Origin of the sequence: Luteibacter rhizovicinus DSM 16549 (genome assembly GCF_001887595.1) — a bacterium.
Classification (GTDB): Bacteria; Pseudomonadota; Gammaproteobacteria; order Xanthomonadales; family Rhodanobacteraceae; genus Luteibacter; species Luteibacter rhizovicinus.
Genome location: NZ_CP017480.1, coordinates 677734 through 734926, shown reverse-complemented (window position 1 = coordinate 734926; position 57193 = coordinate 677734). Strand labels below are relative to the sequence as shown.

Below are 57193 nucleotides of genomic sequence, written 5' to 3'. Positions count from 1 at the left end.
AGGCTCTTGAAAAGAAAATCACCAAACATGTCGCGTGCGAGCATGCCGGCAAAGCGGGCGTGGGCGCCGAGGCGTGCCGCGGCGACCGCGACATTGGCCGGCGCACCGCCGGCAAAGGGAACGAAAGCGGGAGGCTGACCGGCGCCGCCCTGGGGCTGTGCGTGGAAATCGATCAGCGCCTCGCCGAAGCAGAGGATGGAAGACATGCTGCGGCCTGTCCTTGGGGCAAGAAAGTACTACACGACGGCCGGCGCGAGGCCGGCCGTCGCCATGGGGCTTAACGCGCGACAGGCACCGAACGGACCTTGGAACCACTGAGGCCGTAGAACACGATGTAGGCGTAGCAGATGAGCGGGATGAAGAAGGCGTGCTGCAGGCCGATGTGATCGGCAACGACGCCCTGGAACCACGGAATCAGCGCGCCACCGACGATGGCCATGATCAGCAGGCTCGAGGCCTTGCCGGTCAGCGGACCCATGCGCTCGATACCGAGCGAGAAGATCGTCGGGAACATGATCGAGTTGAACAGGCCGATGGCCACGATGCTGTAGACGGCGACCGTGCCCGTGGTGACTATCGTGGTGATGACCAGCAGCATGTTGATCACGGCGAAAGCAGCGAGCAGCTTGCGCGGCGAGAAGCGGGCCAGCAGGGCCGAGCCGATGAAGCGGCCGACCATCGCGCCACCCCAATAGAACGCCACGTGGCTGGCGGCGATCTCGCCCGACATGTTGCCGATCTCGGGCAGCTGCAGGTAGTTGATCATGAAGCTGCCGATCGACACTTCGCCGCCGACGTAGAAGAAGATGCCGAGCACGCCGAAGAACACGTGCGGGGTCTTGAGGGCATCCATCAGCGAGTGGTGGCTGTCGTCGGCCTTTTCGGTGGTCTCTTCGAGCGCCGGCAGCTTGAACAGGTACACGCCGACCGCCAGCAGCACCAGCACGATGGCCAGGCCGATGTACGGACCCTGCACCGTGGATGCTTCCTGGGCGCGGTAGGTGACCTGCTCCGCTGCCGAGAGCTTGGCGATGTCCGCGCTGCTCTTGACCGCGTTGGACAGGATCAGGAAGCCGCCGAAGAACGGGGCCAGGAAGGTGCCGAACGAATTCAGCGCCTGCGCCAGGGTGAGGCGGCTGGAGCTGGTCTTCTCAGGGCCGAGCAGGGCGACGTACGCGTTGGCAGCCACCTGCAGCACCGTGATGCCCGTGGCGAGGATGAACAGCGCACCGAGGAAGAACGGGTAGAGGCGCATGCCTGCGGCGGGCCAGAACATGGCCGCGCCGATGCCGGCGACGATCAGGCCGAGGACGATGCTCTTCTTGTAGCCGAGGGCGGCGACGATCCTGCCTGCTGGCAGCGACATGATGAAGTACGCGCCGAAGAACGTGAACTGGATCAGGAGCGCCTGGGCGTAGTTCAGTTCGAACACGGCCTTCAGATGCGGGATCAGGATGTCGTTCAGGCAGGTCAGGAACCCCCACATGAAGAAGATCGTGGTCATCACGCCAAGGGCGAGCGGGAAATAGGTGTAGCGGGTGTCGCCGGCGCCCGTCGAATTCGACGAGTTGGGCAATGGCGTGGAAGCGGTAGCCATGGGGCGCTCCAGTGGTGGGTTCAGGGAGAAGACGGCGGGCAGCTGCTTTCGCGGACGACCAGCCGGACGGGCGCGATAGTGGAAGCCGTGTCCGTCTCGGGATTACGAAGTCTTTCTAGGATGAGCTCGGCGCTGCGCCGACCCAGACCGCGCGGGTCGACCGCAACGGTGGTCAGGGGAGGCACGCACACCGAGGCCTCGGCGACATCATCGAAGCCGGTCAGGGCGAAGTCCTCGCCCGGGCGACGGCCTCGCTTGGTCAGGCCAAGCATAAGGCCCAGCGCAACGGCGTCGTTGTAGCAAACCGCCGCGGTGGGCGCGGGATCGCGCGCGAAGAGCGCGCCGGTCTGGCGTGCGGCTTCGAGGCGGGTGGGTGCGCTTTCGATCATCCACGCGGGATCGACCTTCAGGCCGGCCGCGCTCATGGCGCTGGCGTAGCCGCGACGACGCTGCTCCACCGAGCTCGACTCGCGATGCCCACCGAAGAAGGCGATCCGCTGATGGCCCAGGCCGATGAGATGTTCCGTAGCAAGGCGGGCGCCGTGCTCGTTGTCCATCTCGAGGGTGTCCCAGCGATGGGTGCCGTCGTCGTCGGGCAGTTCGCGGTTGAAGACGAGCAGGGGCGTATGCATGCCGACCGCGGCCAGGACACGTTCGCCTTCGCTGCCCTCGGCCGGGGACAGGATGATGCCCGCCGGACCGTGCTCGACCAGGGAATTGAGCACCGCCTGCTGGCGCTCCGGCGATTCGCCGGTATTGCCAAGCAGGGTCACGTAACCCGCGCTGGCCAGGGCTTCGTCGGCCCCGGCGGCGAATTCGGCGAAGAAGGGGTTGCCCAGGTCGTTGACGACCAGGCCGATGCTCGAGGAGGTACGCCGGCGCAGGTTGGCTGCGGCCCGGTTGTAGACATAGCCCTGGCGCTTCAGCTCGGCCTCGACCCGCGCGCGGGTGGCCGAATTGACCAGGGGGCTGCCACGCAGCACCAGCGACACGGTCGCCCGCGACACATCGCAACCCAGGGCGATATCGGCGAGTGTGACCTTGCGGCGCTGCGGGGTGATCCTCGGCATCATGACTCCTTCAAACGATCTAAACCGGGCGATCATCGCTCGGCGGCGAAAGGGATGCATCACGCACTGCAACATGCGAGGCTGCGGCATCTTTGCTACTTTTGGTCTGTTTGTCACGATCCAAATGTTCGTGACCACTCGAAACGCGTCCACCCGAGGGGAACCACCGATGTCGAGCACCATCCGTTTGCGCCGTGGCCTGCTGGCTGCCGCCCTCTGCCTTGCCCTGCCGGCGCTCGCCGCCGCAGCCTCCAGTGACAAGGGCGGCACGTCCGCCTATGCGGCTGTCGATCCGATGATCGGTACGGGAGGGGATGGCCACACGTTCCCGGGTGCCACGGTGCCGTTCGGCATGATCCAGCTCTCGCCGGACACGGCGATGCCCGACGTGAAGCACGCATACAAGTGGGCCGCCGGCTACCAGTACGGCGACTCGAGCATTCTCGGTTTTTCGCATACGCACTTCTCCGGCAGCGGCCATTCCGACCTGGGCGACGTACTCGTCATGCCCATCGCCGGCGACGTGAAGCTGGACCCCGGCTCCCCCGACCAGCCCGGTAGCGGTTATCGCTCGCGGTTCGACCACAAGAGCGAGAAAGCTGAGGCAGGGTACTACGCCGTCACGCTGGCCGACTACGACGTCCGCGCGGAACTGACCGCCGGCCAGCGCGTGGGCTGGCATCGCTACACCTTCCCCAAGGGCAAGCCGGCGCATCTGCTGCTCGACCTGCGCCCCAGCATCTACGACTACGACGGCAAGGTGCTGTGGTCGAGCCTGCGCGTCCATGCCGACGGCACGGTCACCGGTGGTCGCACCACGCGTGGCTGGGCACCGGGCCGCCAGCTGTATTTCGCCATGCGCTTCAACCAGCCGCTGGCCTCGCGCAGCCTGAAGAACCGCGAGACCGGCGTGCCGTACAAGGGCTTCAGCGGCCCGGGCAATCGTGCCGAGGACGTCGACGCCATGACCGGCCGCGCGCTCGAGGGCGTGTTCGATTTCGGCGACCTGGGCAAGCCGCTGATCGTCAAGGTCGCCGTCTCCTCGGTGAGCGAAGACAACGCCATCGCCAACCTCGACAAGGACGGTGCGGGCTTCGACTTCGACGCCCGCCGCGCGGAAGCCCGGCAGAGCTGGGAGAAGGCGCTGTCGACGGTCGACCTCGTGGCACCGGCCGATACCCGCAAGACCTTCTACACCTCGCTGTACCACGCGATGATCTCGCCCAGCCTGTCCATGGACGTCAACGGCGAATACCGCGGTCCGGACAACCAGGTGCATACCGCGAAGGGCTTCGATTTCTATTCGACCTGGTCGCTGTGGGACGTCTATCGCGCGCAGCAGCCGCTGATGACCCTGCTGCAGCCGGCCAAGAGCAACGACTTCGTCAGCTCGCTGATCGCCGCGCGCCAGTCCAGCCCCTTTGGCATCCTGCCGATCTGGGCCTACCAGGGCATGGAGACGTGGTGCATGATCGGCTACCACGCCGTGCCGGTGATCGCCGATGCCTATATGAAGGGCATTCGGGGTTACGACGCCGATGCGGCGCTCGAGGCGATGGTGGCCAGTGCCACCTATGGCCCTTACGGCGGCATCGACGACTACATGAAGCTCGGCTACGTGCCGATCGATCGCCAGCCGGAAGCGGCCTCGAAGACGGTCGAGTACGCGTTCGACGACTGGTCGCTGGCGCAGATGGCCAAGGCCATGGGCAAGGACGACGTCGCCGCCACGTTTAGCAAGCGGGCGGGCAACTGGAAGAACAGCTTCGACACGAAGACCGGCTTCCTGCGTGCGCGCAAGAGCGACGGTAACTACCGTGAGCCGTTCGATCCCTCGTCGGCGGGCTACGGCAGCGACTACACCGAAGGCAATGCCTGGCAGTATTCCTGGTACGTGCCGCAGGACGTGGCCGGCCTGATCGATGCGCTCGGTGGCAAGGACGCCTTCGTCAAGAAACTCGATTCGGTGTTCGATGCCAAGGTCGATCCGAAGTCCTTCGCGCACGTCGAGGACATCACCGGCCTGATCGGCTGGTACGCGCATGGCAACGAGCCGAGCCATCAGGTGGCCTACCTGTACGACTACGCGGGCCAGCCCTGGAAGACCCAGGAACGCCTCGTGCAGATCATGCAGACGCAGTACACGCCGACACCGACCGGCCTGGTCGGCAACGATGACCTGGGCCAGATGTCGGCCTGGTACATCTTCACGGCGCTGGGCTTCTATCCGGTCGCACCGGGCAGCAACCAGTACGTGATCGGGCGCCCCTTCATCGAGAAGGCCACGCTCAACCTGCCGGGTGGCAAGCACTTCGTGGTCTCGGCCGATCATCTCGATGCCAAGCATCCGTACGTCGGCAAGGTCACCCTCAACGGGCAGCCGCTGGACCGTACGTTTGTGCGTCACGAGGAAATCGTTGCCGGCGGTGAACTGCATTTCACCATGCAGGCCACGCCGGCGAAGGACTGGGGCCAGACCCCGGCGTCACTGCCTTACTCGATGACGCCGTCGGCACCGTAAGGACCCGTCACAGGGCCTTCACGGGCCCTTGGGCATTAAGCACGACTCCATCTGGACGGGTGCGCCGTTCCCTATCCGTAGCCGCCGCCTTCAGGGCGGCCTGCGGAGCAGGACGGCGCACCCGTCATCGTGTCCAAGGTCCCGTCATGCCAAATCATCGAGGCGAGCATCGAAGCGAGGCGCGTGGCGTCTACAATGAGGGTCCTTCACGGGCAGGACGCGTTGCGGGGATGACCACAGCATGATGTTCCGTACCGGATGGCGTTGGCGCCTCGCGGGCCTGCTCGCGGCCGTACTGGTCATCGTCGCCTTGCCTTATGCCGTCACGCGCTCGAGTTCCGAAGACGCGCTCAACTCGCGCGACTGGGTGACCCACACGGCCGACATCAAGGCCACGGTCTATCGCTTCGATGCCATCCTTCGTAGCGCCGAAGCGGCGGTATATACCCGCGTGGCGGGTGGCCCGGACGCGCCGGATCTCACCGTGCGTATCGATGCGCCGCACAAGATGTTGCCCGGACTGGTCGCCAACCTGCGCGAGATGATGCGCGACAACGCCCAGCAGCTCACGCGCCTGGGCGGCCTGGAATCGATCGCCAACGGGCGTATCGGCATGTTCGACAAGGCCATGCAGCAACTTCAGGTCGGCGATCGCGCGGGCGCTTTCGCCACCATGGAAGATTCGCGCCGGCTGTTCCCCTTCCGCGACCAGGTCAAGGTGATCCTCGATGAGGAGTCCAGGCTGCTCGATGCGCGGCGCCAGGTCGCCCAGGATCTCGCCGCCAGCAATCGCATCGTCCTGCTGGTGGCGGCACTCGCGCAGATTGCCCTGCTCGGTATCGTGGTCTTCGTTTCCGAACGGCAGATCGCCATTCGCCTTGCGGCGGAATCCCGCGTGGCGCAGGCCGTGCAGCGTTCGCAGCTGATCCTGCAGGCCGTGCGGGAGCCGATCGCCATGCTCGATGGCAATTTGCGGGCACTGCTGGTCAATACGGCCTTCGCCGAGGTCTACGGCTACGACGTCGAGAAAGACCACAACTCGCCACTGGAAGCGATCGGCCAGGGGGCGTGGAAGGATACGGCCCTGCTGCAGCGCCTCTCCGACGTGCTCGCGCGCGATCGCGAACTCTGGGACTACGAACTCACCCAGCGTACGGTCGATGGCATCGACCGCTTCGTGGTGATCAATGCCCGTCGTATCGAGCAGCCCGAAAGCACGGCCCCCGCCTTGCTGCTCACGGTGAGCGACATCACCGCGCGAGCCCTGGTGGAGCAGAAGGTGAGCGAATTGAATCGCCAGCTCGAGGGTAAGGTCGAGCAGATCTCGGACGTCAATCGCGAGCTCGAAGCCTTCAGTTACTCGGTCTCGCATGACCTGCGCGCACCGCTGCGCCATATCTCCGGCTTCGCCGGCAAGCTGGAAGCGCAACTCGGCGACGGCGCGGACGAGCGCTCGCGGCACTATATCGACGTGATCAGCAGTTCCTCGCGCCGCATGGCCCAGCTCATCGACGACCTGCTCGTGTTCTCCCGCCTGGGTCGCGGCGCCTTGCGCCTGCAGCCGGTGGACATGCAGTCCCTGGTCGAAGAGGCACGCGCCCTGGTGGAAACCGACGCGCGAGACCGCCGTATCGACTGGAAGGTCTCGCCTTTGCCTATCGTCATCGGCGACGAAAACATGCTGCGTACGGTCTGGCAGAACCTGCTCGGTAACGCGGTGAAATACACCGGCAATCGTGAGCGTGCGCAGATCGAAGTGACACTCGACCGCACCCCGGCGGGCGACTACGAGTTTGCCGTGCGCGACAATGGCGCCGGTTTCGACATGCAATACGCGGGCAAGCTGTTTGGCGTCTTCCAGCGGCTGCACCGTGCGTCCGAATTTCCCGGCAACGGCATCGGCCTCGCTAACGTGCGGCGGATCATCGCGCGCCATGGTGGCCGCACCTGGGCCGAAGGCGAGCTCGACAGCGGCGCCACCTTCCACTTTTCCTTGCCGGCCTCGGACGTTCCGGGCTCCAGAATGGGTGACACATGAATCAGCGCGACCTGCGCACCATCCTCCTCGTCGAAGACTCGATGGCCGATGCCGAGATGGCTATCGACGCGCTTCGTGAGGCCAAGCTCGCCAATCCCGTGGTTCATGTCGAAGACGGCGTGGATTGCCTGGACTGGCTGCATCGTCGAGGCCAGTACGCGAATCGCACCGAAGGCGATCCGTCGGTGATCCTGCTCGACATCAAGATGCCGCGCATGGACGGGCTGGAAGTCCTCAAGCAGCTGCGCACGGAAGAAAAGTGGAAGCGCCTGCCGGTGGTGATTCTTTCCTCCTCGCGGGAAGAGAGCGACCTGGCGCGCAGCTGGGACCTCGGTGTGAATGCCTATGTGCTGAAGCCGGTGGACGTGCAACAGTTCTTCACCGCGGTGCAGACGCTCGGCCATTTCTGGGCCGTGCTCAATCAGCGCCCGGATGGCGAGTAATCGGTCGAAACCAGAGAGCGTACGGGCATAAGCATGAGCGGGTACGAGAACAAAGTCAGAATCCTTCAGGTCGAGGACAATGCCCTCGACGCCGAACTCGTGTTGACCGAGCTCGACCAGGATGGACTCGCCTACGAGGTGATGCTCGTCGATGACGAGCCGGCCTTCACCGCGGCACTCGACAGTTTCGAGCCGAACATCGTGCTGTCCGACCTGAGCATGCCCTCGTTCAGTGGCGAGCGCGCGCTGCAGATCCTGCGCGAGCGCAGCGCCGAGATACCGTTTATCTTCATATCGGCGACGCTGGGCGAAGAAGCGGCCATCGTCGCGCTGCGCAACGGCGCCACCGACTACATCCTCAAGCAGAACACGGCGCGCCTGGCCTCCGCCGTGCGCCGTGCCTTGCGTGAAGCCGAGGAGCAGCGCGCCCGCGCCCGTGCCGAGCTCGAGCTGATTCGCGCGCAGCGCTTCGAAAGCCTGGCGCTGCTCGCGGGTGGTCTCAGCCACGACTTGCGCAACCTCCTGCAGCCCCTGTTGCTTGCCGGTGACACGCTGGAAGACTATGCCGACGATCCGCGGCTGGCGCGCCTTGGCGCGCTGGTGCGCGACTGCGGGCGTCGCGGCCTGGAGATGGTCTCCTCGATGCTGTCGTTCGCCCGCGGCGCGCGTCGTGCCGAGCAGGTGCGGCTCGGTGCCCTGCTCGAAGCACTCAAGCTGCTCATGCAGGGCAGTGTGCCGCGTTCGATCGAGATGAACGTCGACATCTTCGACGCGGATGTCGCTTTCGAAGGCAATCACACCGAACTCCAGCAATGCCTGCTCAACCTCTGCCTCAATGCGATCCAGGCCATGCCCGACGGCGGCCACCTGAAGGTCGAAACGGCGCAGGCCAACCTGCCCGAGGATTTCTTCGTTGAAGGCGAGCAGCCCGCACCGGGACGCTACCTGCGGCTTTCGGTGATCGACACCGGCGCCGGCATGACGACCGAGGTGCTGCAGCGCCTGTTCGAACCCTTCTTCACCACCAAGGAGCTGGGCACCGGCCTCGGCCTGCTCTCGTGCAAGCGCATCGTCGCCAGTCACGGTGGTCTGATGCGCGTGCGCAGCAAGCTCGGTGAAGGTACCCAGTTCCATCTCTACCTGCCGCTCAACCCGGAAGAGGGGGTGGATGCCGAGCCGCTGGTGATGGAGTCGAGCCTGCAGGGCGAGGCCGAGCGTGTGCTCGTGGTGGTCGAAGAGGCGGTGCAGCTGTCGTTGCTGGCCGATACGCTCGATGCCTACGGCTACCAGGCCGGCGCGAGCCAGAGCGGCACGGCGGCGCTGCAGTGGATCGAGGCGCATGGTGTCCCCGACCTGGTGGTCATGGACGCCGACATGAACCTGTTCACCGGCGTGCGCACGCTCGCGGCCTTGCTCGATCACGGCTATACCGGCGCGGTGCTGCTGCTCGCACGTCCGGACAAGCCGCCGAATCTCGATGAGCTACCGCAGCTGGATCATTTGTACATCCTCGACAAGCCGATCCAGTCCAAGGCACTGTTGCGCAAGGTGCGCGAGGCATTGGAAGCCAGCGGACGCGCGTGAGTCCGTCGCCGCTTGCGTAGCGGCGACGCCTTCCCTAGATTCCGCGTTATGCCGCCGCAGGCGCGGTACAAGGGGCAGGGAATGACGAAGGCATCGAATGGCCGGGCGGGGGCGCTCGTGCGGCCTCGTCCGTGGATTGGCGCCATGAGCTTGATGGGCTTCACGGTGGCGGCATTCGCTGCCGATTCAGCCGCACCTGTACCCTTGCCGGCCCCTGTCGAGGCGCGCGTGCCGTTCGCTCCATCGCCGTTTGCCGGAAGCGATGGCGCCACGCATCTTGCCTACGAGATGCAGATCACCAACGTCTATGGCGACACCGGCACCTTGCGGCCACGAACGCTCGACGTGCTCGACGATCAGGATCGCGTCTTGCTGCATCTGGACGACGCCGGCGTGGATGCGGCGGTCCGGTCAGCGCCCGACGAGGGCAAGCCAGCCGGCATCGTTGCGGGCAAGCGGAGCACGGTGTTCGTGTGGATCACCCTGCCGGCGGGCGCTACGCCGCATACGTTGCACCACCGTCTTGCCTTCACCGATGAGAAGGGTCAGGTCAGTCGCGTGGATGGCGTGCCGGTCGAGGTGTCCGATCGTGCAGCGCTTCACCTCGGCGCGCCGCTGAAGGGTGGCCTGTGGCTGGCGCATGAGGGGCCGGGCAACGCCCATTCGCATCACTGGGGTAGCCTCGTCGCCGTGAACGGGACACTGACGATTCCACAGCGTTTCGCGATCGATTTCGTCGGCATCGACAAGCGGGGGCTGGCGTTCAAGTCCGTCAAGGACATTCACGCCACGACGTACGCCGACTGGTTCGGCTACGGCGCCGAGGTGCTCGCGGTCGCCAACGGTACCGTGGTGGCGGCGCGCGATGGCGAGGAGGAGCACAAGCCGCTGGAAGCCCAGTCTGAGCCCACGTCCCTTTCGCTCGACGGCCTCTTCGGCAATTACGTCGTCATCGACCTGGGCGGCGGCAACTTCGCCGGCTATGCCCATCTGAAGCGTGGCAGCGTCACGGTGAAGGCGGGCGATGCTGTCGTGCGTGGGCAGGTCATCGGCGCGCTGGGGCAGTCCGGTAACTCCGCGGCGCCGCACCTTCATTTCCAGGTAGCGAATGCAGCAACCTTCGAAGGCTCCGAAGGTGTGCCGTATGTCTTCGATAAGGTCGATAGCTATGGACCGGAAAGCGAAGGCCAGCTGTTTGGCATGGGCGATCGATGGAAGTCCGCGACGGTCCAGCATGGGTCCGCGCAGTTGCCGCTGAGCGATACGGTGGTGGGCTTTCCGAGGTAAGCGCGACCGCGGCGGACGCGCGAGCGATTCGCTCGATTTTCCAGAATTCTTCCATTTCGATGTGCTGGCTAACTCCGTACCGTCAACCGAAACGTGTTTCCGGCACCGCCGCGAAATAGTCGTTCGTAGGGGAGGGTGTGATGGCCAGTAATTATCGGGACAAGGCAAATGACATCGAGCGCCGCATGCGGCGCCGTACACAGCTCGCCTTCTTTGTCGGCGCTTCGATATTGCACGTGACGGCGACGAGCATACTCTTCGCCCTGCAGACGTCATGCGCGTATCCGCGATGCGTGGACGGTATCGGCTTCGAGGTGTTCCGGGCCGTGATGCACGTCCCCCTGTTCGTCACGCCGTGGCTGGGCCTTCCATCGCCTGATGTCGACTTCGTGAGGGACCCCGCCTTACTCCCCTTCGTGCTGTTGAACGCCATCCTCGCCGTGGCGCTCTACTGGGGCGCTGCGGTCGCCGGATATCGCGGCCATCGCTACTGGCGGTCCCGGCAGTGGGAGAAGCTCCGTACAGCGCATCGCGGGCGTTAGAGCGACGGGCTCGCCTTCCTGAAAGGCCTCGAAGGATCAGGTGGCGAAGCCCGCCAGTGACCGTCGTCAGTCGATGCCGAGCTTCTTCAACTTGTAGCGCAGCGCGCGGAAGGTGATGCCCAGCTTCTTCGCCGTTGCCGTCTTGTTGTAGCGCGACTCTTCGAGTGCCTTGATGATCGTGTCGCGCTCGATATTGGAGATGTAGTCTTCGAGCGAGCCATCGGTCGCGGCCACGCGTGGCGCGGGTGCGCCTGCCTGGGCGGCGACGGCATCGGGCGACGCAGGGCTCGCCGGTGCCGCGACGGCCGCACGCTGCGGCAGCATCAGGTCGTCGGCTTCGATCGTGTCGCCTTCGCACATGGCCATGGCGCGCTCGAGGATGTTCTCCAGTTCGCGCACGTTGCCGGGGAACTGGTAGGCCTCGAGGGCCGCCAATGCGTCGGCGCGCAGGCGGCCCGGCGCGCCGCCGGACTCCGAGGCGAGCTGGCGGAGGATGAATTCGGCGAGGGCAGGGACGTCGCCGCGGCGATCGCGCAGCGGCGGCACACGCAGCTCGATCACGTTGATGCGGTAGAACAGATCCTGGCGGAACAGGCCTTCCTCGACCAGCGCCGCAAGGTTCTTGTGCGTGGCCGAAAGAATGCGCACGTCGACCGGAATCTCGTCGCGTCCGCCGATCGGACGAACCGCCTTCTCCTGGATCGCGCGCAGCAGCTTGACCTGCATGTGCAGCGGCAGCTCGGCGACTTCGTCGAGGAACAGGGTGCCGCCCTGGGCTGCCTGGAACAGGCCTTCCTTGTCGGCATGGGCGCCCGTGAAGCTGCCCTTGCGGTGACCGAAGAACTCGCTCTCCATCAATTCGGACGGAATCGCGCCGCAGTTGACCGGCACGAACGCACCGGGCGCACGCGGGCCCAGTTCGTGGATGAGCCGGGCAACCAGTTCCTTGCCCACGCCGGACTCGCCGCCGATGTAGACCGGGGCCTGGTTGCGGGCGAGCTTGGCGATCTTCGAGCGGACCTCGGCCATGGCCTGCGAATCGCCGATCAGGCGGTCGGCGCCCGGGCCACCCTTGCTACCGGCTTCGGCCCGGCGCTCCTCGGAGAGCTTCAGCGCCGTGCGCACCAGGCGGCGTAGCAGGTGGATATCCACCGGCTTGGACACGAAATCGAAGGCACCGGCCTTCAGGGCGTTCACTGCCGCGTCCACGTTGCCGTAGGCGGTAATCATCGCCACCGGCATGTCGGGGTGGTTGGCCGCGATCAGCTCGATGATTTCCTGGCCGCTGCCGTCGGGCAGCCGCATGTCGGTGAAACACAGGTCGTAACGGCGATTGGCGAGTGCGCTCCGCGCTTCGTTGACGCTCCCCACGGCGTCGACGTCGAGTTCCATTCGACCGAGGGTGATGGTCAGCAACTCACGGATGTCCCGCTCGTCGTCGATGACCAGAACGGTCTGCTTGCTCATTGGGTCCGAAGGCTTCGGTGAATGTTCCCAATGTAACCGTCCGGACGGCAGGAGCAAAGCACGCTGTTCACGCCCGGGCCGCCGCGGGTGCCGTCGAGGTGCTGCGCGCCGGCGGGGTGAGGCTGATCCGGAAGCAGCTGCCACCGCCCGCCACGCGGACATATTCGAGGGCGGCCTGGTTGGCTTCGGTCATCTGCCGGGCCAGGTACAGGCCCAGTCCCGTGCCGTATTCGTGCGTGGTGAAGAAGGGTTCGAAGATCTGCGCGGCGACCTTGGGCGGGATGCCGGGGCCGCGATCGATCACCTCGAGAATGGGGATACCCACCTCGGAATGGCGGGCGACCAGCATGACCCGGGCCGGCTCGCCCGGCAGGCGGCCGTAGCGCAGGGCGTTCTGCACCAGGTTCCAGGCCACCTGCTGGAGGTGCTGGGGGTCGGCCACGGCCGCCACGGGTTCGCCGCCGGACACGGCGCGCAGGATGTCCGAGCCGAGGTCGTTGCCCTGGCGATATTCGGTGACGAAGTGGTGCACCCACTGGCTCAGGTCGAGGGTTTCCGGCCGCGAGCGCTCGCGGCGCGACAACTGCAGGATGTTCTCGATGATTTCGTTAAGGCGCGAGCAGTGGTTGTTGATGATCTCGACCATGCGCAGGTCGGTATCGTTCATGTCGGTCGATTCGGCGAGCAGCTGGGCCGAATAGTGGATCGCCGCCAGCGGATTCCGAATCTCGTGGGCGATCGACGCGGACAGGCGGCCCAGTGAGCTGAGGGTGAGCTCTTCGGCGCGGCGCGACACCAGGGAGGTGTCGTCGAGGAAGATCAGTACGTGCGAGTCGTCGTTCGGCGCCAGGCGCGAGAAGCGCGGGATCACCTCGGGCGTGCCGTCGGCCAGCATGGTCGCGCTCTCGTCCAGCTTGCCCGAGGTGCGCCAGTGATAAAGGCGTCGCGAGAGCTCGGGGGCCAGGGTGCCCAGGTCGCGCTGGTCGGCTGAGGGGTTGCCCATGAGCATCCAGGCCGACTCGTTGAGCTGGTGGATGCGGTTCCCTTCGTCGACCAGCAGCACGCCGGTCTTCATGCGGCGGATGATCAGTTCGTTGACCTGGGACAGGTTGGCCAGGTCGATGCCGCGCTGCTCCGCCAGCGCCTCGGAGGCGCGGATGTTGCGGCCGAGCACGTAACACAGCGAGGTACAGGCGAAGTAAGCCGCGCCGAACAGACCGTACTCGGCCAGCTCGCGATCCGGGGCGGCTGCGTCGCCCAGGTCGAAAAACGAGTGGCCCAGCATGCCGAGCGTCGCCAGGGCGGCGAAGAACATCGATAGCCGGAAGGGCAGCAGCAGGGCGCCCGTGGCCAGGTTGACCGCCAGCATCATGGCCACGCCCATGCGCACGTCGTGCATGAGCACGAGGGCGAGCAGGGCCGCTGCAATGTCCAGGGACAGGCCGATCGAGACGATCAGGACCGGCCGGTTCAGCGACTGACGGGTGCGCGCGACCATGACCAGGGCGGCCAGCAGGTAGGCCAGGGCGAACAGGCGGGCGAATAGCGGTTCGGGCAGGTTCGGCCAGTTCAGGTGCTCCGGATGAAACGCCAGCGCCGTGTAGACCGCCGCCTGACCCAGGCGGAAGTAGTTGAAAAAGAACAGTTCGTGGCGGGCGGTGGCCTGACTCGCCGGGGTCCTTGCGGCTATCGTCGAAGCGGGCGTGGACACGTGGGTACTTCTCCGCCGGGCCCCCCGGGGCCTGGATGACCCTCAGTATAGGTGCCGACGCCGTCGCGGCAAGACGCGCCTGCGGCAGCGAAAAACCGGGCCGCGGGCCGCGCCGCGCCGTCAATGAGGCGGCGCCCCTTTCCATCCGGGGCGCCTTCCGGGAAAATACGCGGCCGTATTGCGTGAAACTTGCGCAATCGCTCCATCCCCCATCCCCGTGCGCGCCGTTTACGGCCTGCACGCGTCCACATGTTTCTCCCGTTCGCTCGAGGTATCGAATGAATTTCCACGAGTACCAGGCTAAAGAACTGTTCGCCAAGTACGGCATCGCCGTACCGCCGGGCAAGGTTGCCAACTCTCCCGACGCCGCTGTCGACGCCGCCAAGCACCTTGGTGGTTCGCAGTGGATGGTCAAGGCCCAGATCCATGCCGGCGGTCGCGGCAAGGCCGGTGGCGTCAAGTTCTGCCGCAGCCTCGATGCCGTGCGCGATGCCGCCAAGGGCATGCTCGGCACGAACATGGAAACCTACCAGTCGGCCGGCCGCGCGCTGCCCGTCAATCTGGTCCTGGTGACCGACGCGACCGACATCGCGAAGGAACTGTACCTCTCGATCCTCACCGATCGTGACACCAAGTCCATCTCGTTCATCGCCTCCAAGCACGGCGGCGTGGACATCGAGCAGGTCGCCGCTGAAACGCCGGAAGACATCCACACCTTCCAGGTGGACTTCGTCGAAGGCCTGCAGCCGTACCAGTGCCGTGAGCTCGGGTTCAAGATGGACCTGAATCCGAAGCAGGTCGGTCAGCTCGTGAAGATCATGCTTGGCCTGTACAAGCTGTTCAACGAGAAGGACCTCGCCCTGGTCGAGCTGAACCCGCTCGCCATTCTCGAAGACGGCAACCTCGCCGCCCTCGACGGCAAGGTCAACTCCGACGACAACGCCGAGTTCCGCCACGCCGATCTCGCGGCGATGCGCGATCTCACGCAGGAAGACGCCGCCGAAGCGGCCGCCGTCCAGCACAACCTCAACTACGTCACGATGGACGGCACGATCGGCTGCATGGTCAACGGCGCCGGTCTGGCGATGGCCACGATGGACGTGATCAAGCTGGCAGGCGGTGAGCCCGCCAACTTCCTCGACGTCGGCGGCGGTGCCACCAAGGAGCGCGTCTCCGAGGCGTTCAAGCTGATCCTCTCGTCCGACAAGGTGAAGGCCATCCTGGTCAACATCTTCGGCGGTATCGTGCGCTGCGACCTGATCGCCGAAGGCATCATCGCCGCGGTGAAGGAAGTGGGTCTGCAGATCCCGGTGATCGTGCGCCTGCAGGGCACGAACGTCGATGAAGGTCGCAAGCTCCTGGCCAACTCGGGCCTGGCGATCACGCCGGCCGACGATCTTAACGATGCGGCCCAGAAGGCCGTGGCCGCAGCGGCCTGAGGAGCATATTTAAATGAGCGTCCTGATCAACAAGAACACCAAGGTCCTCGTCCAGGGTTTCACCGGACAGCAGGGTACCTTCCACGCCGAACAGGCCATTGCGTACGGCACCAAGGTCGTCGGCGGTGTCACGCCGGGCAAGGGTGGTTCCGAGCACATCAACCTGCCGGTCTTCAACACGGTGCGTGACGCGGTCGACCAGGCCGGCGCCGACGCGTCGGTGATCTTCGTTCCGCCTCCGTTCGCTGCCGACTCGATCCTCGAAGCCATCGCCGGTGGCATCAAGATCATCGTCACGATCACCGAAGGCATTCCGGTGCTCGACATGATGCGCGTGAAGAACGTGCTCAAGTCGCACCCGGACGTCGTGCTCGTCGGTCCGAACTGCCCGGGTGTCATCACCCCGGGTGAGTGCAAGATCGGCATCATGCCGGGCCACATCCACAAGCCGGGCAAGGTCGGTATCGTCTCGCGTTCGGGCACCCTGACGTACGAAGCGGTGTTCCAGACCACGAACGAAGGCCTCGGCCAGTCGACGTGCATCGGTATCGGTGGCGACCCGATCAACGGCCTGAACTTCATCGACTGCCTGAAGCTGTTCCAGGACGATCCGCAGACCGAAGGCATCATCATGGTCGGCGAAATCGGCGGCAGCGCGGAAGAAGACGCGGCCGAGTTCATCAGCCAGTACGTCAAGAAGCCGGTCGTGTCGTTCATCGCCGGTGCCTCGGCACCTCCGGGCAAGCGCATGGGCCACGCCGGTGCGATCATCTCCGGCGGCAAGGGCACGGCGGAAGCCAAGTTCGCCGCGCTCGAGAAGGCTGGCGTGACCACGGTCAAGTCGCCCGCCGACCTCGGCAAGACCCTCGCCGGTCTGATGAAGTAATACCCACCCGCCTCGGCGAGTGACGAAAACCGCGGCCCCCGGGCCGCGGTTTTTTTATGTCCTTGCCCAAGGCAGGAGCCGATTCATCGGCGATCCCGCGGCAGCGGGCCAGTCGGCCGTATCCCTAAGCTGAAACGGATGTCGATCTCCCCCATCCCCGTTCGTCGTAGAGAATGAAGACCTCACTTCGTCACGGAGAACCACCATGACCGGCACCGTCCGCCTGCACCGCGTATTCACCGCCCCCACCGAGCGCGTCTACCGCGCCTTCCTCGACGCCGCCGCCCTTTCGAAATGGCTCCCGCCGGACGGCTTCACCTGCACGGTCCACGAGCTGGACGCCCGGGTCGGTGGGCGGTACCGGATGTCGTTCACCAACTTCTCCACGGGCAACGGCCACAGCTTCGGCGGCACCTACCTCGAGCTGGTTCCGAACGAGCGCATCGTCCATGACGATCGCTTCGACGATCCGGGGCTACCGGGCACCATGGTCACCACGATCAGCCTGCGTGCGGTTTCCTGCGGTACTGACGTGCAGATCGTGCAGGAGGGGATTCCCGATGTGATTCCCGTTGAGCAGTGTTACCTGGGGTGGCAGGAATCGTTGACGTTACTCGAGCGGTTGGTGGAGGTGTCGATTCCTGACTGAAGAGCATCGCCGATGAATCGGCTCCCACAGTTAGATCGGCCCCCACAGTTACATCGACTCTCAAAGTTACATCGGCTCTCAAAGTTACATCGGGGCCTACAGGAGGGCGGGGAGGTTCCAGGCGTCGCGCAGGCGCATGTACTCGGCTTTGGGTAGCAGCACGAAGACCGGCTTCTTTTTCGGGTCGAGCCAGGCGAGGAGTTTCTCCATGGTCTCGTCGGTCATGGCGGTGCAGCCGGCGGTGGGCGACGTCGGCGAGCGCCACAGGTGCGCGAAAATGCAGCTGCCGGCACCGCGGCGGCCTTCGGGGTTGTGCTCGATGACGAAGCCGATGCGGTAGGCATGGTCGCCGTTGAGATGGAGGTCGCGACGCATGGGCTCGGTGGCGCCGGCGACGGCTTTCTCACCCACCTGCCTGGTGTCGACCACCTGGTTGTAATAGGGCGAGTCGGTCACGTCCACGCAATAGTCCGACGCGGTGAGCCCTCGGTAGGGCAGGGCGGTGGCGTTGGTCTCGGCATAGCCGAAAGCCTGTCCGATCCTGAAAATGCCGGCCGGGCTGCGTGCATCGCCTTCCACCTTGGTAGGGCCGTCCTGTTGGACCGGATGAAGGCCGACGCCCCAGGCACTCCCGTGCTTGCCGATGGTGACGTCGGCGGGAGCGCCCACCGGCTTCCATGTCGTGCCATCGCGTTCGAAAGTGCGCAGGCTGCCGTGATTCGCGTCCCAGCCGTCCGTGGTGACGACGATCATCTGTCGGGACACGGACCAGGCGGCTGGTGCCTCGAAGCCGCTCGCAGTGGCGGCCAGGCAGAGCGTGGCCGCCACTGCGAGAGTAACCAGGCCGAGCGAGTAGGTCCTGAATCGACGTAGCAACATGGTGTCATTCCGAGGCGGTGGCCGGTGAATCCGGTTGAGATGAAAACGCGCTGCGCTTAGAGCGGCGCCAGGCCGCGAACGTTCCCGATGCCGAGACCGGGTGCATCGTCGACGGTGATGCGTGGCCCGTCGAAGCGAACGCCTCCTTCCACGGGATTGAAGCTGCACAGCGAGGGTCCGTCCAGATCGATGCGGGTGATCGTCCGTGAGCGCGCGATTGCCACGTGCACGGCGGCGGCCACGCTGATGCTGGACTCCAGCATGCAGCCCATCATGCATGGGATGCCATGGGTGGCGGCGATGTCGGCGATACGCAGCGCCTGGGTGATGCCGCCGGCCTTCATCAGCTTGATGTTGATGATGTCGGCCGCACGCAGGCGGATGATCTCCATCACATCGGCGGGTGCAAACACGCTTTCGTCGGCCATCACCGGCGTATTCACGCGCTCGGTGACGTAGCGCATGCCGGCGAGATCGTGCGCCGGTACGGGCTGCTCGATGAGGTCCAGCACTACGCCCTCGTTCTCCAGGATCGTCAGCACGCGAACGGTGTCTTTCGCCGTCCAGCCCTGGTTGGCGTCGAGACGTAGGGCGGCGCGTCCCGCGACGGCGTCATGGATCGCGCGTACGCGTGCGACGTCGGTAGCGACGTCTTTGCCGACCTTGATCTTGAGCGCCTCATACCCCTCGTCCAGCGCGGCGAGCGCATCGGCGACCATGGTATCCACGTCGTTGACGCTGATCGTCAGGTCGGTGGTGAGCATCGGCGTGCCACCGCCGAGCAACGTGTAGACCGGCGACCGATGCAGCTGGCCCCAGAGGTCGTAGACCGCGATCTCCACGGCGGCTTTCGCGCTGCCGTTGTTCGCTATGGCGCTCTGGATCAGGTCGGTGATCCGGTTGAGATCCGCCAGGTCTTCGCCCACGAGTCGCGGCGCGATGTGATGTCGGATCGCGTGCACGATCGATCCATGCGTCTCACCCGTGATCGCGGCGGTCGGAGGTGCCTCCCCATAACCGACGTGACCGTCGTCGGTGTGCAGCATCACGACGATGTCCTCGACCTGCTCCAAGGTGCGCAGCGCCGTCTTGAAAGGCGTCTTCAGCGGGACGCGCAGCATGCCGAGGGTGATGTCGGTGATCTTCATGGGCGAAGGCGGACGATACTGACCATGCGGTCGACGAAGCTGGCATCGTCGCTGAACATCAGTGGCAGCAGCGGCGTCACCGACACCTCGTTGAGCTTGACCCGCCGCATGCTGCCATCGGCCTGGCGGTAGCTGATGCCGCTTACATCGTGGATGACATAGGGCTTGTCATCGACCTTGCCAATCACCATCAGCACGTGACCGGGGATGTAGACCAGATCGCCGACGTCGAGCGCCATGGCCGCCCTGAGGCGTACATCGTGGCTGTCCTTCGCCGTGTACAGCGTATGCGTCATGCCGGGACTCGTCGCCTGGTCGCCCGTGTTACGCGGCATTTGAACGCCCATGCTGCGGTAGACATCCGCGACGAATCCGCTGCAGTCGCGTCCGTTATAGGCGTGTCCCCAGCCGTAGCGTTCGCCGAGGAACTTGAAAGCCTGCTGGATGATGTTGGCGCGGGTCAGTGGCAGGTAGGCGGGTGAGGAGTCCTGGTTGCGCTGGAGCAGGGCAGGCCGAAATGCCAACCTGTCGTTCGCGTCGCGCTCGGGAAGGCTCAGCACCCACGAGGTGTACGGGCTCTGGCCGTTTACCGGTTGGTCCGGCGGCAGCGACGTATCGAGCGGCACGCGCGTGCCCATGTCGAGCTGCAGTTCCGAGAGCGCGCGTGCCTCTGGCGAGTACACGGTGAGCGGCTTGGCCCCGGTAATGACCCGGTAAGGCGTCGCGTCCACATGCGCGAAGACCTGGTTCGCTTCGCCGAGGGCGACATCCTCGGCGCGCACCCAGGCCGCGTAAGTGGGGCTGACGACGAAGACCCATTGCGCATCCTTGCTGGCATGAGCGACGACGAGAGGATCGCCCGGGAAAAGCGTGCTTTCCTGAAAGCGGTCGATATCCGTATCGCCCACGTGGCTGAAGGCGCGCAGGTCGGTCGGGAAAGTCCGCAGCGCCGTGCGCCGCAATGCCATGCCGTAGCGCGGGGTGACCTGTGCGGGAAGGGCGTCAACCGCGACATTGGCCATGATCGCATCGAGCCGGTCGGCGTCGATGGCGTGGCCGTCGGCATCGACGAGTGCTCGTGAAGGACGGGCGGATCGTTGCAGGATCCACGCCTTTACCTGTGCCTGCGCGAGCGTGGCGGGCAGGTGCCGGATGTCGTGCATCGACGGATCGAGTCGCGCGATGCGCTCGTTCAACGCACCGATAGCGGCGGCATCGAGCAGGACGGCGTCCGGTTCGGTCAGACGACCGACCCATGTCGACGCGGAAAGATCGGCGTCGGTGATGCCGGGAATACCCGATGCAGGGACCTCTTGCGCAACGACCGTCGGTGCGACGGCGGTGGTGGCCAGCACCCAGGCCATCAGCACATGGCGAAACCTATTCACGCATTGAACCTCTTCATGAAGCGAGCCTCGACAACACGGCAGCCACGACCAGCCCGTAGCCCGTGCCGAGGATATAACCGAGCAGTGCCAGCAGGATGCCGACCGGTACCAGCGAACGGGAATACGTCGCCGCCAGTACCGGTGTCGCCGCGACGCCGCCGATATGCGCGAGCGAGGAAATGCCGCACAGGTACAGGTCGAAATGAAAAAGGCGGGCGAAGAGGCAGAGCAGGATCGCGTGCAGGGCGATGACGGTCACGCCGCAAAGCAGGTAGATCGGCGCCGCGGCGATGCCTGCGAAACTGCTCTGCGAAGCGAGGACGGCGACGACGGAGATCAGCATGGCACTCGAGACGGACTGTGCGCCCGGCAGTCGTGCCAGTGGCGTGTGTGCGACGACCAGGCCGGCGATCGTCGCAATGAGGATCGTCCACGTCGTCGGCGACACCATGCTTCCCACCGGCATGACGCCTCCCGCCACGGCGGCCAGTGCCGCCGTGAGCAGGGCGAGGCCGAGCCACAACAGCACGCTGTCGACCGTCGCCGGTACGCGTGGCGCGGTATCGACGACGATCATGTCCGCGCTGGAAACCGCGCGCGTCCACCGATTGAAGGCGGGTGCCAGGCGAGCCACAGCGAACAGCACTACCACCCACATCGAGTAGCAGAGCGCGTCGGTCAGCAGGGTCGTGGCAAGCGCGGTATCCGACATGCCGATCGCCTGCTTCACCGCGATCATGTTCGCCGTGCCGCCCACCCAGCTGCCGGAGAGCGAAGCCAGCGGCATCCAGCCGTCGCCCGGAATCCAGTGGCGAAAGATCAGGTAGGCCAGCACGAAGGCGACGAACAGGCTGATCGAGGTGCAGACGAACACGCCGAGGACGCGGGGACCGAGGGCGAGAATCGCGCGCAGGTCGCAGTTGATCATCAGCAGGAAGAGCAGGGCGGGTACGAGCCGCGAGACGAGAACGCCCTGGGCGGCGTGGATCTCGGGGCTGGCTGTCCACACGCCGGCCACCGACAACGCCGTGACGCTCAGGTAGGTGAGCACGATCGGCGGTAGCACCTCGAACACTCTCCAGCGAAAGCGTCGTTCGATCGCCGGCCAAAAACCCGCGACGAGCAGCATGACAGCCAGATACGGCCAGACCGATTCGATCACGCCAACCCTCCCCGGGAAAAAACGATCGTCAGGGCATGGTACCTGTCCTGCGCATGACGGCGGCAATGGGCTACCCTGCCTGTGCGTCGCGTGGGGTGGCGCATCACTCCAGAGGCCTTCCCATGCGGACAGCTGCCGTTGTTTCGCTCGTGCTCGGCGTGTTGGCGTCGTCCGCGCTTCTCGCCGCCGAGCCGCCACGACTCTCGCCCGCCACGACCGCGGCGGCTGCGGGGATGACGAACATCCGCACCCTCGTTCCCGACATCGACGAAGACATCCATTACGCCAGTGCGGACAACTTCACGGGCGCGGTCGTCGATGGCTACCAGGCCCCCGCGTGTTACCTGCGCACCGCGGCGGCGCAAGCCCTCGCGCGGGTGGAATCCACACTACGCGCGCAGGGATATCGCCTGCGTCTGTGGGACTGCTACCGACCGGCCCGGGCCGTGGCGGCCTTCGTTCGCTGGGCCGGTGACCTGTCCGACACGCGCACCAAGGCGGCTCACTACCCGAACCTCGACAAGGGCAAGCTGCTCGGTGAGTACATCGCACCGGTCTCCGGTCACAGCCGCGGCGCCACCGTCGACCTGACCCTGCTGCATTGCGCGGGCACCACCTGCCAACCGCTCGACATGGGTACGGATTTCGATTTCTTCGATCCGCGAGCGCACACCGACGATCCGGGCATCACCCCCGCGCAGCGCGCCAATCGCCAGCGCCTGCTCGAGGCGATGACCGCCGAGGGCTTCGTCAACTATGCCCCGGAGTGGTGGCACTACTCGCTGCCCCCGGCGGCGGTACCCGACCTGATCTACGACGTCCCGGTCCGCTAGCCCCTGCCGGCGGAAGGCCGCGCCCTCATGCCTTATCATGTGCAGTCCCCGCGACCGCACGGATTCCCCATGTCCACGTTCCGCTTCGCCCTGGCCCAGTTCGATTTTCCGGTGGGTGCCACCGCCGACAATGCGCGACGGGTCAAGGCACTGGCCGACGAGGCGCGCGATCGCCTTGGCGCCTCTCTCGTCGCCTTTCCCGAACTGACGCTTTCCGGTTACCCGCCGGAGGACCTGCTCCAGCGACCGAGCTTCCTGGATGCCTGTCATCGGGAACTCGACGCGCTGGCGCCGACGATCAAGGGCATTTCCGCGGTCGTGGGCTACCCGGATTCGCAGGGTGAGGTGTTCAACGCCGCCTCGCTCATCCGCGAAGGCCGGATCGAGTGGACGTACCACAAGCAGGAACTGCCCAATTACACGGTGTTCGACGAGAAGCGCTACTTCCAGCACGGCGAAGCCACCCGCGTGTTTGCCATCGAAGGCGTCAACGTCGGCATGCTGATCTGCGAGGACATCTGGGAGGCGGAGCCGGCCGCTCACGCCGCGCAGGCCGGCGCCGACCTGATCCTGGTCATCAATGCCTCGCCGTGGGACCGTCGCCAGGCCGTGACCCGCGAGGCCCTGCTCAAGCAGCGCGCCCGTGAAACCGGCCTGCCGATCGCCTATGTGAACCTCGTCGGTGGCCAGGACGACCTCCTTTTCGACGGTCATTCGCTGCTGGTCCAGGCCGACGGCGACGTGATCGCCCGTGCGCCATCCTTCGAGGAAATGCTCCTCACCGTCGAGTTCGACACCGCGACGAAGCGTCTTGCCGCCATCGACTGGCCCGTCGCCGATACGCGCTCGCCCGAGGCGATCATGTACGCGGGGATCGTCCGGGGTATTCGCGACTACATCGGCAAGAACCACTTTTCCGGCGTCCTGCTCGGCCTGTCCGGCGGCATCGATTCGGCCCTGACCCTCGCGCTGGCGGTCGATGCGCTGGGCAAGGACAAGGTCACCGCCGTGATGATGCCGACGGTCTACACCTCGGATCTTTCGTTGCGCGAAGCCAAGGCCCAGGCCGAACACCTCGGCGTCGAGTACCACGTGCTGCCGATCGAAGGCATCTACGAGGCCTTTACCGGCGCCCTGGCCCCGGTCTTTGCCGGCCGCGAGCCGGACATCACCGAGGAGAACCTGCAGTCGCGTGCGCGCGGGGTGTTGCTCATGGCCATGTCCAACAAGACCGGCAAGCTGCTGCTCTCCACGGGCAACAAGAGTGAGATGGCGGTCGGTTACGCCACCCTCTACGGCGATATGTGCGGCGCGTACGCGCCGCTGAAGGACGTCTACAAGACCACCGTCTTCGCCCTCTCCCGTTGGCGCGCCGCGATCGACGGCGCGATCCCCCTGGCCGTCATCGAGCGTCCGCCCTCGGCCGAGCTGCGCCACGAGCAGACCGACCAGGATTCGCTCCCGCCCTACGACGAGCTGGACGCGATCCTCGAGCAGTTCATCGAAGGCGAGGCCTCGGCCGAGGACATCATTGCCGCCGGCCACGACGACGCCACCGTGCGCAGGGTGATCCGCATGGTCTTCATCAATGAATTCAAGCGCCGCCAGGCGGCTCCGGGACCTCGTGTGACCACCAAGGCCTTCGGCCGTGAGCGCAGGTATCCGATCACCTCTGGCTGGCGCTGAGCGTCGGGGCGGCTCGCCTTCCCCGAGGGCGATACCCGCCGGCTCTTTCGAAAACTGAGGTGGTGTGGGGTCGAGCGCACCGCCCGCAGCTTGCGGGCTCGTCGTAGGAGCCGATTCATCGGCGAACCCTCAACACGGCTATCGCGAACGAGGCCTTGCGTCGGCTCGTGACGGCGGTTAACCGCTCGTCTCATCACTATCCGGCCTCACTCGTTTGCACGATGCCCTGAGGGTTCGCCGACACAGTCGGCTCCTACACAAAGCTTGCGTCGCGCCCGCGAGCGACGAGCCCAACGCAATGCCGAAGGCGAGCCCGCCCCAAGCGCCTCAACACAAAAAAAAGCCGGCTTTCGCCGGCTTTTTCGTCTGATCAAACCATCAACCGATCAATGGTGACCCGAGAACGGGATCGCCTTGCGCCAGATCGACGGGCTGTGCGGCCACGAGTCATCGGTCAGGTAGGGATGGTTCGGGTAGTTCAGGGCCAGCACCTTGCGGCTCTGCTCGGCCAGCGGCTTGCGGTCGAGGGCCAGGTAGCTGCGTGTCAGGATCGCCAGGGCATCGGCCGTTTCCGGCGACTGCTGGTAGTGCTCGATCACGTACTGGGCGCGGTCCGCCGAGGCGATATACGACTTCGTGCGCAGGTAGTACTCGGCCACGTTGACCTCGAACTGAGCCAGCTGGTTACGCAGGAAGATCATGCGCTGGCGCGCGTCCGTGGCGTAGGCGCTGTTCGGGTAGCGGCGGGTGAGCTGGCTGAAATCGTCGAACGAGGTCAGGTTGAAACCCTGGTCGCGACGGGTCGATGCCGAGTTTCCACGCTGCAGGTAACGCTCGATCAGGCCACCGGTACGATCGAAATTGATCATGCCGCGCAGGTAATAGGCATAATCTGCATGCTTGTGAGTCGGAAACGTCTTGATGAAGCGATTAATCGTGGAGTACGCGTCATCCGGCTTGTTGTCTTTGTACTGCGCGTAGGCCAGTTCGATCTGGGCCTGCTCATTGACGTCACCGGACGGGAAGCGCGCAATCAGGCGCTGATAGCCCTTTTCGGCGGCCGAATAGTCCGAATATTCCAGCGAATTGTGAGCCGTGGCAAAAAGCCGGTCTTCCGGCATCGTGTCGATCGTCTCCTTTTTGCTGCGAAACATCGAGCAGGCGCTCATCGACAGGGCGAGGACGAGCAGAATGGTGATCTTAGTTACACGCATTGAGAGAGTTCGGATGCTTGAGCGAAAAGGCATGATAGCCGAAACCGGCCATGGGCCGGGCGGGGCGGTATGACGACGTTACGACATGAAGCCATTGTGCCGGTAACGGCCGCTGGACGGCGTTTCGACCAGACCGTGGCCGAGATGTTCCCCGATTATTCCCGATCCCGCCTCTCCGGGTGGATCAAGGACGGCAAAGTGTTGCTGGACGGGGCCCGCGCCGCGCCGCGGCAGCTGGTCCGGGGCGGTGAGAAGGTCGAGCTGGAGGCGGAGCTGGAGAACGAAGTCCACGCCCAGGCCGAGGATATCGCCCTGGACATCCGCTTCGAGGACAACGATCTGATGGTGGTCGACAAGCCGATGGGGCTGGTCGTTCATCCGGGTGCCGGCAACCCCACCGGGACGATGCTCAACGCTCTCCTGCACCACAATCCAGGCCTGGCGGAGCTGCCGCGTGGCGGCATCGTGCACCGCCTGGACAAGGACACGGCGGGGCTGATGGTGGTCGCCAAGACCCTTGCGGCGCATACGCGGCTGGTGGAAATGCTCTCGCTGCACGAGGTCCGCCGCCAGTACGAAGCGGTGGTGCTAGGGACGATGGTCGCCGGTGGCACCGTCGACGAGCCTATCGGACGTCACCAGCACGACCGGCTCAAGCAGGGCGTTCGCGACGTGATCGATGGCGGTAAGGAGTCGGTGACGCATTACCGTGTCCGTGAGCGCTTTCGGGCCCATAGCCTCATCCAGTGCAATCTGGAGACGGGGCGTACCCATCAGATCCGCGTGCACATGGCCCATATCGGCCATCCCCTCGTCGGCGACCAGCTTTATGGCAATGGCCTGCGCCTTCCGCGCGGGGCGAGCCAGGAGCTCATTGATGCCCTGCGCGGCTTCCGTCGTCAGGCGCTGCATGCGGAAAAACTGGGTTTCGACCACCCGATCACCGGCGAGTACCTCGAGTTCGACTCGCCGCGTCCGGCCGACCAGGACGCCCTGATCGAGGCGCTTCGCGCCGATACCGTGCTCCATCCGATCGAGGATTGACGGTGGGTGCCGACTGGATCGTTCCTGACTGGAAGGCGCCGGCCGGCATCGGCGCCGCCGTCTCCACACGGCGGGGCCCCGGCGTTTCTGAGTCCCCGTACGACAGGCTGAACCTGGGTCTGCGCTCGGGCGACGACGTCGCCGCGGTCGAGGTCAACCGGCGGTCGCTGACGGAGGCCCTGGCCCTGCCAGCGCCTCCGCGCTGGTTGCGACAGGTCCACGGCATCGCCGTGGCGGATGCCTGCGCTGCCGGCGACGACGAGCCGGTGGCGGATGCCTCGGTCGCGCGGGGGCCGGGCCAGGTGCTCGCCATCCTCACGGCGGACTGCCTGCCGGTGCTCTTCGTCTCGGCCGATGGTCAGACGATCGGCGCGGCCCATGCCGGCTGGCGTGGGCTGGCGGCAGGGGTACTGGAAAACACGGTGACGGCCATGGCGGCCGACGGCATCCAGGCCTGGCTGGGGCCGGCAATCGGCGCGTCGTCGTATGAGGTGGGTGAGGAGGTCCGTGCGGCTTTCGTCGATGGCGACGACGGCGCGGCACAGGCCTTCGCTTCGACCCGGCCGGGTCACTGGCACTGCGATCTCTACGCTCTCGCGAGGCGCCGCCTGGCCCAGGTCGGTGTCGCGCAGGTGTCCGGCGGAGGCTTCGACACCCTTACCGATGAACGGCTCTATTCGTATCGCCGCGATGGTGCCAACAGCGGGCGTTTTGCCTCGCTGATCTGGACCGGAGCCTAGGGCGCCGTCATCGGCGTCTGCACGTAGATTTCCGGCTTCACCTTGGGCGGCTCGGTCAGGGCGTGCAGGAAGGCGTTGCGCCAGGTGGTGATGTCGTTGCGTTCGAGCACGTCCATCATCGACTGCCAGCGCATCCGCCGCTCCTTTAATGGCATTTCCAGGGCCCGCTTGAGGGCCTCGGAGACTTCATCGAGGTCCGACGGGTTGACCAGCAGGGCCGCGTCGAGCTCCTGGGCGGCCCCGGCGAAGCGGGACAGGACGAGGACGCCGGGGTCCTGTGGATCCTGGCAGGCCACGTATTCCTTGGCGACCAGGTTCATGCCATCGCGCAGAGGCGTCACCAGGCCGACCTTGGCCACGCGAAAGTAGCCCGCCAGCACTTTGTGGGCAAAGGACTTGTTTACGTAGCGGATCGGTACCCAATCCGGCTCGGCGTACTGGCCGTTGATGTGGCCGGCGCTGCGCTCCAGCTCACGGCGCAGTGAGCGGTATTCGGGCACGTCCGAGCGGGACGGCGGGGCGATCTGCAGCAGCGAGACGCGACCGCGCATCTCCTTGTAATCGCGAAGCAGGCGCGCGAAGCCCTCGAAGCGCTCGGGCAGGCCTTTCGAATAATCCAGCCGGTCCACACCAATGATCAGCGAGCGATCGTCGACGCTGGCCCGGAGCTTGGCGACCGCACCGCTGTCTTCCGCACGGTGGGCCAGCTCGACGGCTTCGGCCGTGTCGATGCTGATGGGGAATACGCCGGCGCGGAAGATGCGCCCATTGGCCGCGCGGATGCGACCGCCCGTGCGCATCGCCGCACCCAGTTCGTGGAGGAAATAGTCCTCGAGGGCGCGCACGTCGCGTTGCGTATGCAGACCCACCAGATCGTACGAAGCCAGCGGCTCGAGCAACTCGCGATGACGGGGCAGGGTGATCAACAGGCCCGCTGCCGGCAGCGGCGTATGCAGGAAGAAACCGATCCGGTTCTCGACACCGAGCTCGCGCAGCATCGCCGCCAGCGGAATCAGGTGGTAGTCGTGGACCCAGATGATGTCGTCTTTCTTGAGCAGCTTCGCCACGCGCTTGGCGAAGATGCGGTTGACCCGTAGGTAACCTTCGAGATGGTCGCGACGGTAGTCGACGAGGTCGGCACGATAGTGAAAGAGCGGCCAGAGCGCACGATTGGCGAAGCCACTGTAGTAGTCGTCATGGTCCGCCTTGGACATGTCGATCGTGGCGTAGTCGATGTGTCCGTCGGAGACCTCGTGCAATTCCTTGCCGGTCTCGGCGGCGATGTTGCCGCTCCAGCCGAACCACAGGCCGCCCATTTCCTGCAGCGCCGCATTCATGGCGGACGCCAACCCGCCGGTTTGCGTCTGCTTGGGCAGCGCGACGCGATTGGAAATGACGACTAGTCGGCTCATGTTGCGCTTGCGGCTCCTTGCGTCAGCCTGGCTTTCACGGAATCCAGCCAAGCATGGACGTCGGCCGGGCTAGACAATGTGAACGTCGCTTGTGACGGTGTTCTTGCGCCGATGCGAACGGATGCGCCGTCGCGGGCGTTGACGTAAATAAAAGCGTGCTCGTCGGTCAGGTCGTCACCGAGATACACCGGACGGCGGCCGTGGAACGGGGCTTCGTCGAGAAACGAGGCCACCGCCACGCCCTTGTCCATGCCCCGCGGCTTGAACTCGAACACATAGCTCCCCGGCTGCAATTCGAAGCCGGGGAATCGCGCGGCGATTTCCGGTGCGCGGCGGGCCAGTTCGGGCTCATAGTCGGGGCGTTCACGGCAATGCAGCGCGACCGACCAGCTCTTGTCCTCGACGCGTACACCCGGCAGCTCGGCACCCACCCCGTGGACCGTTTCACGTAACCGCGCCAGTTCCGCCGGGTCGACCGGAACCGTGATCACCCGGCCCGTCGCGTCGCGTCGTTCCATGCCGTGTTGGCCGGCGGCGGCCCAGCGTGGGCGGCCGAAGATCTGGTCCAGTCCGCCGATCGCCCGGCCACTCACCAGGGCCATCGCGCCACCGAGCGCGGTGTGAATCGCATCGAGCGTATCCAGCAGACCCGGAGCCAGGGCCACGCCCTCGGGGTCATCGGCGAAGGCAAGCAGGGTGCCGTCCGCGTCCAGGAAAAGGGCGGTATCGGCGTCGATCAGGCCCGGGTCCGGGCGGGGCAAGGTGTCGCGGCTGGCTGTCACGATGGCTCCATGGGGCGGCGATCAGCCGAGGATGCCGGGTGGGGTGTGAAAAAAGCGGAGGAAGTCCATGCTGCGCCCGATCTTCACCGTTGAAGGTGCAGGCTTTCACCCGCATCTGTTTGGCCAGAGGCGGTCGCGGGGAGGGCCCGGGGCGCGCCAACACCTTTGGGAGAACCATCGATGCGTATGGATAAACTCACGTCGCGATTCCAGCAAGCGCTGGCCGACGCCCAGTCGCTGGCCGTGGGCCGTGACAACAACATGCTCGAGCCCGCCCACGTCCTGGCCGCGCTTCTCGACCAGCAGGGCGGGTCGACCGGACCGCTGCTGACGCAAGCCCAGGTCAACGTGCCGGCCCTGCGCCAGCGCGTGGGCGAGATACTCGACCGGCTGCCCCGTGTGTCGGGTGAGGAAGGCAACATCAACCTCGGCAACGACCTCAACCGGGTGCTCAACCTGACGGACAAACTCGCCCAGCAGCGTGGCGACCAGTTCATCGCCAGCGAACTCTTCGTGCTCGCCCTGCTCGAGGATCGCGGCGAAGTCGGCGGTGCCCTGAAGGCGGCCGGCGCGACGAAGGAGCGACTGGAATCGGCGATCGACAAGCTGCGTGGCGGCGAAAAAGTGCAGTCGGAGAATGCCGAAGAGCAGCGCCAGGCGCTGGAGAAGTACACCATCGACCTGACCGAGCGCGCCGAGGTCGGCAAGCTCGATCCGGTGATCGGTCGTGACGAGGAGATTCGTCGCACCATCCAGGTCCTGCAGCGACGCACCAAGAACAACCCGGTGTTGATCGGCGAGCCTGGCGTGGGCAAGACGGCGATCGTCGAAGGTCTCGCCCAGCGCATCGTCAATGGCGAGGTCCCCGAAGGCCTGCGCGACAAGCGGGTGCTCTCGCTCGACATGGGTGCCCTTATTGCCGGCGCGAAGTTCCGCGGCGAATTCGAGGAGCGCCTGAAAAACGTGCTCAACGATCTCTCCAAGCAGGAGGGTCGGGTGATCCTGTTCATCGACGAACTGCACACGATGGTCGGCGCCGGCAAGGCCGATGGTGCGATGGATGCCGGCAACATGCTCAAGCCCGCGCTCGCTCGCGGTGAGCTGCACTGCATCGGTGCGACCACGCTCGACGAATACCGCAAGTATGTCGAGAAGGACGCGGCGCTCGAACGCCGTTTCCAGAAGGTCTACGTAGGTGAGCCGAGCGTCGAGGACACGATCGCGATCCTGCGCGGCCTGAAAGAGCGCTATGCCGTGCATCACGGCGTGGAAATCACCGACCCGGCCATCGTCGCCGCGGCCACGCTTTCCGCGCGCTACATCCCCGATCGCCAGCTGCCGGACAAGGCCATCGACCTGATGGATGAGGCCGCGTCGCGTATCCGCATGGAGATCGATTCCAAGCCGGAAGAGCTCGACCGTCTCGAGCGCCGCCTCATCCAGCTCAAGATCCAGCGCGAGATGCTGAAGAAGGAGCAGGACGACGAATCGAAGCAGCGCCTTGCCACGCTCGAATCCGACATCGAAAAGCTCGACCGCGAGTTCTCCGACCTCAACGAGGTGTGGAAGTCGGAAAAGGCCATGCTTCAGGGCACGACCAAGGTCAAGGAGCAGATCGAAGCCGCGCGTCTCGACCTGGAGGCGAGTCAGCGGCGCCAGGATTACGCCGCGATGAGCGAAATCCAGTACGGGCGTCTCCCTGCGCTCGAGGCCCAGCTCGCCGCCGCGCAGCAAGCCGAGAAGCAGGACTTCACCCTGCTCCAGGACCGCGTCACCGCCGAGGAGATCGCCGAGGTGGTCGCCCGCTGGACCGGTATTCCCGTGGCGAAGATGCTCGAAGGCGAGCGTGAAAAACTGTTGCAGATGGAAAGCGCGTTGCATGCGCGCGTGGTCGGTCAGGAAGAGGCGGTAAAGGCCGTTTCCGATGCGATCCGTCGCGCGCGGGCAGGCCTGTCCGATCCGAACCGGCCCTACGGCTCGTTCCTCTTCCTCGGTCCCACCGGTGTCGGCAAGACCGAGCTGTGCAAGGCGCTGGCCGATTTCCTGTTCGATACGCAGGACGCCATGATTCGCATCGACATGAGCGAGTTCATGGAGAAGCATTCGGTGAGCCGCCTGGTCGGTGCGCCTCCGGGCTATGTCGGCTATGAAGAGGGCGGGTACCTGACCGAAGCCGTTCGTCGCCGTCCTTACAGCGTGATCCTGCTCGACGAAGTCGAGAAGGCCCATCCGGATGTGTTCAACATCCTGTTGCAGGTGCTCGACGATGGTCGCCTGACGGATGGCCAGGGCCGCACGGTGGATTTCCGCAATACGGTCATCGTGATGACCTCGAACCTGGGATCGAACCTGATCCAGGAGCAGGCAGGCGACAGCGAAGCCGACTACATGCAGATGAAGGCCTCGGTGCTAGGCGTGGTGCAGGCGCACTTCCGTCCCGAGTTCATCAATCGCCTGGACGATCTCGTCGTCTTCCGTCCGCTGGACAAGAAGCAGATCCGTTCGATCGCACGTATCCAGCTGGCCTATCTGGGCAAGCGTCTGGCCGAGCGCCAGCTCGGGCTCGATGTCACCGACCGCGCACTGGACCTGCTCGGCTCGGCCGGTTTCGATCCGGTCTACGGTGCGCGTCCGCTCAAGCGTGCCATCCAGCAGCAACTGGAGAACCCGCTCGCACAGCGGATCCTCCAGGGTGTGTTCACGCCCGGCCAGACCATCCGCGTGGATTCGGACGGCAACCACCTGAGCTTCGAAGCGGTGTAACGGGTCCGGCTCCTACACAGAGCCACCGCCTAGAACCTGAAACCCACCTTCGCGTACATGTAGCGGCCGTTGAAACCGAACGGCGACAGCGCCGAGTACTGCAACCCGCTGGCAAAGTCTTCCCCGGTATTGTTCGCCTTCACCCGCGTCGGATACTGGTTGGTGACGTTGTCCACACCGACGGTGAAGTTCCAGGCATCGATGGCGTAGCCCACCGACGTATTCAGCAGCCACCGCGCCGAGAACACCTGGTCGGTGGTCGGATCGGAATTGACCCGGGTCACCGAGCCGTAGCGCGTCAGGTCGCCGTGCACGTTGAAGCCCGCGATGGCCCAGTCCGCGCCGAACAGGAACTTCGTGCGCGGCGTTGCCTTGGTCAGGATGCCCTGGCTGGAGCGACCGAAGAGTTCGATGGGATCGGTGGAGTTGGCTTGCAGCACTTCCGGCGTGGCACCCACCGAGAGCACCTTGACCTGGTTGTAGTTGCCGCTGGCGAGCAGGTTGACCTGACCCCACGAGCTGGTCTGGATCCGGTAATTCAGCACGAGGTCCGCACCGCGCGTGCGCGTCGCCGCGGCATTGGCGAAGTACTGGATCGCGGTGACCTGCTGTCCGGGGACGATGCTGTTGAAGTACGCGGCAAGCAGCGGGTCGGTCAGGCTGATCGTGTCGGAGTAGAGGATCTGGTGCCAGATCCGGATCTGGTAGACATCCAGCGTGGCGCTGAAATCCGCGATCGGCTCCCACACCGCGCCGAGACTGTAGTTGGCGGACTTCTCCGGCTTGAGCGGTTTGGCACCGAGCGCGACCGCGGCGGGATCGGAGGTGCGGTACGTGCCCGTCTGTGCCAGCTGGCCGGTCGTCGGATCGATGATGGTGACGACCGACTGGTAATTCTGCTGCGCGAGCGACGGTGCACGGAAGCCATTGGATATCGTGCCGCGAAGAGCGAACTCGGGCGTGAACTGGTAGCGGCCGGAAATTTTTCCGGAACGCGTGGATCCCGCATCGCTGTAGTGTTCGTAGCGGCCGGCCACGCCGGCGGAAAACTTGTCGGTGATGTCGTTCTCGAGATCGACGTAGAGCGCTTCGCTGTGGCGCGTGAAACTTCCGGCGGCTTCGGGCGAGAGACCCGGAAACACCTGCGACCCGCCCGCGTAGGGTGTGGTCGTGCCGGGTATGAAGGTGTTCTGGTCGAAGAAATACGACGTCGGATCACCGGCATCGATCTGGTATTTTTCCTTCCGATACTCCGCACCGAAGGCGAGTGTCAGCGGGTTCTTCAGCCAGCCGACCGCGAAATCCTTGCCGATGTCGATGTTCGCCAGGGCCTGCGAGTTCTTGAACGTGCCGGCGTTGAAGTACGTCGGCGACGAGCCGGTCGTGTAGTAAAGGTTGGTGTTGACGCTGTTCTGGATGTCGAAGGCGAGATTGTTGATGCCGTAGTTGCCGGACGCATCCCAACGCCATCCCCCATCGGTCACACCCTTCACGCCGAGCACGGCCGTGGTGTCGTTGGTGTGGTTGACGATCTGCGGGAGAAAGCCGTTGGGATAGACCTCCGGCACGTTGCGCGAATTCGCGGCCGCGCGGTAGTAGCCGTTCGAGGTGACGTCGCGACGACTCAGGGTGAGGAAGCCGTAGACGTCGATGTTGTGCGCCACCTCGTACTGGAAGTTGGTCAGCGCCTGGTAGGTTTTCACCGCCGGATCGCCGTAGCGTTGGTGCGCCACGTTGCCGTCGGCGGCTTCGTCGGGCGTGTACAGCGACAGCGGCGATCGCCGGTTGGTGTTCATCGCATCCTGGTAATTCCAGGCTACGCGCAGCCAGCCCTTCGCATCCGCGCCCTTGCCGCCAAGGTCGATACCCATCGAGCCGTCGACGCCGTTGGTGTCGCCATCGCGCTTGCTCATCAAGCCGCCATTGACGTTGATGCTGTTCTTGCCTTCGCCGGCGCCATGCTTGAGCACGATGTTGATCACGCCTGCGATGGCATCGGAACCGTACTGTGCGGCGGCGCCGTCGCGCAGGACTTCGATGTGGTCGATCGCGGAGATCGGGATGGAGTTCAGATCGGCCGGCGCGGCACCGCGGCCGACGGAGTTGTTGTAATTGACCAGGGCGGACGTGTGGTATCGCTTGCCGTCGACGAGGACCAGGGTGTCGTCGGGCGAGAGGCCGCGAAGACTGGCTGGCCGGACGGCGTCGTTGCCGTCGTTGATCGCCGGACGCGGGAAGTCGAGGGAGGGCAGGAGGCGCCCCAGGGCGGTGGCGAGATCGGTGGCGCCTGAGGACGTGAGGTCCTTGGGTGAAAGCACGTCGATCGGCGATAATGACTCGGCTTCGGTGCGGTTGGTGCTGCGTGTGCCGGTCACGACTACCTGGTCGAGTTGCCGGGCTTGCTTCGCATCGGCGGGAGGGGTCGCGTCCTGGGCGTAACCGGGCGTCACGATCATGAGTCCGAGGGCGGGGAGCCAGAAGCTGGCCGCCGGCTTGCGTCGAGAGGTCTTGCCTGTCGTCATCGATGGGTCCCCTAGGCGAGCTACGCACGCAGGGCGGGAGTGCCCCGCGGACGCGGTCGAAACGCCGCGTTGGGATCGACGCTAGGCATTCCCGCTGCGGCGCGTCAACCGAGTCGTCATGCTTGCGCCATGATGGTGAAACAAAGTCGTGGAAACACCTTGTTTCAAGGGTTTGGCACGGAAATCGCAGGTTTTCGCCTTATTGGTGCAATGCAATAGGGTTTCGGCGTGAAGCGTCCAGGCAGATAATCCGCGGCTGACGTTCAGAGAACCGCCCATGCCCATCTACGAGTTCCAGTGCAAAGCCTGCGGACACCGCTTCGAGCGTTTGCAGAAGATGTCCGACGCCGACCCGACGGTCTGCCCGACCTGCGGCGAGCCCCAGGTCGGTCGCCTGTTGAGTGCGCCACAGTTCCGCCTGGCCGGCGGCGGCTGGTACGAGACCGATTTCAAGAAGGACGGGGACAAGAAGAAAAATCTGGTGGAAGGATCGTCCGGCGCCCCGGCTCCGGCACCCGCTGCGGCCCCGGCGGCTGCACCTGCACCGGCAGCCGCCGCGCCTGCCCCTGCCGCCAAGGGCGGCGCCTCGTCCACCGGGTCGGGCACGACCTGATCAGCCAGAAGGCGACCCGTTTCGCAACATTCAAAGGCCGTTGCAATTTCTTGCGCTAGCGTACGCCCACCATGAGAGCGACAACGGAGTGTGGGTATGCGCGGTGTGTTGATGGGCCTCGCCCTGGCGGCGATGGCAGTGACGATGGGTGTGGTGTCGCCGGTGGCACTGGCACAGCGCGGGACGATCGATTGCGGTAGTGGTAACAACAAGCCGGGTCGCTGCCCGGTGCGCTGGCGTGATGCGCAACTAGTTCGCCAGGATTCGAAGGCGGCCTGCATCCGCGACCGGACCTGGGGCTTCGACCGGAACAGCAACGCCATCTGGGTCGACCGGGGGTGCCGCGGCATCTTCGCCGAGGCGGGTGGCTGGGGTGGTGGGCGGCCGGGCGATGACGGCCGTCCGGGCTGGGGCGATGGTCGCCCGGGCTGGAACGACGACCGGCCCGGTCCCGGTTGGGGTGGCGGTCCGCAGCGCACGATCGACTGCGGTAGCCACAATGGGGGCTACGGCCATTGCGATGTGGACACGCGTTACGGGCGCCCGCGCCTGATCCGCCAGGACTCCGACGCACGCTGCCAGGAGGGCTACAGCTGGGGCGTCGACCGCGACGGAATCTGGGTCGACAAGGGCTGCCGCGGGATCTTCTCCGTGGGCGGTCGCTGAGCGCCGAAACGAAAGGCGGGACCCCCGGTCGTGGTACGATCCGGGGTCTTTTCCCACGAAGCTTCAAGCGCATGCGCAGCCATTTTTGCGGACTCATCGACGAGTCGCTGATCGACCGGAACGTCACCCTTTGCGGCTGGGTCAACACCCTGCGCCTGCAGAGCCACGTGGCCTTTGTCGATCTGCGTGATCACGAGGGCATCGCCCAGGTGGTGATCGAACGCGAGAACGCCGAGGCCTTCGCCGTCGCCGGCGAGCTGGGTTACGAATACTGCATCAAGGTCACCGGCCAGGTCCGCAAGCGCCTCGCGGCCAACGACAAGCTGAAAACCGGTGCCGTGGAACTCATCGCCGACAAGGTCGAGATCCTCAACGCCGCCCGTGATCTGCCGTTCGCGCTGCACGAGACGCCGAACGAAGACATGCGGATGACCTACCGCCACCTCGACCTGCGTCGCCCGGAAATGCAGCAGATGATGCGCACCCGGACCAAGCTGGTCCGCGAACTGCGCCGTTACCTGGACAACGCGGGCTTCCAGGACATCGAAACCCCGATCCTGACCAAGGCCACGCCGGAGGGCGCACGCGATTACCTTGTGCCGAGCCGCGTGCATCCGGGCCAGTTCTACGCCCTGCCGCAGTCGCCGCAGCTGTTCAAGCAGCTGCTGATGATGGCCGGCTTCGATCGCTACTATCAGATCGCCCGCTGCTTCCGCGACGAAGACCTGCGTGCCGACCGCCAGCCGGAATTCACCCAGCTCGACCTGGAGTTCGCCTTTGTCGAAGAACGCGATGTGCAGGATTTCGTCGAGGACCTGATCCGCCACGTGTTCCGCGAAGTGCGCCAGGTGGAACTCGACGCCAGCTTCCCGCGCATGACCTATGAAGAGGCCATGCGCCGCTTCGGCTCGGACAAGCCCGACCTGCGCATCCCCCTCGAGCTGACCGACATCGCCGACGCGGTGAAGCACGTCGAATTCAAGGTGTTTTCCGGCCCGGCCAACGATCCGGCCGGCCGCGTGGCCGCCCTGCGCGTGCCGGGTGCCGCCGACCTGTCCCGTAAGGATATCGACGGCCTCACCGAGTACGCCGGCAAGTACGGCGCCAAGGGCCTGGCCTGGCTGAAGGTCGACGACCTCGCCAAGGGCCGCGAGGGCATCAATTCGCCGGTGGCCAAGTTCCTCGACGATGCTGCCCTTGAGCAGGTGCTGTCGCTCACAGGCGCCGCCTCCGGTGACATCGTGTTCTTCGGCGCGGGCGCCTGGAAGACCGTCACCGATTTCATGGGTGCGCTCCGGATCAAGCTCGGTCGTGACCGCGGCATGGTCGAAAACGCCTGGAAGCCCCTGTGGGTCACGGATTTCCCGATGTTCGAGTACGACGCGGACGAGCAGCGCTACGTCGCCCTCCATCACCCATTCACCGCGCCCAAGGTCGACGATATCGCCGACCTGCGTGCGAACGCCGCCAACTCGGTGAGCCGCGGTTACGACATGGTCCTCAACGGCAATGAGATCGGCGGCGGCTCCATCCGTATCCATCGTCCCGACATGCAGAGCGCGGTGTTCGACCTTCTCGGCATTTCCGCGGACGAGGCCGAAGCCAAGTTCGGCTTCCTGCTCAAGGCCTTGCGCATGGGCGCACCGCCCCACGGTGGCCTGGCGTTCGGCATCGACCGGATCGCCGCCCTGATGGCCGGCACGGAATCCATCCGCGACGTCATTGCGTTCCCGAAGACCACCAGCGCGCAGGACCTGATGACCAATGCGCCGTCGCCGGTCTCCGAACCGCAGTTGAAGGAACTCCACGTTCGCGTCGCCGCCGCGGAGCCGAAGGCCTGATCGGCGCGGCATACCGATGACCGACAACCTGCCCGAGGTCCTGCTGCTCCACGGTCTGTGGATGCGGGGCTTCGCCATGGCGATGCTGCACCGTCGCCTGCGCGAGGAAGGTTTCAGCGTTCACCAGTTCGAATACATGAGCGTGGCCGCGCCGCCGGAGCAGGCCATTGCCCGGCTGCGCAAGCGGATCCGCAGCCTCGGCCCGGGGCCGGTCCACGTGGTCGGGCACAGCCTCGGCGGCATTCTCGCCCTGCTGGCCTGCCGGGATGACGATTTGCCGCAGGGCCGGATCGTCTGCCTCGGTTCGCCGCTCAATGGCAGCGGTGCTGCCCGGGGGCTCACCCATCGCTGGGGTGGCGACATGCTGCTGGGCCGCTCGCGCGAACTGCTGGAACATGGCCTGGACCGGTGGGACGGTGCCCGGGAGGTCGGCATGATTGCCGGTCGCATGCCGGTCGGCCTGGGCGCTTTCGTAGGCGCGCTGGGCGCGGAGCACGATGGCTCCGTCGGCGTGGAAGAGACGCGTCTGCCCGGCCTGGCCGGCCACTGCGTGCTGGAGACCAGCCATACCGGGATGCTGGTTTCCGCGGATGTCGCCCGGCAGGTCGCTGTTTTTCTTCGTGACGGGCGGTTCGACACCCCCTTAGCCCCTTAACGTGATTGCGGCTAGAATCGCGCCCTCGTCAGTCCGGTAGAGCCAGGAATCGCACATGGGTAGAGGCCCGTCCATCGAAGGTCGCAAGAACGCCGAAGACGCCAAGCGCGCCAAGGTGTTCACTAAGCTGATCCGCGAAATCACCATTGCCACCCGTGGCGGCGTGCCCGATCCCAACGGCAATCCGCGCCTGCGCGCCGCCGTGGACAAGGCCCTGGCCGCCAATATGACCCGTGACACCATCGATCGCGCGATCAAGCGCGGCTCGGGTGCCGAGGGCGGTGCCGACATGCACGAGATCCGCTACGAGGGCTATGGCCCGGCGGGCACCGCGCTGATCATCGACTGCGTCACCGACAACCAGACCCGCACGGTCGCCGACGTTCGCGCCGCGCTGACCAAGCTGGGCGGTAACCTGGGTACCACCAACTCGGTGGCGTTCCAGTTCACCCGTGTCGGCCAGGTCGTGGTCCACACCGGCGGCGATGCCGATGTCGAGGCGAAGCTCGAAGAGGCCGCCATCGAGAACAACGCCGAAGACATCGTGATCGAAAACGGCATTGGCAGCGTCCTGCTGGTTGCCGACCCGATCGCCGTCGAAGCCATGCGCAAGGTGCTCGCCGCCGCCGGCTTCGAGATCGACGGTTCCGACGTGGTCATGCGCCCGAACGGTCCGCTGGTCACGCCGACCGGCGAGGTCCTCGAGCATTTCGAAAAGCTGCTGACCCGCCTGAACGACCTCGACGACGTGGACGAGGTCTATCACAACGCCATCCTGCCCAGCCAGGATGCGGAAGACGCGTGAGCTCGTGAATCCCTCGCTGTCATGACCCGCATTCTCGGTATCGATCCGGGCAGCCAGCGCACGGGTGTGGGCGTGATCGACGTGGCCGATAACGGCACGTTGACCCACGTCTGGCACGGCGCGCTCGTCATCGGCGGGGAGGCCACCTTCCCGCTGCGCCTCAAACGCATCTTTGACGAGCTGTGCGAGATCATCGGCGAGCACGGTCCGGTCGAAGCTGCGATCGAACGTGTCTTCATGGCGCGCAACCCCGACTCCGCCCTGAAACTGGGTCAGGCGCGTGGTGCGGCCATCGTCGCCATGGTCAGCAAGGGAGTGGTTGTGCACGAGTACGCAGCGACCGAGGTCAAGCAGGCGGTGGTCGGGACGGGCCGCGCCGACAAGACCCAGGTACAGCACATGATCGGGTTGATCCTTGGCATCAAGGGTCCGCTACAGGCGGATGCCGCCGATGCACTGGCGATCGCGGTTGCCCATGCGCACACCCGTACGAGTCTTGAACGCGTGGGTATCCCGCGCACGGCATGGAGACGCCGATGATCGGCCGACTGCGCGGAACCCTCATCAGCAAGCAGCCTCCGTCGCTGCTCATCGAGGTGGGCGGCGTCGGTTACGACGTCGATGCCCCGATGTCCACGATCTACGATCTTCCGGCCACCGGCAAGGAAGTCACCCTGCTCATCCATTACGCGGTGAGAGAGGATGGCGTTTCCCTTTACGGGTTCCTCCGGGAGCCCGATCGGGCCATGTTCCGGCACCTGCTCAAGGTGAGCGGTATCGGCGCGAAGATTGCCCTGGCTGTCCTTTCCGGTGTGTCCACCGACGATCTGTCGCGGCTGGTGCATGCCGGGGATGTGGTTGCGCTCACCAAGATTCCAGGCATTGGCAAGAAGACCGCCGAGCGCATGGTGGTCGAGCTGCGCGATCGCGTCGACGCGGTCGGCGTGCGTCTGCCCTCGACCGTCGCCGGCGATGCCATGCCGGCCGATCCGGTGGCCGAGGCCACCGTCGCCCTCCAACAACTCGGTTACAAGCCCGTGGAAGCTTCGCGTCTTGTGCAGAAAGTCGCCGCCGAAGGCGACACCGCCGAAGCCATCATTCGCAAGGCGCTACGCGCCGCGCTGGGAAGTTGAACCATGGGTCAGCACAACCACGCTGAAGAGTTGCGCAACGCGCACGGCAAGAAACTGGCCGCGCTCGCGCTCGGTGCCATCGGCATCGTCTTCGGCGACATCGGTACGAGTCCCCTGTACACGATGAAGGAAACACTCGGTACGCACGGCATGACGCCCCAGCCGCTGGCCGTGCTCGGCGTGCTGTCGCTGATCTTCTGGTCGTTGCTGATGGTGATCTCGCTCAAGTACGTCACCTTCGTCATGCGCGCGGACAACAAGGGCGAGGGCGGCATCATGGCGCTGATGGCCCTGGCCCAGCGCAGCGTGAGTGGTTCGCCGCGTGCCCGCTGGGTGCTCGCGGCCATCGGTATCTTCGGTGCGTCGCTGTTCTACGGCGATGGCGTGATCACGCCCGCCATGTCGGTGCTCTCGGCGGTCGAAGGCCTGGAGGTCGCCGCGCCTTCGCTGGAAACCTATGTGTTGCCGATCTGCCTGGTGATCCTGGTGGCGCTGTTCGCGATCCAGCGGCACGGCACCGAGATCGTCGGCAAGGCCTTCGCACCGGTTATGGTGGTCTGGTTCCTCGTGCTTGCATGGCTGGGTCTGCGCCAGCTCGTCCAGCATCCGGAGGTGCTCTACGCACTCAATCCGACGTATGCCGTGCGCTTCTTCATGGAGCACGGCCGCCAGGCGTTCATCGCCCTCGGTGGCGTGGTGCTTGCGCTGACCGGCGGCGAAGCCCTCTATGCGGACATGGGACACTTCGGCAAGAAGCCGATCCGCCTCGCCTGGTTCTTCTTCGTCCTGCCCGCGCTGCTGATCAACTATTTCGGGCAGGGTGCGCTACTCCTGCACGATCCGAGCGCGATCGAGAATCCGTTCTACAAGATGGTGCCGGAGAACCTCCTGTATCCGATGATCGCCCTGGCCACGGCCTCGGCGGTGATCGCCTCGCAGGCGGTGATCTCGGGCGCCTTCTCGATGACGCGTGAAGCGATGTCGCTCGGCTACTCGCCGCGTATGGCGGTGGTGCATACGTCGCACGAAATGTCCGGACAGATCTTCGTGCCCTGGGTCAATCGCCTGCTGCTCGTCCTCGTGGTGCTGGCGGTGATCGGCTTCCGCTCGTCGAACAACCTCGGCGCGGCGTACGGCATCGCCGTGACCGGCACGATGACGATGACCACGCTGCTGGCGCTCGTCGTCGCGCGTTACCGCTGGCATTGGCATTGGTCCGCGGTCATCACGGTGGGCGTGATCTTCCTGATCACGGACCTGGCGTTCTTCGGTGCGAACGCGCTGAAGATCGCGCATGGTGGTTGGTTCCCGCTAGTGCTCGGCGTGGTGATCTTTACCGTCATGACCACCTGGCGCCGGGGCAGGGACCTCGTGGTCCGCGAGATCAAGCAGTCCGGCCTCGCGCTCGAACCCTTCGTCGCCAACATCTCCGATCATCCGCCGCTGCGCGTGCCGGGTACGGCGGTATTCCTCACCGCCAATCAGAATTCCGTGCCGCACGCGATGCTGCACAACCTCAAGCACAACAAGGTGCTGCACGAGCGCAACGTGCTGCTTACCGTGGAAATGCTCGAGACGCCGGTCGCCGAGTACGACGAGCGCATGGAAGTCATCGAGTACGGCGGCGGCTTCTACGGCCTGCAGCTGCGCTACGGCTTCGCCGAGGATCCGAACATCCCGCTATCGCTGAGCCGCGCCGGCGCCAAGGGCCTCGACTTCGACATGATGGACACGACGTTCTTCCTGTCGCGCGAAAACATCGTCGCCGACGCCCGTCGTCCGGGCATGGCCTTGTGGCGCGACAAGCTGTTCGCCTTCCTTGCGCGCAACGCGATGCCGGCGACAGCGTTCTTCCAGATTCCGGGCAACCGGCTGATCGAACTGGGTGCACAGGTCGAGATTTGATCCGGGCCGGCCGCTAACTATTGCGGCCCGACTGCTCGCCGAGGGTGCATACGGCGGGGTCTGCGGTGAATGGGATCTCTGGCGATGGAGCGGCGCTATTAGCCCTGGCCATGACGCCGGGGCGAGCCCTTGTCCCGCGTCGGCGAGGTCCTCTTATTCAAAGCGTCGAGTCGGACTCGACGTGCCCGCATTCGCCGATGCGACCCGTCCGATCCAATGTTTAGCCTCGATGTGTCCGAAATGCGGACACGATTTGAGGTGAACTCATGTCCATTAGAAAGTACGCCCTTGCGCTCGCGGCCGCCCCCGCCTGCATGGACGCGTCCGCCGGTATTTCATGGCTTAGCCGCGCGAATTGCGTTGCCGGCGTAGTCCATGAATCGGTGACATACGATCGTCCGGCCCTCACAAGCCATTACATGTACGCAGAGAGCGATCATGTCGGTCTTGGATCGTTCGGCGGTCACATCGTATCGGCTCCATGGAATGTCACCTGGCGGTCGTACGCCGGTGACTTGGGCGATGTCGAGCGCAACACCGTGCGCGGCCTTCATATCTTCGGCGACGACATGGCGCATCTCACGACGCGTTACACGTCTGCAACCGACTGCAATCTGACGGAGTGGTGATATGAATTCTCTACGTAAGTCATTCTCAATTCCGAGTGCGGCCATTGCGATTGCACTTGTCGCTTCTCCCGCCGGTGTTTTGTCGGCACAGGATCGGGACGGCGGTCTACCTCGTCCATCGTCAAGCGCCGTCGCGGAAGCCCAGACGGAAGGCTTGGATCTGCGCCGGCTTCCCGTGACAAGGGGCCTTCATATCGTGTCGCTGGATGACTCGCCCTTCGTTGGAGCGATGGCACAGCAGATGCGAGATGAAATCGCCGAGCAGGCCAAAGCGGGGGCGTACCTGGTCGAGAAGGCGAAGATTCCGAATCTTCGTGCGGCCATCAACACTGTGAAGCCCACTCGGACCATGTCCGGGTTGCTCGATAAGCGATACCACTCGCTGGCGGATATTCGTCCGCATCTTCGATATGACCCCATCTCGGTGGTGGGCACCGTGCTGGACAGTCAACCGATGGTGGAAGCAACGACAGCGGGAGGAGTGACGGATGGCCGGTGGAGCGGGGTGACGCGCTCATGGGACATAGGGGGCCTCGGCTTCGTCCAGCTTGACGAGTCCGAATACCGCGAGACCGGTGGCTCCATCACGCTGGTCAAGGAGTGGCTCAACAGTGACGTCAATGGAACGCCGGCGACCCTCAAGACCATGCGCTCGGCGGATGGGGCGACACTGGTCTCGATCAGCTGGGTCACCGAGAGCACGGATTATCGTCTGAACCTTCAGCCGGTTCACGCCGATGCGGTCGAGGCGAACCAGCGCGCGCTGCTCGACCTTGCGACCAAGTTGGGACGCCGTACCCGACGTGTTGGTAGTGTGAGAGGGATGGTCCCGCGGGGGCTGTCCCTCTCCCCAGACCTGCCATAATGCCGCCCATGTCCGAGCACCGCATCATTTCCGCCACCGCCGCCATGGACGACGATGCGCTGGAAGCCAGCATCCGTCCGAAGCGCCTCGCCGAATATCTCGGCCAGGAGACGGTGCGTGAGCAGATGGCCATCTATATCGAGGCGGCACGGCGCCGGCAGGGTGCGCTGGACCACGTGCTGATCTTCGGGCCTCCCGGCCTGGGCAAGACCACGCTCTCGCACGTGATCGCCAACGAGCTGGGCGTGAACGTGCGCTCGACCTCGGGTCCGGTGCTGGAGCGGGCGGGGGATCTCGCCGCCCTGCTGACCAACCTCGAGGCGAACGACGTCCTTTTCGTGGACGAGATTCACCGCCTGTCGCCCGTGGTCGAGGAAGTGCTGTACCCGGCCATGGAAGACTTCCAGATCGACATCATGATCGGCGAAGGCCCCGCGGCCCGCTCGATCAAGCTCGACCTTCCGCCGTTCACCCTGATCGGCGCCACGACCCGCGCGGGCCTGCTTACCGGCCCCTTGCGTGACCGGTTCGGCATCATCCAGCGGCTGGAGTTCTACAGCGTGGACGAGCTGACCGCGATCGTTCGTCGCGCGGCGAAGATCTTCAATATCGAGTGCGATATGGACGGGGCGATCGAGATCGCCCGCCGCTCGCGGGGCACGCCCCGTATCGCCAACCGGCTGCTCCGACGTGTGCGCGACTTTGCCGAGGTCCGCGGTGACGGCAAGATCACCCACGACCTCGCGCGCGCCGCCACCGACATGCTCCGGGTCGACGCCCTGGGCTTCGACGACCTCGATCGCCGCCTGCTGAAGACGATCATCGAGAACTTCGATGGCGGTCCGGTGGGCGTCGAATCGCTGGCCGCCGCCCTGAGCGAAGATCGCGGCACCCTGGAGGACGTGGTCGAGCCCTATCTGATCCAGCAGGGCTACCTCATCCGTAGCGCCCGTGGCCGCATGGCCTCCGCCAAGGCCTGGCGCCACCTGGGCCTGACCCCGCCGCCGCGGCAGACCGTGGCCCCGGACCTGTTTTCGGACGACGCATGAGCGTTTTCAGCTGGCCCGTAAGGATTTACTGGGAAGACACCGACGCGGGTGGCGTCGTCTACCATTCCAACTACCTGCGCTTCATGGAGCGGGCCCGTACGGAGTGGCTTCGCGCCCAGGGCATCGACCAGGTGGCCCTGCGAGAGACCACGAGCCTGGGCTTCGTGGTCCGGGACATGCAGCTGGACTTCCTCCGGCCGGCCCGTCTGAATGATGAACTCCTAGTCAGCGTGGGCGTCAAAGAACGTCGTTCAGCCAGTATGCTGTTCGATCAGGAGATTGTGCGCGGGGGCACGACGCTGGTGCGCGCTACGGTGCGCGCGGCTTGCGTGAACCTCGACACGATGCGCCCGGCCCAAATTCCGGCGGACCTGTTCCCCAACGAATTCCCCATTACCTAAAGCCATAGATACCGGCGGAGAGCCTTCAAGCGATGAACGGTGGACTGAACATTTTCAAGCTGGTGGCGGAAGCGAGCCTGCCCGTACAACTGGTCATGCTCCTGCTGCTGGTGTTCTCGTTCCTGTCGTGGGTGATCATCATCCGCAAGTACGGACAGCTGAAGACCGCCCACGACAACGCCGAAACCTTCGAAGACCGCTTCTGGTCGGGTGCGGATCTCGCCGCCCTGTTCCGTGAGGTGGGCAACCGCGAAGGCCAGCATGGCATCGAGAACGTCTTCGAAGCCGGCTTCCGTGAGTTCGCCCGCCAGCGCCAGCGCCGCGTGACCGACGCCAACCGCGTCATGGAAGGCTCCGAGCGCGCCATGCGCGTGGCCGGTACCCGCGAGATCGGCAAGCTCGAGCAGAACCTCGAATTCCTCGCCAACGTCGGTTCGATCAGCCCGTATATCGGCCTGTTCGGTACCGTGTGGGGCATCATGGGCGCGTTTCAGGGCCTGGGCGAAATGAAGGACGTGACCATTTCCGTGGTCGCGCCGCACATCTCCGAAGCGCTGATCGCCACGGCCATGGGTCTGTTCGCCGCCATCCCGGCCGTCTGGGCGTACAACCGCTTCGCCACCAAGGTCGAGCGGATCGCGTCGCGCTACGAGGTCTTCCAGGAAGAATTCTCCTCGGTGCTGCAGCGCCAGATCCACGCCGACGACGTCGCCTGAGCCCGCGCCATGGCCACGCGTAGTCCTCATCGCCGCCAGAAGCGGAAGCTGAAGTCCGAGATCAACGTCGTGCCGTACATCGACGTGATGCTCGTGCTGCTGATCATCTTCATGGTCACCACGCCCATGATGAACCTCGGCGTCGACATCCAGCTGCCGCAGACCAATGCCAAATCCTTGCAGGACAAGAAGGACCCCGTCGTCGTCTCCGTCGACGAGGGTGGGCAGATATACCTCACTGCCAACGGCGCCAAGCGGGAGCCGGTGAGTGTGGACGAGTTCAAGGCCAAGATCACCGCGTTCCACAATGCGAATCCCGAACTCCAGGTGCTGATCGCCGGCGATGACCGCGTCGGCTATGGCAAGGTCTACGCGATCCTCCCGATCCTTCAGGAGGCCGGTATCTCCAAGATCGGCCTGATGAGTCAGCCGCAGTCGGCGCAGAATGGAAAACCGTAACGGCACGCCCCGCGCGGTTGTCCTCGCCGCGCTTCTCCATCTGGGCATCGTGGCCTTCCTCGGCTTCGCGATCATCCCCTGCACGGACTACGAAAAGTGGGCCGAGGCTTTGGGCGTGCCCGCGGAATGGAACCCGCTGAAGTGTCCGGCGCCGATCCAGCTGCCGGGACAGATCATCGAGGCCACGCTGGTCGGGCCCACCGGTGCGCCGCCGCCGAAGCACACGGCCAAGCCGGTGCCGAACACGGTGCCGCCGCCCCCGGCCCAGCCGACCCCGACGCCGCCCGACCCCGAGAAGCCGAAGGTCGAGACCCTCCCGCCGCCACCCAAGACGCCGGCCCTGAAGGACCAGGAAAAGGTGGTCGACGACGCGGTGCAGAAGGCCGAGAACGCCAAGCAGCTGCAGGAAGAGCAGCAGCGCCAGCGCCAGGCCGAGCTGGATGCCCAGCAGGAAGCGAAGAAGAAAGAAAAGCAGAAGGTGGCTGACGATCTCCTCAAGCAGCTCGAAGCTGCCAAGTCGGTCACCAAGCAGGCCGACAGCAGGCAAAAGCAAGCCGAGCAGCAGCTGAAGGACCTTGAGAAGGCGAAGGACGACGGCCGCGACGACCTACCTTATGCCGAGAAGGTCCAGTCGGGCCAGAACGGCAAGGACGACAGCAAGCAGGCTCTGTACATCGCGGCGATCCAGAACGCGGTGACGCCTAACTGGCTCCATCCGGACAACATGCCGAATGCGCCTTGCCAGGTGCACATCACCCAGATCCCCGGTGGTCAGGTGCTCAGCGCCAAGGCGGACTCGAGTTGCCCGTACGATGCTGCCGGCAGGGCGTCGATCGAAAACGCCGTGCTACGCGCCCAGCCGCTGCCATACGCCGGCTTCGAGGATGTGTTCCAGAGAAACCTCACCTTCACGTTCCGACCGCAATGATGGTGCGCCCCACCCTGTACAGGGTGGGGCGGTTCAGATTCGGGTCATGCTGGATCGGCCCATCGCGTTACCATGCCGTCGCCGTCCCACATTCCCAGGTCGCAATGAACTCGCCCATGCGCAGAATGCTCTCCCGCCTCGCCCTCCTTGTGGTCGCGCTGACCGCCTTCGCGGCCGGTCCCGCCGCCGCCCAGTCGCTCAACGTCGACATCGTCGGCGGCCTGAAGACCGCGACGCCCATCGCCGTGGTGCCGTTCGCCCAGGCTGGCGGCGCGCCGCTGCCTACCGACGTCGCCGACGTCATCCGCGCCGATTTCAACCGCTCGGGTAAATTCCGTTCGCTCGACAAGGCCGACATCGTCGAGACGCCGTCGCAGGGTTCGGACATCAAGTTCCCGACCTGGCGGCTGCTCAAGCAGGACTTCCTCACCATCGGTCGCATCAGCGATGCCGGTGGCGGCATGCTCAAGGTCGAGTACGAACTGTGGGACGTGAACAAGCAGCAGAGCCTGCTGGCCCAGTCGTTCACCGCTCCGGCGGGTGACCTGCGTGGCGTCGCCCACCAGATCGCCGACCAGATCTATGAAAAGATCACCGGCGTCCGTGGGGCCTTCTGGACCCGCATCGCCTACATCACGGCCGTGGGTACCGGTAACAACGCCACCTATTCGCTGATCGTCGCGGACTCGGACGGCTTCAATCCGCAGACCGTGGCCCGCTCGCGCGAATCGCTGCTGTCGCCTTCCTGGTCGCCGGATGGCAACAAGATCGCCTACGTCTCCTTCGAGAGCGGCAACTCGGCCGTCTATGTGCAGAACATCTCGACCGGTTCGCGCAGCCTGATCGCCGCCCATCCGCGTGGCATCAACAGCGCACCGGCCTGGTCGCCGGACGGCAGCAAGCTCGCCGTCAGCCTGTCGTATGTCGGTAACCCGGAGATCTTCGTGATCGACGTGGCCAGCCACGCCGAGACCCGCCTGACCAACAACTTCTCGATCGATACCGAGCCGACCTTCACCCCGGACGGCCAGAGCATCCTGTTTACCTCGGATCGCTCGGGCAAGCCGCAGATCTACCAGATGTCCGCATCGGGTGGTGCCGCGACGCGTGTCACCTTCCAGGGTGGCTTCAACGCCAGCGCCTCGGTGAGCTTCGACGGCAAGCAGATTGCGATGGTGCAGGGCAACGGGAACGTGTATCGTATCGCTATCATGGACCGCAGTCTGGGCGGGCAGGTACGCTTCGTTTCCCCGGGTAACGTGGACGATTCGCCCAGCTTCGCGCCAAATGCCAGCATGCTGCTTTATGCGGCATCGCAGGGTACGCGAGGTGTCCTGTATGCGGTTTCGGCAGACGGTCTGGTACGCCAACGCCTCGTCCTTGCGGACGGTGACGTGCGCGAGCCGTCGTGGGGACCCTATAGACAGCGTTGATGGCGCGCCCGATTCGGGCTGCGACATTGGCAACGTCCAGGGAAGGGGCGCGGGTGTTCCGCGCCTTTTCTGCGGACGCAAGGTTAACCGGCAGTTGCTTTAAAGGCAGTCGCCGGAACGAAGACGCAGGGTGCGGGACAGCGCCCCGTCGGCGTAGATGTAAGTAGAAAAACAGCCGGACAACCGGCGGTGCCTGTCCCGAAACCGTAAATCGACTGTCGGAACTCAACTGTTGAAGGAACGTCCCATGAATAAGACCGTTAGCGTCACCCTGGCCGCCCTGCTTTGCGTGGGCGCGGTCGCCTGCAACAAGAAGCAGGTCAAGACCCCGCCGGCTCCCGTCCAGGAACCGGTTGCTCAGACCCAGGCCCCCACCAACGACGGTAAGTACCAGCCGTCGGATCTCGATACCGACGCCTGCCTCCGTCAGCGCGTTGTGTACTTCGATTTCGACAAGAACGATGTGAAGCCGGAATTCCAGCAGATCATCGCTTGCCACGCCAAGTACCTGCAGGACCGTCCGCAGTCGGCCATGACCCTCGAGGGCAACACCGACGAGCGCGGTACGCGTGAGTACAACCTCGGTCTCGGCGAGCGCCGCGGCAATGCCGTCTCCAGCGCCCTCCAGGCTGCTGGTGGTTCGGCTGCCCAGGTCAACGTCACGAGCTACGGTAAGGAAAAGCCGACCTGCCGTGAGCACAACGATGACTGCTGGTCGAAGAACCGTCGCGTTGAGATCGTCTACACCGCGAAGTAAGTAATGAAGAAGCTTCTGGCTATCCGTTTTACGGCCAGGCTTGGCGTGGCGGGCGCAATTGCGTCCGCCACGCTTTTTGGTCTGCCCGTCCATGCGCAGGACTCTCGCTTGAGTCTGGCCGACCGTGTGTCGCGCCTCGAGCAGCAGTCGCAGAAGGACGCCGGCACGACCACGCTGGTCAATCAGGTCAACGATCTCCAGCAGCAGCTTTCCCAGCTGCAGGGCCAGATCGAGGAACTGCAGCACCAGAACCAGCAACTCCAGGATTCCCAGAAGGCGCAGTACGCGGATGTCGATTCGCGGCTGGGTCGTCTCGAAAAGGGTGGAGCAGCGCAGGCGTCATCGCCAGCCGCGCCCGCCAATGCACCTCAGGCACCGACTCCCACGCCTACGGCAGTCGCGCCGGCGGCGGGCCAGCAGGCAGCCGCAGCACCTGCCAATGCGCCGGCTGCAGCCAGTGTCACCGAACAGGCCGCCTACGACGCCGCTTTCAAATCCTTGCGTGCCGGTGACTACGTCACGGCCTCGCGCGGTTTTCGCGATTTCCTGACCAAGTATCCGGACAGTGCGCTCGCACCCAACGCCTACTACTGGCTGGGTGAGTCGTACTACGTGACCATGAACTATCCGGTGGCAATCGAAGCATTCCAGCGCCTCGTGAAGCAGTACCCCCAGAGCGACAAGGTCTCCGATGGCCTGCTCAAGGTCGGCTACTGCCAGATCGAACTGAAGCAGCAGGACGCCGCCATCGCGACGCTGAAGCAGGTCTCGGCCAAGTATCCGGGTACCAAGGCCGCTGGCCTCGCACAGGAACGCCTGCGTCGTCTGCAGCGCCAGACGGCCAACTGAGCCCATGAACGGTAACACCGCAACTCCGGCGGACGTTCCGCCGGTCGCGCCCGTCGCGGACCGACTGCGGATCACCGAGATCTTTCACTCCGTGCAGGGCGAAGCCGATGCAATCGGCTGGCCGACCGTGTTCGTGCGCCTGACCGGCTGCCCGCTGCGGTGCGTCTGGTGCGATACGGAGTATTCCTTCCACGGCGGTCAGTGGCACGACATCGATACCATCGTCGCGCATGTCGCCAGCTTCGTGGCGAAGCACGTCTGCGTGACGGGCGGCGAGCCGCTTGCGCAGAAGCGCTGCCTGGCCCTCCTGCGCAAGCTGTGCGATGCCGGCCATGAGGTGTCGCTCGAGACCTCCGGGGCCCTCGACGTCTCCGGTGTCGACCCGCGCGTCCGCAAGGTCATGGATCTGAAGGCGCCGGACTCCGGCGAGAGCGCGCGCAACCTGTGGTCCAACCTCGACCACCTCCTGCCGCACGACCAGGTCAAGTTCGTCATCGCGAGTCGTGGCGACTTCGAGTGGGCGCGCGATGTGGTCCGCGAGCACGCGCTCGATCAGCGCGTGATGCCGCTCTTTTCCCCGGTGTGGTCGAAGGTCCAGCCTCGCGAGCTGGCCGAGTGGATCCTCGCCGAACGCCTGCCGGTACGATTCCAGCTGCAGCTACACAAGCTGCTGTGGAACGACGCGGCCGGTCACTGACAAACCAAGGTATTGCCATGAACGCTTCGAACCCCTCCCGCAAGGCCGTCATCCTCGTGTCCGGTGGCATGGATTCCGCGGTCACGATCGCCATGGCGCGCGAGCAGGGCTTCGAGGTCTATGCACTGAGCGTGGCCTATGGGCAGCGCCACAGCTCCGAGCTCGAAGCATCCGAGCGAGTGGCGACGATGCTCGGCGCCGTCACGCACAAGACCGTGCACGTGGACCTGCGAAGCATTGGGGGTTCGGCCCTCACGGCCGACATCGACGTGCCGGAAGATGGTGGCACGGGCATCCCTGTGACCTACGTGCCCGCGCGTAACACCATCATGCTGTCCATCGCCCTGGGCTGGGCCGAGGTGCTCGGCTCGAGCGACATCTTCTGTGGCGTCAACGCCGTCGATTATTCGGGCTACCCGGATTGCCGTCCGGCCTTCATCGAGTCGTTCCAGTCGCTGGCCAACGTCGCCACCAAGGCTGGCGTCGAGGGTGCGGGTATCCGCATTCATGCGCCGCTGATGGACATGGGCAAGGGTGACATCGTCCGCGAAGGCATGCGCCTTGGCGTCGACTTCGCCGCCACCGTGAGCTGCTACCAGGCGGACGCACAGGGCCGGGCCTGTGGTCACTGCGACGCCTGCCGCCTCCGCGCTGAGGGCTTCGCCAAGGCTGGCGTGCCCGATCCCACGCACTACGTCTGAGCGATTAGCGCGCGCCCATCGTTCCGGTCATGTGATCTTCGGTGGCAAGGAGCAACACCTTTCCATCGCGTTTGACCAGGGTGTCCACGCGAGTGCCCGTGATGTTCAGGAGCCGGCCGCCGAGCAGGCTGTACGTGTAGCTCACGCGCACCGTCGCGCTACGATGGTCGGCGGCGTAGACCGGCGTGTCGAAGTTCGTGGCGTAGGAAACATCCGCGTCCCGGCCTACGCGCTTCTTGAAGTTCGCGAGCACGTCGGAGAACTTTTTCTGCTGGTCACAGAATTGCGTCTTCCCGATCGCGTTTTGCGCGACCGCGGTGCCGTTGAGCGTGCCAGACGAGGATCCTCGGAAATCGTCGGCGATGAGCGCGCAGGATGCATCGGGATCATGAGTGAAGGTCGTCTCCGCATCCGCGCGGTAGTAAGCCTCGATCCCGCCGTCCGACAACTTCTTCGTTTGTAGATAGCCCCAGCCACACGCCGCCAGCAAGACGGCGCCAAGCACGTAACCTCTCATCCCTATCCCCCTGGCTACCGCCCTCCGCGGCCAGGATCATTCTAGCGTCAGCGCGTCAGCCAGCGGATGTGCGCAGCAACGGGCCGACGTACTGCTGGAACATCCACCAGACGCCACCGAGCGTGCCGGTCAACATGGCCAGCAGGACCGCCGCGGCGCACCCGAGAACCCATGCCTTCGTGGCAGTCTGACTGAGGCGTTCTTCGATGACGGCGAGCCGACGGAGGATGTCCGACCTATTGTCTTCCGCGAATGTCAGGCGTGCCGCCAGATCGCGAACGGTGACGGACACGTGCTGCAGTCGTTCGTTAAGCACGGCGAGTGCTTCCTGAAGAGGCGCGCCTTGCGCGGGGTCCTCTCTGGAAAGGACGGGCGTGGCGCCGAGGTGCAGATCGTCGTCGCTTTTCGTGCTGTACCGACGCATGTCGGCTCCCAAATCGTGAAGGTACACGCAAGGTATCGCTCCAGCGAGGCGGAAAACATGAGAATCCAGACCGGTTTTTCGTCGGGGAAACACGCGTTGCACGTGCGACGAAAGGCGCGAATGGTGGGTCGTGCCGGATTCGAACCGGCGACCTACGGATTAAAAGTCCGCTGCTCTACCAACTGAGCTAACGACCCATGCGCGGGAAGCCGGCTAGTTTAGTGGTCCCATGGGTGCTGGCACAACCCGAGCGCCGCCGCGGTTCAGGTCGTGGCGATGATGGCCTCGACGTCGCGACCCGCCTGGCGCCAGGCGCCGATGCCTCCGGTCAGCGGGCGGACATTGGAGAAGCCCAGTTTGCTCAGGCGTTCGGCGACTTTCGCGGCCGAAACCTCGTTGGGGCAGGAGCAATAGATCACCACCGAGGTGTGCTTGGGCAAGGTGGCCAGGGCGGCGTCGGCCGTGGCCAGGTCGAACAGGCGGGACCCGGGAATGACGAAGGGGTCGTCGCGGCGGCTCAGGGCCGAGCGGACATCCACGATCAGTGCGCCGGGCTCGCTGGCCAGGAGCACCGAGAGTTCATCGACGGAGATGCGGCTCTTGCGCAGCTGGGCGATCAGCAGGGCGCGACGGGTGTAGCGAAAGCCGATCCAGAGCAGCAGGCCGATCAGCGCGATCGCGGCCATGCCCAGGCCAAATTGCTTCAGGGTCGCCAGCACGGCGTCGATCTGGCGGTAGAAAAGCATGCCGACCGATAGCCCGACCGAGATCCACAACGCGGCTCCCAGCAGGTCGTAGAGGGTGAAGCGCGAGAAGCGTGTATCGCCGGCCCCGGCGATGGGAATCGCGACGAGCGACAGGCCGGGAATGAACCGCGATATCAGAAGGAGCTTGACGCCACGCTTCTCGAAAAAGCCGCTCGCACGCCGCACGCAGGTATCGGGCGACAGCGAGATGCGGCACAGCCCGTCGAGTACGCGATAGCCGAAGCGACGGCCGGTGAGAAACCACGCGGCATCACCGGCAAACGCGCCCGCGAGCGCGCCAAGGAAGGTGATCAGGATCAGGACGGGATCCCGCGCGGCGACCAGCGTGCTGCCCACCACGATCAGGGTGGGCATCGCCGGCACGGGCAAGCCGATCGCCCCTGCGAACACGCCAATGAACGCCACGACCGGCGCCGTATCAGACCAATTGACGCTCGCCACGACAGTGATCCTCGGGAAGGTCCGTGCACTCCCGCAAAGATACGCCGGTCGGGTCTTCGCCGACAGATGCGCCGCGATCAGAGCGCCGGGTGCCGACTCAGCATCGACGCTGCCTTGAGGGGTGGACCGACCGCGGCGCCGTCCAGTTGCACCCAGAAAAGGGTGCCCCGTCCTGGGCTGGAGCGGACGCCGATGCTGCCGCCGAGCGTATCGACGATACGGCGGGCGACCGCCAGGGAGATGCCATAGCCGGCATGACCGGGCAGACGGGTGAATTCCTCGAAGACGCGCTCCTGCTGAGTGGGTTCCAGGCCCATCCCGTTATCGCGGACCTCGAGTCGAACGGCGTCGCCACGCCGCCGCGCCGCGACCAGCACGCGGCCGTTCGGGGTGCTGATCACCGCGTTCGAGACCAGGCGGTGGATCAGTTCGCCAAGCAGCGTGGCATCACTGTGCAGGGGGATGCGGCCACCGCGCCAATGAATGTCGACACCGAGGCGGCGGGCGTCGTCGTCGATCGCCGCGCGTTCGCGTACGAAGAGATCCGAGGTGATCAGGTCGATCGCATGCGGTTCGACCGCACCCGCATCGAAGCGGGCCATGGCGAGCAAGCCATCGAGCAGCTCGTTGAGCCGCGTCAGGCTCGTACGCATCTGGCCGAGGACGGCCCGCTGGCGCAGGTCTTCACCCGGCTGCATGCCGGCGACGAACAGGGCCAGTGCCTGCAGCGGCTGGCGGAAGTGGTCGCCGACCTGTTCGATGAAGCGCGTATGCCGCGCGATGTCGTGCAGTCGCTGGCGCAGGGCATCGGCCATGGCCATGTCGTGGCGCCGTCGCAGGTCGACCAGTTCGTCGAGCAGGGCATCGATGGTGGCGAGCTCGCCGTCGCTGTGCTCCCGGGTGGTGGATCGGCGGGGATGGAGGAAGGCGTCGATGCGATCGCGCATGCCTTCGATGGGCTCGATGACATTGCGCTCGAGGGCCCGTCGAGTGAACAGGAACACGGCAAGAACACCACAACACAACAGCAGGGTCATGAACGCCGCGGCAGCCTGGCGCTCGCGCAGCGATGTCGCGTCGGAAACGGTTTCGAGTTCGCCCAAGGGAGTATTCAGGCGCACACGCAACGCGCGTCCGGCGGGGGTCTGGCGACCACTGTCGATCACCAGATCCGGTGCATCGTCGCGGCGAAGCGTGAGGCTCTCGGTGGGCGCACTGCGCGACAGCGCGCGGGTCAGTGCGTAGCGAACGGCATCGTCGCCCGTCGCCGCGTCGATGGAAGCGCCAAGACGGATCGCCTGGATACGCGCGACGGTGCGCGCTTCGCCGGACAAGGCTCGCATATGTAACACGCCAAGCGTTCCGGCCAAGGCGAGCGCAACCAGTGTCATCGGCAGCAATCCCCGCAGGATCAACTGTCGATGCAACGGCGCGGGCCTTGCTGGCGGATGCGGCGACGCGATCATGAGGGGGCCTGTAGCGCACATACTCATGACGAATCTATGAAACGCGCGTTCGTCGCGCGATAGACAAGGGGACCTAGGCTGCCCGTCTATACCTTTTGGCCTAAACCGGCTGGACGGCTATTTACCATCGAGTTGCTTTACGACGGCGTCGTGATCGGCCGTGATCTTGTGAAAGCGCGCCTCACGCGCGGCCTCGCTCACCCATTGCGCGCTGGTGGCCCGGCGCTTCTCCAGCGAATACTCGATATCGACGAACGGAACGAGCACGGCGTTGCCGGCGCGGGCGAATCCACTGATGTCGTGGATGAGCTTCAGATTCGCTTCTTCACGCGGGCCGTCCTTGCCTTTTCCATAGCTGGTGATGAAGGTCGCCACCCGCTCGCGCAGCGCCAGCGGCAGGTCGTTCCGGATAACGATGACCGCGTGGGGGATGAGCGAGGATTGCCATAGGACGCGCAGGCGTGCGTACTGGTCGGGAAAATGTTGCTTGAAGCGCTCCAGGTCCGCGGAGTTGTTGGTGGCCACATCGGCCTCGCCATTGGCGACGGCCAGCGCATTGTTCTGGTGGTTGTCGATGTGCACGCTGGCAAAAAAGGTGTCCGAGTCCACGTTGCGCGCCGCGAACAGTTGGGTCTCCGGAACGAGATAGCCGGAGACGGACAGCGCCTCGCCACGGGCGAAGCGCCACTTGCCCGGCCGTGCGAACAGCTGGTCGACGGTGCGCAGCCGTGAGTCGGCGGCCACGATGACCACGGCGTAATAGCCCCTGGAGCCGTCGCCGCGTGTGAGCTGGCCGATCACCTGCATGTTCTGCCTAGTCACGGCGTCCAGCGCGAGTCGGCCAGAGAGAAAAGCGATGTCCACCCGTTGCTCGCTGATGGCCTGCGCGATGCCTTCGTAGGTCGTGACCGAGACGGCACGGACAGGGCGCGCGAGCGCCTTGCTCAGGTCGTCGAGCATGGGCCGCCACGCCTCCAGCGATTCGGCGGGGCCGCCGATGGGGAGGATGCCGAAGGTGAGCGGGGCGTTCGGGTCGACGTCGCCCTGCGCGGGGCTCGCCGCGAGGACGGGTCCCGAACACAGGGCGCACAGGACGCACGCGCTGAACCACGCGCGCACTCGCCCTCTCGCCGCGCTCTTCACGCCTGCCCGCATCGCGCCTGCCCCGCGTGGGTGATGTTCTGGCTAGTCGCCCAGGTGCTGTGCGGCGACCAGTGCCTCCAATCGATTCCGCACATGTAGCGCACGGAAGATCGCGGCGAGGTGAATCTTGACCGTGCCTTCGCTGATTCCCAGCTCGCGCGCGATCAATTTGTTCGGCCGGCCCTTGGCCAGCAGCTTGAGGACGTCGATCTGTCGCTCGGTCAGGACCGTGGCCAGCCGCTCCTTGGTCGTCAGTCCGTCGCTGCCATTGGTGGTCGCGAAGAACGGCGTCGTGGTCGACGCGGCGGCCCTCATCGCTTCGGGCGGTACGTAGATCCCCCCGCCGACCACCAAGCGCACGGCGCTCAGGATGACCTCGGGCGGCGACGATTTCAGGATGTAGCCCTGCACGCCCAGATCCAGCACATGGCGGATGGCGGCGGAGTCCTCTGTGCCGGACAGTACGATGACAGCGCGTTTGTGCGCCGTGCGGGTACCGATGAGGTCGGCCGCATGACGGCGCTCG

At 65.2% G+C, this 57193-nt stretch carries 53 protein-coding genes and 1 tRNA gene (2 of these 54 running past the window's edge); 34 read left to right on the top strand and 20 right to left on the bottom strand.

Annotation, left to right across the window (positions count from 1 at the left end):
• From BJI69_RS03500 to BJI69_RS03490, 3 genes are all read right to left on the bottom strand, one after another.
• Window positions 1-206: the beginning of a carbohydrate kinase family protein gene (locus tag BJI69_RS03500; RefSeq protein ID WP_046968831.1), read on the bottom strand. Its footprint begins 775 nt before the window's first position; the window shows 206 of its 981 coding nt (coding positions 1-206); the start codon lies at window positions 204-206; the stop codon falls past the left edge of the window.
• A gap of 71 nt (window positions 207-277) precedes the next feature.
• Window positions 278-1504 carry an L-fucose:H+ symporter permease gene (gene fucP, locus BJI69_RS03495; RefSeq protein WP_244465320.1) on the bottom strand — a complete coding sequence of 409 codons (1227 nt, stop codon included), beginning with the start codon at window positions 1502-1504 and terminating at the stop codon, window positions 278-280.
• 113 nt (window positions 1505-1617) lie between these two features.
• A complete protein-coding gene (locus BJI69_RS03490; RefSeq protein WP_046968863.1) occupies window positions 1618-2667 on the bottom strand; it encodes a LacI family DNA-binding transcriptional regulator in 1050 nt (349 codons plus the stop codon).
• A 169-nt stretch (window positions 2668-2836) separates the two neighbouring features.
• Between BJI69_RS03490 and BJI69_RS03485 the strand changes: the two genes are divergently transcribed.
• From BJI69_RS03485 to BJI69_RS03460, 6 genes are all read left to right on the top strand, one after another.
• Complete coding sequence (locus tag BJI69_RS03485) at window positions 2837-5188, top strand: GH92 family glycosyl hydrolase (protein WP_046968829.1); 2352 nt, start codon at window positions 2837-2839, stop codon at window positions 5186-5188.
• A gap of 241 nt (window positions 5189-5429) precedes the next feature.
• The gene (locus tag BJI69_RS03480) at window positions 5430-7226 is read left to right on the top strand and encodes a sensor histidine kinase (protein ID WP_046968828.1); all 1797 of its coding nucleotides are present in this window, start codon (window positions 5430-5432) and stop codon (window positions 7224-7226) included.
• Window positions 7223-7669 (top strand): response regulator, encoded by a 447-nt coding sequence (locus BJI69_RS03475; protein WP_046968827.1) that lies wholly within the window; start codon window positions 7223-7225, stop codon window positions 7667-7669. Before BJI69_RS03480 ends, BJI69_RS03475 begins: the two co-directional genes overlap by 4 nt.
• 33 nt (window positions 7670-7702) lie before the next feature.
• On the top strand, window positions 7703-9253 hold the full coding sequence (locus BJI69_RS03470) for a response regulator (protein WP_046968826.1): 1551 nt from the start codon (window positions 7703-7705) through the stop codon (window positions 9251-9253).
• A gap of 144 nt (window positions 9254-9397) precedes the next feature.
• Window positions 9398-10540: a M23 family metallopeptidase gene (locus BJI69_RS03465; RefSeq protein WP_046968825.1), complete on the top strand. Its 1143-nt coding sequence runs from the start codon at window positions 9398-9400 to the stop codon at window positions 10538-10540.
• Window positions 10541-10680: 140 nt separating this feature from the next.
• Complete coding sequence (locus BJI69_RS03460) at window positions 10681-11082, top strand: hypothetical protein (protein ID WP_046968824.1); 402 nt, start codon at window positions 10681-10683, stop codon at window positions 11080-11082.
• Between the two features lie 66 nt (window positions 11083-11148).
• Here BJI69_RS03460 and BJI69_RS03455 read toward each other — a convergent pair whose 3' ends face one another.
• Both BJI69_RS03455 and BJI69_RS03450 read right to left on the bottom strand, forming a co-directional pair.
• The gene (locus BJI69_RS03455) at window positions 11149-12549 is read right to left on the bottom strand and encodes a sigma-54-dependent transcriptional regulator (RefSeq protein ID WP_046968823.1); all 1401 of its coding nucleotides are present in this window, start codon (window positions 12547-12549) and stop codon (window positions 11149-11151) included.
• Between the two features lie 67 nt (window positions 12550-12616).
• On the bottom strand, window positions 12617-14260 hold the full coding sequence (locus tag BJI69_RS03450) for a sensor histidine kinase (protein ID WP_046968822.1): 1644 nt from the start codon (window positions 14258-14260) through the stop codon (window positions 12617-12619).
• Window positions 14261-14538: 278 nt separating this feature from the next.
• Here BJI69_RS03450 and sucC point away from each other — a divergent pair, with 278 nt between their 5' ends.
• From sucC to BJI69_RS03435, 3 genes are all read left to right on the top strand, one after another.
• The gene (gene sucC / locus BJI69_RS03445; protein ID WP_046968821.1) at window positions 14539-15699 is read left to right on the top strand and encodes an ADP-forming succinate--CoA ligase subunit beta; all 1161 of its coding nucleotides are present in this window, start codon (window positions 14539-14541) and stop codon (window positions 15697-15699) included.
• A gap of 13 nt (window positions 15700-15712) precedes the next feature.
• Entirely contained in the window at window positions 15713-16585 is an 873-nt protein-coding gene (gene sucD, locus BJI69_RS03440) for a succinate--CoA ligase subunit alpha (RefSeq protein ID WP_046968820.1), read from the top strand.
• Between the two features lie 205 nt (window positions 16586-16790).
• A complete protein-coding gene (locus BJI69_RS03435; protein WP_046968819.1) occupies window positions 16791-17234 on the top strand; it encodes an SRPBCC family protein in 444 nt (147 codons plus the stop codon).
• 96 nt (window positions 17235-17330) lie between these two features.
• On the opposite strand, the gene BJI69_RS03430 is transcribed toward BJI69_RS03435, so the two are convergent.
• From BJI69_RS03430 to BJI69_RS03415, 4 genes are read right to left on the bottom strand one after another with little or no spacing between them, the layout of a single operon-like run.
• On the bottom strand, window positions 17331-18113 hold the full coding sequence (locus BJI69_RS03430) for a L,D-transpeptidase family protein (protein WP_046968818.1): 783 nt from the start codon (window positions 18111-18113) through the stop codon (window positions 17331-17333).
• Between the two features lie 56 nt (window positions 18114-18169).
• Window positions 18170-19261 carry a dipeptide epimerase gene (locus BJI69_RS03425; protein WP_046968817.1) on the bottom strand — a complete coding sequence of 364 codons (1092 nt, stop codon included), beginning with the start codon at window positions 19259-19261 and terminating at the stop codon, window positions 18170-18172.
• Window positions 19258-20649: a C40 family peptidase gene (locus tag BJI69_RS03420; protein ID WP_244890710.1), complete on the bottom strand. Its 1392-nt coding sequence runs from the start codon at window positions 20647-20649 to the stop codon at window positions 19258-19260. Before BJI69_RS03420 ends, BJI69_RS03425 begins: the two co-directional genes overlap by 4 nt.
• A gap of 13 nt (window positions 20650-20662) precedes the next feature.
• Window positions 20663-21811, bottom strand: coding sequence for a DUF819 family protein (locus BJI69_RS03415; protein ID WP_046968816.1), 1149 nt, complete (start codon window positions 21809-21811; stop codon window positions 20663-20665).
• Between the two features lie 122 nt (window positions 21812-21933).
• Here BJI69_RS03415 and BJI69_RS03410 point away from each other — a divergent pair, with 122 nt between their 5' ends.
• Both BJI69_RS03410 and BJI69_RS03405 read left to right on the top strand, forming a co-directional pair.
• Window positions 21934-22644 carry a M15 family metallopeptidase gene (locus BJI69_RS03410; RefSeq protein WP_046968815.1) on the top strand — a complete coding sequence of 237 codons (711 nt, stop codon included), beginning with the start codon at window positions 21934-21936 and terminating at the stop codon, window positions 22642-22644.
• Between the two features lie 69 nt (window positions 22645-22713).
• The gene (locus BJI69_RS03405) at window positions 22714-24330 is read left to right on the top strand and encodes an NAD+ synthase (protein WP_046968814.1); all 1617 of its coding nucleotides are present in this window, start codon (window positions 22714-22716) and stop codon (window positions 24328-24330) included.
• Between the two features lie 386 nt (window positions 24331-24716).
• Here BJI69_RS03405 and BJI69_RS03400 read toward each other — a convergent pair whose 3' ends face one another.
• A complete protein-coding gene (locus BJI69_RS03400) occupies window positions 24717-25544 on the bottom strand; it encodes an outer membrane protein assembly factor BamD (protein ID WP_046968813.1) in 828 nt (275 codons plus the stop codon).
• A 69-nt stretch (window positions 25545-25613) separates the two neighbouring features.
• Here BJI69_RS03400 and rluD point away from each other — a divergent pair, with 69 nt between their 5' ends.
• Both rluD and pgeF read left to right on the top strand, forming a co-directional pair.
• Complete coding sequence (gene rluD / locus BJI69_RS03395; protein ID WP_046968812.1) at window positions 25614-26588, top strand: 23S rRNA pseudouridine(1911/1915/1917) synthase RluD; 975 nt, start codon at window positions 25614-25616, stop codon at window positions 26586-26588.
• A gap of 2 nt (window positions 26589-26590) precedes the next feature.
• Window positions 26591-27328, top strand: a complete 738-nt coding sequence (gene pgeF / locus BJI69_RS03390) for a peptidoglycan editing factor PgeF (protein ID WP_046968811.1) — start codon at window positions 26591-26593, stop codon at window positions 27326-27328.
• On the opposite strand, the gene otsA is transcribed toward pgeF, so the two are convergent.
• Complete coding sequence (gene otsA / locus BJI69_RS03385; RefSeq protein ID WP_046968810.1) at window positions 27325-28740, bottom strand: alpha,alpha-trehalose-phosphate synthase (UDP-forming); 1416 nt, start codon at window positions 28738-28740, stop codon at window positions 27325-27327. The two genes, pgeF and otsA, sit on opposite strands and share 4 nt — an antisense overlap.
• Window positions 28737-29522, bottom strand: coding sequence for a trehalose-phosphatase (gene otsB, locus BJI69_RS03380; protein WP_162200998.1), 786 nt, complete (start codon window positions 29520-29522; stop codon window positions 28737-28739). The genes otsA and otsB overlap by 4 nt, the downstream gene beginning before the upstream one ends.
• A gap of 180 nt (window positions 29523-29702) precedes the next feature.
• On the opposite strand from otsB, the gene clpB reads away from it, so the two are divergent.
• Window positions 29703-32285, top strand: coding sequence for an ATP-dependent chaperone ClpB (gene clpB / locus BJI69_RS03375; RefSeq protein ID WP_071924870.1), 2583 nt, complete (start codon window positions 29703-29705; stop codon window positions 32283-32285).
• A 29-nt stretch (window positions 32286-32314) separates the two neighbouring features.
• On the opposite strand, the gene BJI69_RS03370 is transcribed toward clpB, so the two are convergent.
• Entirely contained in the window at window positions 32315-34741 is a 2427-nt protein-coding gene (locus BJI69_RS03370; protein WP_046968860.1) for a TonB-dependent receptor plug domain-containing protein, read from the bottom strand.
• Window positions 34742-35084: 343 nt separating this feature from the next.
• Between BJI69_RS03370 and BJI69_RS03365 the strand changes: the two genes are divergently transcribed.
• The 20 genes from BJI69_RS03365 to queC all read left to right on the top strand — a co-directional run bounded on the left by BJI69_RS03365 (window position 35085) and on the right by queC (window position 51909).
• Window positions 35085-35420: an FmdB family zinc ribbon protein gene (locus BJI69_RS03365; protein ID WP_046968808.1), complete on the top strand. Its 336-nt coding sequence runs from the start codon at window positions 35085-35087 to the stop codon at window positions 35418-35420.
• Between the two features lie 96 nt (window positions 35421-35516).
• Window positions 35517-36086 (top strand): DUF3011 domain-containing protein, encoded by a 570-nt coding sequence (locus BJI69_RS03360; protein ID WP_244890709.1) that lies wholly within the window; start codon window positions 35517-35519, stop codon window positions 36084-36086.
• A gap of 71 nt (window positions 36087-36157) precedes the next feature.
• The gene (gene aspS, locus BJI69_RS03355; protein ID WP_046969628.1) at window positions 36158-37927 is read left to right on the top strand and encodes an aspartate--tRNA ligase; all 1770 of its coding nucleotides are present in this window, start codon (window positions 36158-36160) and stop codon (window positions 37925-37927) included.
• A 16-nt stretch (window positions 37928-37943) separates the two neighbouring features.
• Window positions 37944-38582 (top strand): esterase/lipase family protein, encoded by a 639-nt coding sequence (locus BJI69_RS03350; protein WP_046969627.1) that lies wholly within the window; start codon window positions 37944-37946, stop codon window positions 38580-38582.
• 55 nt (window positions 38583-38637) lie between these two features.
• Window positions 38638-39387, top strand: coding sequence for a YebC/PmpR family DNA-binding transcriptional regulator (locus BJI69_RS03345; protein WP_046969626.1), 750 nt, complete (start codon window positions 38638-38640; stop codon window positions 39385-39387).
• A 21-nt stretch (window positions 39388-39408) separates the two neighbouring features.
• Window positions 39409-39927, top strand: a complete 519-nt coding sequence (ruvC, locus tag BJI69_RS03340; RefSeq protein ID WP_046969625.1) for a crossover junction endodeoxyribonuclease RuvC — start codon at window positions 39409-39411, stop codon at window positions 39925-39927.
• Complete coding sequence (gene ruvA, locus BJI69_RS03335; RefSeq protein WP_046969624.1) at window positions 39924-40520, top strand: Holliday junction branch migration protein RuvA; 597 nt, start codon at window positions 39924-39926, stop codon at window positions 40518-40520. The genes ruvC and ruvA overlap by 4 nt, the downstream gene beginning before the upstream one ends.
• A gap of 3 nt (window positions 40521-40523) precedes the next feature.
• The gene (locus tag BJI69_RS03330; RefSeq protein WP_046969623.1) at window positions 40524-42425 is read left to right on the top strand and encodes a potassium transporter Kup; all 1902 of its coding nucleotides are present in this window, start codon (window positions 40524-40526) and stop codon (window positions 42423-42425) included.
• A 266-nt stretch (window positions 42426-42691) separates the two neighbouring features.
• The gene (locus tag BJI69_RS22205) at window positions 42692-43054 is read left to right on the top strand and encodes a hypothetical protein (RefSeq protein WP_125902968.1); all 363 of its coding nucleotides are present in this window, start codon (window positions 42692-42694) and stop codon (window positions 43052-43054) included.
• Between the two features lies 1 nt (window position 43055).
• A complete protein-coding gene (locus BJI69_RS03320) occupies window positions 43056-43919 on the top strand; it encodes an adaptor complexes medium subunit family protein (protein WP_125902967.1) in 864 nt (287 codons plus the stop codon).
• Window positions 43920-43927: 8 nt separating this feature from the next.
• Window positions 43928-44968 carry a Holliday junction branch migration DNA helicase RuvB gene (gene ruvB, locus BJI69_RS03315; RefSeq protein ID WP_046969630.1) on the top strand — a complete coding sequence of 347 codons (1041 nt, stop codon included), beginning with the start codon at window positions 43928-43930 and terminating at the stop codon, window positions 44966-44968.
• Window positions 44965-45369 carry a tol-pal system-associated acyl-CoA thioesterase gene (ybgC, locus tag BJI69_RS03310; RefSeq protein WP_046969620.1) on the top strand — a complete coding sequence of 135 codons (405 nt, stop codon included), beginning with the start codon at window positions 44965-44967 and terminating at the stop codon, window positions 45367-45369. Before ruvB ends, ybgC begins: the two co-directional genes overlap by 4 nt.
• A 32-nt stretch (window positions 45370-45401) precedes the next feature.
• On the top strand, window positions 45402-46085 hold the full coding sequence (gene tolQ / locus BJI69_RS03305; protein WP_046969619.1) for a protein TolQ: 684 nt from the start codon (window positions 45402-45404) through the stop codon (window positions 46083-46085).
• 9 nt (window positions 46086-46094) lie between these two features.
• On the top strand, window positions 46095-46544 hold the full coding sequence (tolR, locus tag BJI69_RS03300) for a protein TolR (protein WP_046969618.1): 450 nt from the start codon (window positions 46095-46097) through the stop codon (window positions 46542-46544).
• Window positions 46531-47472, top strand: coding sequence for a cell envelope integrity protein TolA (tolA, locus tag BJI69_RS03295; protein ID WP_071924869.1), 942 nt, complete (start codon window positions 46531-46533; stop codon window positions 47470-47472). The genes tolR and tolA overlap by 14 nt, the downstream gene beginning before the upstream one ends.
• 104 nt (window positions 47473-47576) lie before the next feature.
• Window positions 47577-48905, top strand: coding sequence for a Tol-Pal system beta propeller repeat protein TolB (tolB, locus tag BJI69_RS03290; RefSeq protein ID WP_125902966.1), 1329 nt, complete (start codon window positions 47577-47579; stop codon window positions 48903-48905).
• Window positions 48906-49152: 247 nt separating this feature from the next.
• The gene (pal, locus tag BJI69_RS03285; protein WP_046969221.1) at window positions 49153-49662 is read left to right on the top strand and encodes a peptidoglycan-associated lipoprotein Pal; all 510 of its coding nucleotides are present in this window, start codon (window positions 49153-49155) and stop codon (window positions 49660-49662) included.
• Between the two features lie 3 nt (window positions 49663-49665).
• A complete protein-coding gene (gene ybgF / locus BJI69_RS03280; RefSeq protein ID WP_181016740.1) occupies window positions 49666-50511 on the top strand; it encodes a tol-pal system protein YbgF in 846 nt (281 codons plus the stop codon).
• Window positions 50512-50515: 4 nt separating this feature from the next.
• Entirely contained in the window at window positions 50516-51208 is a 693-nt protein-coding gene (gene queE / locus BJI69_RS03275) for a 7-carboxy-7-deazaguanine synthase QueE (protein WP_046979121.1), read from the top strand.
• A gap of 17 nt (window positions 51209-51225) precedes the next feature.
• Window positions 51226-51909 (top strand): 7-cyano-7-deazaguanine synthase QueC, encoded by a 684-nt coding sequence (gene queC, locus BJI69_RS03270; RefSeq protein WP_046979120.1) that lies wholly within the window; start codon window positions 51226-51228, stop codon window positions 51907-51909.
• Between the two features lie 4 nt (window positions 51910-51913).
• Here the strand turns inward: queC and BJI69_RS03265 are convergent, their stop codons facing one another.
• The 7 genes from BJI69_RS03265 to BJI69_RS03235 form a co-directional block, all read right to left on the bottom strand.
• A complete protein-coding gene (locus BJI69_RS03265; RefSeq protein WP_071924868.1) occupies window positions 51914-52426 on the bottom strand; it encodes a hypothetical protein in 513 nt (170 codons plus the stop codon).
• A gap of 55 nt (window positions 52427-52481) precedes the next feature.
• A complete protein-coding gene (locus tag BJI69_RS03260; protein WP_071924867.1) occupies window positions 52482-52850 on the bottom strand; it encodes a hypothetical protein in 369 nt (122 codons plus the stop codon).
• Between the two features lie 121 nt (window positions 52851-52971).
• A tRNA-Lys gene (locus tag BJI69_RS03255) sits at window positions 52972-53047 on the bottom strand.
• A gap of 66 nt (window positions 53048-53113) precedes the next feature.
• Window positions 53114-54058: a VTT domain-containing protein gene (locus BJI69_RS03250; protein ID WP_046979117.1), complete on the bottom strand. Its 945-nt coding sequence runs from the start codon at window positions 54056-54058 to the stop codon at window positions 53114-53116.
• 77 nt (window positions 54059-54135) lie between these two features.
• Window positions 54136-55449, bottom strand: a complete 1314-nt coding sequence (locus BJI69_RS03245; RefSeq protein ID WP_162200999.1) for a sensor histidine kinase — start codon at window positions 55447-55449, stop codon at window positions 54136-54138.
• Window positions 55450-55641: 192 nt separating this feature from the next.
• Complete coding sequence (gene phnD, locus BJI69_RS03240; RefSeq protein ID WP_046968973.1) at window positions 55642-56643, bottom strand: phosphate/phosphite/phosphonate ABC transporter substrate-binding protein; 1002 nt, start codon at window positions 56641-56643, stop codon at window positions 55642-55644.
• Window positions 56644-56709: 66 nt separating this feature from the next.
• Window positions 56710-57193 carry the 3' portion of a LuxR C-terminal-related transcriptional regulator gene (locus BJI69_RS03235; protein WP_046968974.1) on the bottom strand. It continues 281 nt past the right edge of the window, so the window shows 484 of its 765 coding nt (coding positions 282-765); the start codon falls outside the window, past its right edge — the gene reads right to left on this strand; it ends in the stop codon at window positions 56710-56712.

What these genes read in the sequence shown, in the direction of transcription:
- BJI69_RS03405 (WP_046968814.1), top strand. Translation starts at nt 22,714, where the DNA reads ATGTCCACGTTCCGCTTCGCCCTGGCCCAGTTCGATTTTCCGGTGGGT.
- BJI69_RS03425 (WP_046968817.1), bottom strand. Translation starts at nt 19,261, where the DNA reads ATGAAGATCACCGACATCACCCTCGGCATGCTGCGCGTCCCGCTGAAG.
- BJI69_RS03455 (WP_046968823.1), bottom strand. Translation starts at nt 12,549, where the DNA reads ATGAGCAAGCAGACCGTTCTGGTCATCGACGACGAGCGGGACATCCGT.
- tolB (WP_125902966.1), top strand. Translation starts at nt 47,577, where the DNA reads ATGAACTCGCCCATGCGCAGAATGCTCTCCCGCCTCGCCCTCCTTGTG.
- BJI69_RS03480 (WP_046968828.1), top strand. Translation starts at nt 5,430, where the DNA reads ATGATGTTCCGTACCGGATGGCGTTGGCGCCTCGCGGGCCTGCTCGCG.
- tolR (WP_046969618.1), top strand. Translation starts at nt 46,095, where the DNA reads ATGGCCACGCGTAGTCCTCATCGCCGCCAGAAGCGGAAGCTGAAGTCC.
- BJI69_RS03320 (WP_125902967.1), top strand. Translation starts at nt 43,056, where the DNA reads ATGAATTCTCTACGTAAGTCATTCTCAATTCCGAGTGCGGCCATTGCG.
- BJI69_RS03245 (WP_162200999.1), bottom strand. Translation starts at nt 55,449, where the DNA reads ATGACACTGGTTGCGCTCGCCTTGGCCGGAACGCTTGGCGTGTTACAT.
- BJI69_RS03470 (WP_046968826.1), top strand. Translation starts at nt 7,703, where the DNA reads ATGAGCGGGTACGAGAACAAAGTCAGAATCCTTCAGGTCGAGGACAAT.
- sucD (WP_046968820.1), top strand. Translation starts at nt 15,713, where the DNA reads ATGAGCGTCCTGATCAACAAGAACACCAAGGTCCTCGTCCAGGGTTTC.
- pal (WP_046969221.1), top strand. Translation starts at nt 49,153, where the DNA reads ATGAATAAGACCGTTAGCGTCACCCTGGCCGCCCTGCTTTGCGTGGGC.
- ruvB (WP_046969630.1), top strand. Translation starts at nt 43,928, where the DNA reads ATGTCCGAGCACCGCATCATTTCCGCCACCGCCGCCATGGACGACGAT.
- BJI69_RS03365 (WP_046968808.1), top strand. Translation starts at nt 35,085, where the DNA reads ATGCCCATCTACGAGTTCCAGTGCAAAGCCTGCGGACACCGCTTCGAG.
- BJI69_RS03435 (WP_046968819.1), top strand. Translation starts at nt 16,791, where the DNA reads ATGACCGGCACCGTCCGCCTGCACCGCGTATTCACCGCCCCCACCGAG.
- rluD (WP_046968812.1), top strand. Translation starts at nt 25,614, where the DNA reads ATGACGACGTTACGACATGAAGCCATTGTGCCGGTAACGGCCGCTGGA.
- otsA (WP_046968810.1), bottom strand. Translation starts at nt 28,740, where the DNA reads ATGAGCCGACTAGTCGTCATTTCCAATCGCGTCGCGCTGCCCAAGCAG.
- BJI69_RS03490 (WP_046968863.1), bottom strand. Translation starts at nt 2,667, where the DNA reads ATGCCGAGGATCACCCCGCAGCGCCGCAAGGTCACACTCGCCGATATC.
- BJI69_RS03430 (WP_046968818.1), bottom strand. Translation starts at nt 18,113, where the DNA reads ATGTTGCTACGTCGATTCAGGACCTACTCGCTCGGCCTGGTTACTCTC.
- fucP (WP_244465320.1), bottom strand. Translation starts at nt 1,504, where the DNA reads ATGACCACGATCTTCTTCATGTGGGGGTTCCTGACCTGCCTGAACGAC.
- BJI69_RS03475 (WP_046968827.1), top strand. Translation starts at nt 7,223, where the DNA reads ATGAATCAGCGCGACCTGCGCACCATCCTCCTCGTCGAAGACTCGATG.
- queC (WP_046979120.1), top strand. Translation starts at nt 51,226, where the DNA reads ATGAACGCTTCGAACCCCTCCCGCAAGGCCGTCATCCTCGTGTCCGGT.
- tolA (WP_071924869.1), top strand. Translation starts at nt 46,531, where the DNA reads ATGGAAAACCGTAACGGCACGCCCCGCGCGGTTGTCCTCGCCGCGCTT.
- BJI69_RS03360 (WP_244890709.1), top strand. Translation starts at nt 35,517, where the DNA reads ATGCGCGGTGTGTTGATGGGCCTCGCCCTGGCGGCGATGGCAGTGACG.
- ybgF (WP_181016740.1), top strand. Translation starts at nt 49,666, where the DNA reads ATGAAGAAGCTTCTGGCTATCCGTTTTACGGCCAGGCTTGGCGTGGCG.
- aspS (WP_046969628.1), top strand. Translation starts at nt 36,158, where the DNA reads ATGCGCAGCCATTTTTGCGGACTCATCGACGAGTCGCTGATCGACCGG.
- BJI69_RS03400 (WP_046968813.1), bottom strand. Translation starts at nt 25,544, where the DNA reads ATGCGTGTAACTAAGATCACCATTCTGCTCGTCCTCGCCCTGTCGATG.
- BJI69_RS03350 (WP_046969627.1), top strand. Translation starts at nt 37,944, where the DNA reads ATGACCGACAACCTGCCCGAGGTCCTGCTGCTCCACGGTCTGTGGATG.
- queE (WP_046979121.1), top strand. Translation starts at nt 50,516, where the DNA reads ATGAACGGTAACACCGCAACTCCGGCGGACGTTCCGCCGGTCGCGCCC.
- BJI69_RS03485 (WP_046968829.1), top strand. Translation starts at nt 2,837, where the DNA reads ATGTCGAGCACCATCCGTTTGCGCCGTGGCCTGCTGGCTGCCGCCCTC.
- BJI69_RS03465 (WP_046968825.1), top strand. Translation starts at nt 9,398, where the DNA reads ATGAGCTTGATGGGCTTCACGGTGGCGGCATTCGCTGCCGATTCAGCC.
- BJI69_RS03345 (WP_046969626.1), top strand. Translation starts at nt 38,638, where the DNA reads ATGGGTAGAGGCCCGTCCATCGAAGGTCGCAAGAACGCCGAAGACGCC.
- tolQ (WP_046969619.1), top strand. Translation starts at nt 45,402, where the DNA reads ATGAACGGTGGACTGAACATTTTCAAGCTGGTGGCGGAAGCGAGCCTG.
- ybgC (WP_046969620.1), top strand. Translation starts at nt 44,965, where the DNA reads ATGAGCGTTTTCAGCTGGCCCGTAAGGATTTACTGGGAAGACACCGAC.
- BJI69_RS03410 (WP_046968815.1), top strand. Translation starts at nt 21,934, where the DNA reads ATGCGGACAGCTGCCGTTGTTTCGCTCGTGCTCGGCGTGTTGGCGTCG.
- sucC (WP_046968821.1), top strand. Translation starts at nt 14,539, where the DNA reads ATGAATTTCCACGAGTACCAGGCTAAAGAACTGTTCGCCAAGTACGGC.
- ruvC (WP_046969625.1), top strand. Translation starts at nt 39,409, where the DNA reads ATGACCCGCATTCTCGGTATCGATCCGGGCAGCCAGCGCACGGGTGTG.
- clpB (WP_071924870.1), top strand. Translation starts at nt 29,703, where the DNA reads ATGCGTATGGATAAACTCACGTCGCGATTCCAGCAAGCGCTGGCCGAC.
- BJI69_RS03460 (WP_046968824.1), top strand. Translation starts at nt 10,681, where the DNA reads ATGGCCAGTAATTATCGGGACAAGGCAAATGACATCGAGCGCCGCATG.
- BJI69_RS03260 (WP_071924867.1), bottom strand. Translation starts at nt 52,850, where the DNA reads ATGCGTCGGTACAGCACGAAAAGCGACGACGATCTGCACCTCGGCGCC.
- ruvA (WP_046969624.1), top strand. Translation starts at nt 39,924, where the DNA reads ATGATCGGCCGACTGCGCGGAACCCTCATCAGCAAGCAGCCTCCGTCG.
- BJI69_RS03330 (WP_046969623.1), top strand. Translation starts at nt 40,524, where the DNA reads ATGGGTCAGCACAACCACGCTGAAGAGTTGCGCAACGCGCACGGCAAG.
- BJI69_RS03370 (WP_046968860.1), bottom strand. Translation starts at nt 34,741, where the DNA reads ATGATCGTGACGCCCGGTTACGCCCAGGACGCGACCCCTCCCGCCGAT.
- BJI69_RS22205 (WP_125902968.1), top strand. Translation starts at nt 42,692, where the DNA reads ATGTCCATTAGAAAGTACGCCCTTGCGCTCGCGGCCGCCCCCGCCTGC.
- BJI69_RS03265 (WP_071924868.1), bottom strand. Translation starts at nt 52,426, where the DNA reads ATGAGAGGTTACGTGCTTGGCGCCGTCTTGCTGGCGGCGTGTGGCTGG.